The organism is Pseudoalteromonas sp. BMB (assembly GCF_001709235.1).
Lineage (GTDB): Bacteria > Pseudomonadota > Gammaproteobacteria > Enterobacterales > Alteromonadaceae > Pseudoalteromonas > Pseudoalteromonas maricaloris.
Genome location: NZ_MBQA01000105.1, coordinates 1 through 56,610, shown reverse-complemented (window position 1 = coordinate 56,610; position 56,610 = coordinate 1). Strand labels below are relative to the sequence as shown.

Genomic DNA, 56,610 nt, shown 5'->3' with positions numbered 1-56,610 from the left:
GCGGTGATCACACTGCCTCTTTTGAAGTATCCTTGTTGAGCCAAAGTGAAAATGGCGTAAAACAGTTTACCAGTGTAAATAGGCTCAAGAGGCAAACGATATTTTACCTTCATTTCATGACAAAACCTCAGCAATTCAGGTGTAGTCTTGGCGTAACCTCCGTGGTGAAAATCATGGAGTAGCTGCCATGGCGCGCAGCGCTGAGCTGTGATTAATTCATGTATTTCCTGTGCTAGGTATTCAGCACCTTTTAGTACCGTAACACCTAAAACCTGCGTGTGGTTAGGTAATCCCGAGAGTAGTCCCGCCACTGTGCCGCCACTACCCACAGCCGTCATGACATAATCACTTTGAGGTAAGGAATGCGCTAACTCTTCAACGCCTTGCAGTGCAAGTGCGTTAGTGCCGCCTTCTGGTATGAGATAAGCATTATTAAACTTGGCTTGCAGAGTTTGAATGTATTCGGGTTGATTTCTTTGCTGGTATTCGACTCGACTCACGGGATGAAGTGTTAGCCCGCAAGCGCTTGCCATTTTTAGCGTTGGGTTGTGCTGGTCAATCTCTGGGCCTCTAACAATTAAGTGACCTTTGATTGCGAAAAGTTTGCACGCCATGCTAGTAGCATATAAGTGATTGGAAAACGCCCCGCCAAAAGTGACTAACTCTTCAAGGCCAGCTTGCTTTATGTGGAGTATGTTGTATTTTAGCTTACGCCATTTGTTTCCTTGGATCACAGGATGGAGCAAATCATCACGCTTAACCTGCAACGTTAAACCGTATTTATCCAATGTCGGGTGGTGAATAGTTTGGATTGGTGACTCGGTGATATTGGTGATGGTTTGCATGATGAAATCAGTCTGATATTTTGCACACTATAATAAATAACCCGAGCGTTTCACTCCAGAGGTTATCATACATCCTTGATTACCTATCTGCTATTTTGGACTCGAATTAGTAACACATCGCGATGTTAGAGAAAAATAGACAAAATCTCAGCTAAAAACTGGCAAGACGCTGGTTAATAGTTGTAAACTCAGATATTAATTGTGCAAAGCTTGTGTTTTACTTTGTAAGTACATAGCATAGAGCCCTAACTATAAGAAATAACAAGACCAAACAATTGCCGCTGTTGGGAATGGAACATATGCGAATTGCTCCTTTAACTTTTATTGTCTCGGCCTCGATCCTGGCCATGGGTACTGTTGCTCAAAGCGCTATGGCGCAAGATACTGCGACGGTCACTGCCATCGAGTCTGAATTGTCTAATAAGCAAAGCGAATTAGACAGATACTCGGTCGTTTTAGAAAAACACCTAGCAGAGGAAACGCGTCTGCAGTCTCAACTTGAGTTATTGAGAAAACGTTCAGGTGAGTTAGACAAAGAAAAAAATCAGGCCTTAGATGCAATGAATGAGTTGTATCGTCGGCTAATTGATGATCCTTCCATTGATATTTCTTCTGCGCAAACGCGTTATCAGCAAGCAGTGGCAGATCACAAGCAGAATAAAGAAGACATTGCGATGCAGATTGCGGCGATTGCATCACAGCGTAAAGATATTGAGCAGGTCCGTGTAACTAAGCACACCTTAGTAAATACGCTTGAAAACTTAAAAGATCAGCTTGGCACAGCGCGAGTAGAGCGACTACGTAATGAGTTTACTCGTGAAGGTACGCTAGAGGTAGACCACACGATTAACTGTAAGCGCACAGAAACCTTGGCGGCTTGTGAACAGCGTGGTCAGCAAATGGGGCTTCAAAAAGCAACTAAGCGCTTTATTGATCAGATTTTTGCTAACCTAACCGAGAGCCGTGTTGTCGAGCCAAAACGCAATATGGCTGGCGCGCAGGTTCAAGTGGTGAGCAGCCATGTTGTAAATAGTGGATTTAGTGGACAAGGCAACTACAACGTTAATCTCAGCGTGACGATGCGTGGTGATGTAAATAGCAGCCGCTTATGTAACCTGTTGAGCTTAGACAATCGTTATTGTGCTGAGTATGGCACTCCGCTTGCCGTAAATTACCAGTCGAACTACTCGACAGTCTACAGTGACAATCAACTGACTTTTTCGGACGAGCAAAGTGATCCGGTTGAAGTTGCGACTATTACAAAGCAGCCAGTCGTGGAGACCCCTCTTGTAAAAAAGTCACAAACGGCTGATAAAACAGTCGAGTTAACTTTAAGATCAAATGTTTACGACGACGAAGTGTTTATTAATGGAGTCAGCTACGGCGCGACAAAAACGACAGTAGCAATTCCTGCCGGATTTTATGATGTTGAGATCCGTAAATTAGGTTATGAACCTTATAAAGTGCGCATTAACCTACGAGCGGCACAAACCATTAATGCGAAATTGGTGAAGAAACGCCAATCGGTAACGTCTGTTGTAACGAAAAAGCCTGAGCCTGAAGCGCAACAATCACAAGTGGTCGCCGTAGCAACCACCGAAAATGAGCTAGCTATTATCCCCGCAGGTACTTTTAAAATGGGCGACCTGACGGGTAATGGTTTACCAAATGAGCGTCCCATTGTTGAAAAAGTGTTGAGTCATTCATATGCCATGCAGAGCACTGAGGTTACAGTGGCGGCTTTTCGCCGTTTTGCACAAAGCACTGGATATAAAACCTTAGCCGAACAAGGTAAAGGCTGCGCATACTATAAAAATGGCGAACCGGTTTGGGAGCTTGAATATAATTGGGAAAACCCAGGTTACGAGCAATCAGATAATTTTCCCGTTGTTTGTGTTGCTTATGATGATGCCAAAGCGTATGCCAACTGGTTATCTGGCGAAAAAGGACAGCAATTTAGATTACCCAATGAAGTTGAATGGGAATATGCGGCGCGTGCAGGCACTGCATCTGAGTACCCATGGGGTAATGAAATCGGAAGAAACCTAGCTAATTGTGGTTGGTGTGGCAGTGAGTGGTCTAATAAAAGTCCTTCACCAGTTGCCCAATTTTCACCGAATAGCTATGGCTTATATGATACTGTAGGAAACGTCTGGGAGTGGACGCAAAAGCGTGCTTCTCAGAGCGATGTTACAGTGCGTGGCGGTGCATGGAACTTCGCGCCGAGTTTGGCTCGAGTGTCAACTCGCTTAGCGTTAGCGCCAGATTTTAGAGCGAATTATATAGGTTTTCGACTTGTTCGAGAGCGATAAGTAGTAAATTAAGAGCAGCAGGTGATGCTGCTTTGTTTGACAGAATTCTGAAAGGTCACCCAGCCTCATGTTTAAAAAATTACGCGGATTATTTTCTAACGATCTCTCTATCGATTTAGGGACGGCAAACACACTTATTTATGTAAAAGAAGAAGGCATCGTACTGAATGAGCCATCGGTGGTGGCAATTCGTCAGGAGCGAGCTGGTGGCCCAAAAAGCGTTGCATCAGTCGGTACTGCGGCTAAGCAAATGCTAGGTCGAACGCCGGGTAACATCAAAGCTATTCGTCCGATGAAAGATGGGGTGATTGCAGACTTCTATGTAACAGAAAAAATGTTACAGCACTTTATTAAACAGGTGCACAATAATAACTTTATGCGCCCAAGCCCTCGTGTACTTATTTGCGTACCTTGTGGTGCAACGCAAGTTGAAAAGCGTGCTATCCGTGAATCCGCAATGGGTGCCGGTGCGCGTGAAGTGTACTTAATTGAAGAGCCAATGGCTGCTGCAATTGGTGCTGGTCTACCAGTATCTGAAGCAACGGGTTCAATGGTTGTTGATATCGGTGGTGGTACGACGGAAGTGGCGATTATCTCACTAAATGGTGTTGTTTATTCGTCTTCAGTACGTATCGGTGGTGATAAGTTTGATGAAGCGATTATTAACTATGTACGTCGCAATTTCGGAAGCCTAATTGGTGAAGCGACGGCTGAGCATATCAAACATGAAATTGGCTCTGCTTTTAAGAGCGAAACGCCGATTGAGATTGAGGTTCGCGGCCGTAACTTAGCTGAAGGGGTACCACGCTCTTTCACACTCAATTCGCATGAAATCCTAGAAGCGTTACAAGAACCTTTGATGGGGATTGTAAGTGCAGTAATGGTTGCGCTAGAGCAGTCGCCACCAGAGCTTGCCTCTGATATTTCTGCCCACGGCATGGTATTAACAGGTGGTGGCGCATTACTCAAAGACTTAGATCGTTTGTTGATGGAAGAAACTGGTATTCCAGTGGTGGTTGCCGATGATCCATTAACTTGTGTGGCAAGAGGTGGTGGTAAAGCGTTAGAGATGATAGACATGCACGGTGGTGACGTATTTAGTTACGACTGATGAATTTATTATTTGGCCGAACCGTACCTTTACAACTGCGACTTACTGTCGCAGTTGTGCTTAGTATTATTCTGATCATTGGTGACCGTTATACGGTTGGTGGGACTATGGTGCGAACCAGCTTAAACACTTTGGTTAGTCCGCTACTGTACGTCGCTAACATTCCCTATGAAGCGTTCAACTTGGGCCTGAAAAGTCTCAATACCAGAGAAAAGCTGCAACAAGAAAACCAAGCACTCAGAGAAAAACAATTAATACAGAGTGAGCAATTACAGCAACTTCAGTTTTTGCAAAAAGAAAATCAAGAATTGCGCGCCTTATTAGGTGCTTCGGCTAGGGAAACCAATCAACGTTTAATATCTCAAGTGTTGTCTGTTCATTCCAACCCTTATAGTCACCAGGTGGTGATTAATCGCGGTACTATTGATGGGATCAGCGAAGGGCAGGCTGTTATTGACGAAATGGGCATTGTTGGGCAGCTCACTCAAGTCGGTACAACGACCTCAAGAGTGCTGCTTATGACAGATACCACCCATGCGACACCGGTCAGAATATTGCGTAATGACGTTCGCACTGTGGTAGAGGGGACGGGTAAAATCAATAATGTTCGCCTTGCTCATGTACCGCATAGCATGGATATTCGCATTGGTGATGTGTTGGTCACTTCCGGGCTTGGTGGTACTTTCCCTGAAGGCTATCCAGTGGCTGTAGTTACTGAGATTGACAGAGACGAAGGCCTACCATTTGCACAAGTACAGGCAGAGCCGATTGCACAACTAGATCGCATTCGCTTACTTGTGGTGTTAGGTAAACGTAGCCAAGAGGCAATTAATCATGAGTAAACATAGCAACTTATTGATTGCATTGAGTGTCTTTGTTGCGTTAATCATGGCACTTATGCCATTGCCTTTTTCACTTGAACCATTTCGTCCTGACTGGGTATTATTGGTGCTGATGTACTGGTCTTTGGCCGTTCCTCACCGTGTGAATATTGGTTGGGCTTGGATGACTGGCCTGATAATAGATTTAGCGATGGGCGCACCACTTGGAGTGAACTCGTTGACCTATTCCATTTGTATTTATATTACCGCCAGCAACTTTCAGAAAATTCGTAATTTCTCCATCTGGCAGCAAGCAGTGCTGATCGGGCTATTTCTCGCGCTCTATCATTTGTTACAATTTTGGCTTAATCATTTCTTGCTTGATATCTACTTTAACCCGCATTATCTGTGGCCTGCAGTTACGGGTATGGTGTGCTGGCTGTGGATATTCCCACTGCTGAGAAAATATCGCAGACAGTTTAGGATCAGATAATGTCTATCTCTTTATATTTAGCTTCGGCTTCTCCGCGTCGCAAAGCGCTACTTTCTCAGCTTGGCTATTCGTTCGAGCAATTTAGTGTTGATGCTGATGAAAGTCCGCTAGACGATGAAACCGCACTACAGCTTGTGGAGCGTTTAGCGTGTTTAAAAGCGCAATCAGGTGTGGCGCTAGGGTATACCGACAGACCGGTTCTTGGCAGTGACACTGTGGTTGTCATTGACGGAGAAGCGCTTGGTAAGCCTCGTGATAAAGCGGATTTCAAAGCGATGATGCAGCGTCTTTCTGGTCATACACATCAGGTGATGACGGCGATTGCACTTGCAGATACAAGCAAAGTACTGAGCGATGTGATTGTGACTAATGTGACTTTTAAAACGCTGAGCGAAACTGAAATTGATGCCTACTGGGACACCAACGAGCCGCAAGATAAAGCGGGTGGCTACGGGATCCAAGGGGTAGGTGGACGCTTTGTAACTGAGATCCAAGGTAGCTATTTTGCAGTTGTCGGCTTACCTTTATATGAGACAGACGAATTAATTCAACGGTTTTTAAAATAAAATATGAGTAGCGAACTACTAATCAATGTCACCCCAAGTGAAAGTCGCGTAGCCTTAATCGAAAATGGGGTGCTGCAAGAAGTTCAAGTTGAACGGATCGGTAACCTCGGCATCGTTGGTAATATTTATCTTGGCAAAGTAAGCCGAGTTCTTCCTGGTATGCAGGCTGCTTTTGTGGACATCGGCTTGGAAAAAGCGGCGTTTCTACATGCGTCAGATATCGTGAACAGCGCTTCCATCGAAGAGGGGGTGGCTGAGTCCCCAGTTAAGAAAGTGCAGGATATTCGTGAGCTGGTTAAACAAGGCCAGTTCATTATGGTACAAGTAGTCAAAGATCCACTTGGCACAAAAGGCGCCAGACTGACAACGGACATCACTATTCCCTCACGTTACTTGGTGTTTATGCCTGACGCGACGCATGTGGGTGTGAGTCAGCGTATTGAAACTGAGCAAGAGCGCGACCGGTTAAAAGAGATCGTTGCACAATATAATGATGAAAACGGTGGTTTTATCGTTCGTACCGCTGCCGAAGGTGCTTCCGAAGCAGAGTTACAGCACGATGCGGAGTTTTTGAAAAAGCTTTGGCAAAAAATTGTGACTCGCCGCCGTAAAACGAGCAAAGCAAAAATTTTGCACGAGGATCTTACCTTAGCATTTCGCACCTTGCGTGATTATGTTGGTGAGGACATGGAGCGTATCCGTGTTGACTCAAAGTTAACTTACCAAGAGCTAAAGCTTTTCACTGAAGAGTTTGTTCCCCAACTCGCTAGTGCACTTGAGTATTACCCCGGTGAACGCCCCATTTTTGACTTGTTTGATGTTGAAACTGAGATCCAAAAAGCACTACATCGAAAGGTTGAGTTAAAGTCTGGTGGCTACCTTATTATTGACCAAACAGAAGCAATGACAACGGTTGATGTCAATACTGGCGCGTTTGTTGGCCATCGTAACCTCGAAGAGACGATTTTTAATACCAATGTTGAAGCGACGTCAGCAATCGCGAGGCAACTAAGGTTACGAAACCTTGGTGGTATCATTATTATCGACTTTATTGACATGATATCTGACGAGCATAAACGCCGAGTATTGCACTCTTTAGAAACCGCGTTGTCTAAAGACCGAGCGAAAGCCAATATTAATGGACTCTCTGCACTTGGGCTTGTAGAAATGACCCGTAAGCGCACGCGCGAGAGCCTAGAACATATTCTTTGTGATGTGTGTCCATCTTGCTCCGGTCGTGGTTCACTAAAAACGGTCGAAACCGTTTGCTATGAGATTCTACGAGAAATCGTGCGTGTGAATCGTGCATATGACGCTGATAAGTTTATGGTTTACGCCTCGCCAGCGGTGAGCGAAGCCTTGATCAACGATGAGTATCATAATTTAGCTGAGCTTGAATTATTTATTGGTAAGCAGGTTAGCATTCAAACTGAGAGCTTATATAGCCAAGAGCAGTTTGACGTAGTAATGATGTAATAGGGTAGCGGTACATGCAGGCTAAGGCCGTCTGTTTTTTCTGCCTGCGTAAAGCGTGGCAAATCTTTGCGATCACTTTAGTGACACTCGCGGTGCTGGTGTCTGCGCTAAAGTATGCCTTACCCTATGCAAATGATTATAGAAGTAACATCGAAGCGCTGATCCAAAAGCAACTGAATGTTGATATTAGTATTGGCCAGATCAGTGCGAGTTGGGAGGGCAATGGGCCTGCCCTAGTGTTGGAATCGCTCTCTTTTAAAGATAATAAAGACTCGCCAATTTCCATTAATATCGCCAAAACCTCGTTGCAGCTCAATGTATTTGAGTCGGTACGACAAATGCAGATCGCATCTAACTATTTTGTACTGGAAGGGTTTGAAGCCGATATAGATCTGAGTAAGTTAAACGCGGCTCAAGATCAAGGTGCTTTTGAGCAACAAGCATTAATTGAAAGCCTTTTCTTAGGTGATGTTGGGCATTTTGCGGTGCAAAACAGTCGTCTAAATATCACCTTTTCTAGTGGTAAGACTCACAGTTTACTATTGAAAGATTTAGTGTGGCAAAACTCTAGCGCATTACATGAAGGTGCGGGAGAAATCGCATTACCTGGATTTTCTCAAGGCCAGTTTAACGCTCGTCTTTCTTTGTCAGGACGAAAGCTACGTGAATTGGCGGGGAATATCTATGTATCTGCGGATAAGGTTAATCCGGTCGATTGGTTAGAAGAGCTTATCACCTTAGCGCACCCAAACCTAAAAGCAGACATCAATGCTCAGCTATGGTTAGGTTTTGAGCAAGGTACATTGCAAGATATCACCGTGGATATCAAACCCAGTACGTTGACTTGGCAAGAAGATGAAAATCAGCGTACGTTAGCATTAGACGATGCGCAATTTCTGTTAAAGCCAGATCAGCAAGGTTGGTGGGTGCAAAGTAGTGGTATCCAGTTTAGTCGCAATCAAGAAGCGCTTGCTCCTATTTTATTTGAAGCGAAATGGCATAAAGATAACAAGACCTTTTGGCTAAAGGATATTAACGCCAACTTTTTAGCTGAGTTAGCACAACTTGCTAAATTCCCTGGACGAGATTTGTTGTATGGTATGAATCCCAATGGTCAACTGAGCGCAGCGAAATTCAGTCTTGGTACTAATAATGCTTTTTCGGCATGGGGGGTCATTGAAGAGATAGCTTTTGAGCCATTTCATGGGATCCCTGGAATTTATGGTACCCGATTAGAGGTGAGTGCGACTGATGAGCAAGTTAGGCTCAATTTAAGTGCTGAACAAACTGAATTACTATCAAAAGAGACTTTCAAAGATAATATTAAGCTCCAGCAGCTCAGTGGTGATGTCTATATTCGCAATCAACAAACGCAAGGCTGGCAAGTTTCCAGTCCCAACTTTTGGCTTAGTAATCAAGATGTAGCGTTAGCCACAGAATTTTCCTTGCAGTTATCAGATGACCCTCGGCTTGATTTATATGCGGAACTACTCGGTGGGCGTGGTGAAATCGCTTCACAGTACTTTCCTGTCAGTATTATGCGTAAAAGCTTAGTCGATTATTTAGAAGCAGGGATCCAAGGTGGTCAGCACTTGCAGACTCAAGTCTTACTGAGTGGGGCGCTTTCACAATTTCCATTCGCTGATAAGCAAGGTCAGTTTGAAGTTAAATCACGTTTGAATGAGGTTACTTTTGGTTTTGCGCCGGATTGGCCTAGCGTTACTTCAGGTGATGTCACACTACACTTCGAAAACGAAAGAATGGATATCTACGCACACCGTGGGGAACTTGTTAATCAAAGTATTGATGAGGGTGTCATTGTGAGTATTGCGGATTTAAATCACGCTGATGTGCTGACTGTTGATATTAAGCACACCACAGAAGCGAGCACGTTACAGCCGTTCTTTGCGGCAACACCGCTCGCAGATCCGCTCGCGAATATATTAGATATTGTTCAAGGTAAAGGTGATGCAAAAGGGGATGTGCAATTGGCCGTTGACCTGCACTCAGGTGCCGTACATGCTAAAGGTGACATCTACCTAGACAACAATCCTGTTTTTTTGGCAAAGCCTGGGATGCAATTACAGCAAGTGAAAGGTGTGGTTAGCTTCGATGATGACACTATCACAGTGAATAATTTGTCTGCTAAGTGGCTGGACATGCCCCTTTCGTTAGACTTATCAGGGAGCGGAGATAAGCAAAATTATCAAGTCACGACCAAGGTCAGTCTTGAAGCAGGGATTGAGCAACTGCAACCGCACGCAAATGGAATTATCGACGGCTACTTTGAAGGCAATAGCGTGCTGAGCACTGAGCTTATCCTTAATTTTGCCGATGCTGGATTTAACTATAAAGCCAAATTTGCGAGTGATTTACGGGGGATTGCAAGTCACTTACCCGATCAATTCGCTAAACCCGCTGATCAAGCTAAACTGCTAAGCGGCACTGTATTAGGGGATGATATTTCGAATCTTGTTACGGCAAGCCTAGATAATCAATTGTATTTTAATGGCATCGTTGAAAATGGATCCGGTGCGATGCGTAATGCACACCTGATAATTGGCAGTAAAGATGAAGGCTTAAATGCATCCGGTTTTGATATCACAATCAAACAACAAGAAGTCGAGCTGCTGCCTTGGTTACCACTGATCAACCGCATTATTAAAGCGCCAAATTCAGGTTCCGACCCTACATTTCTACCAGCACTGAATCAGGTAAATGGCTCTTTCTCAAAAGTAACGTTTTCAGAGATCCCTTTCCATGATGTTGACTTTACTATGGCCGCGATTGACGGCGCGATGCAGCTTAAAATCAATAGTAAAGAAATGCGCTCACAAGTGGCTATTCCAGCGTCAAGCTCAAGTCGGCCTATTCACATTAATAGTGATTATTTACGTCTAAATTTACCTAAGACAGAGCCGCTAGCGCAAGAGACAGTGGAAAAAGACGTTCACTCATTAGATTGGTTGCTGAGCTTACCTGCAACCGAATTTGTATGCAGTGACTGTAAAGTCGGTGAATATCAGTTAGATCAGGTCAATATGTCGCTGTTTGGAGATGGTAATAGACTCAATATCTCAGAGTTAGTGATTGACAAAAAAGATCATAAACTCAATGCCAGTGGCCGCTTTGAGCAAGGTAAAACGACGCTAAGTGGCGCGTTAAACAGCGATGATTTTGGTGAACTAACGGATGAGTTTGATATTACTTCGACTATCAAAGATTCCCGCGCCAATATTAATTTTGCCCTCAATTGGCAAGGCGCACCGTACGAAATGGATTTACCTAGCCTAGGAGGCGAGTTGACTTGGCGCTTAGGTGAAGGTCATTTGGCAGAAATAAGTGATAAAGGGGCACGCGTCTTTTCGCTACTGAGTTTGGATTCTTTGATCAGAAAGCTACGCTTGGACTTTAGGGATGTGTTTTCTAAAGGCTTTTTCTATAACAGTATGAGTGGTTCGGTACAACTAACGAATGGTATTGCGATCACTGAAGATTCAAAGCTTGATGGCGTGCCAGCTGATCTAACGATACGTGGCTATGCCGACCTCAATACTCATGAAATTAATTATGATTTGGCCGTCGCACCACAAGTCACGTCGAGTTTACCTGTGATTATGGCATGGGCGGTGAACCCTGTGACGGGGTTAGCTGCACTAGCATTAGATAAGGTTATCCACTCCGCGCGAGTGATCTCTGAGATTAATTTTAAAATCACCGGAACGATGCAAGAGCCAGTGGTTACCGAGGTTGATCGTAAGAGTAAAGAAATTGAGTTACCCAAACCGGTTGTGCCTCCTAGTGAAGAGGCTATGCCAGATGGAGCTGATGAGAATACCAGTAAAGAAGCACCAGCATTGAATTCAGAATCACAACCAAGTGCTACACTTAAGCAAAGTGAGCAACCTCTTGTGTCGCAAAATAAGGAAAGTGGTAATGGCTAAGGTGATTGCATTGCCAATGTGCTCGGCTAAAGCACCCCAAACAAATATAGATTACCTTAAAAACCAGCTGGCTAAGTTAGTGGTTGAAGAGCCAACCTTAGTCTGTTTGCCTGAAACTTGGCCGGCATTTTGCGACAATGCTCAACAGACTTGGGAATACACGCAGTATAATGAAGCGCTGCTTGGAGAGCTCTCAGCGCTTTGTCAACAACATAACATTTGGTTGGCGGCAGGTACCATCGCGATACCAAGTCAGAACGATAAATATTTGGCTGCGAGTTACTTATTTAATTCGAGTGGCGAAATCGTAGCACGCTATAATAAGATCCATCTGTTTGACGCCGATGTGAGTGACAAAACTAAACAATATCGAGAGTCTGAGCGAACAGAGTCTGGACAGGATGTCGTGGTAGTGGATAGTCCATTTGGCAGAATTGGATTAAGCGTATGTTATGATCTGCGCTTTCCAGGTTTGTTCCAAATGATGAGAGCGCAGGGAGCTGAGCTATTTTTAGTCCCGAGTGCTTTTACCTGTGCAACGGGCAAGGCACACTGGCAGCCATTATTACAGGCGAGGGCGATAGAAAACCAATGCTATGTAGTTGCAGCCGCGCAAGTAGGTTGTCATGAAAATGGCCGAGAAACCTATGGACACAGTTTAATTGTATCGCCTTGGGGTGAAGTCTTAATTGACTCTGGTGAGAGTTTAGAACCCATTTCACAGCAGCTAGATAGCGCGTTTCTTGATTCGATCCGGCAAAAAATGCCGGTTGTGGATCATAACCGATTTAAAAGTGAGTTTTTATGAGTAATGTAGAGCAGAATTTACTGACCAATAGCCAGCTGACACGTGAGCAATTATCACAAACTCTCGAGTATATTCATCAGCACAAAGTAAATTATGCCGATCTGTACTTTCAATCAAGCTACCACGAAACTTGGGTGCTGGAAGACGGCATAGTCAAAGACGGCAGCTACAACATCGAACGTGGTGTTGGTGTGCGTGCAGTGAGTGGTGAGAAGACTGGCTTTAGTTATTCTGATGCCATCAATATTGAAGCGTTAACCAAAGCAGCAGAAGCTGCGCGTAGCATCGCGCAAGCTGGCGAAAGCAGTAAAGTCCAAGTATTTAGCGATGTAAAAGCACCCATTCAATTTCAACCAGCACAGCCAATTACCAGCATGAGTGATGCGGATAAAGTGGCTTTACTAAGAGAGATTGAACAGTGCATTCGCGATTTAGCGCCTGAGGCGCAGCAAGTAGTCAGTTCGCTGTCTGCGGTATATGAAGAAGTGTTAATTGCCGCAAGCGACGGCACATTTGCAACCGACATTCGCCCGTTAATACGTTTAAATTGCTCGGTACTGCTTGAGAAAAATGGTCGCAGAGAGCGTGGCAGTGCCGGTGGTGGTGCGCGTTTAGACTATGGTTACTTTAAAGAATTAGTAGACGGTGCACCGAGATGGATGCAGTTTGCCAAAGAAGCAGTGCGCCAAGCACGTGTGAATCTTGAAGCCATTGATGCACCAGCAGGTGCGATGCCTGTGGTGCTCGGTTCTGGTTGGCCGGGCGTTTTGTTACACGAAGCTGTTGGACATGGCCTAGAAGGTGATTTTAATCGTAAAGGTGCCTCTGCATTCAGTGGCAAAATAGGTGAACAAGTCGCTTCGAGTCTTTGTACTGTGGTGGATGATGGCACGATAGCCGACCGTCGCGGCTCTTTGAATGTGGACGATGAAGGTACGCCAGCGGCATACAACGTACTGATTGAAAACGGTATTTTGAAAGGCTATATGCAAGACAAGCAAAACGCGAGCTTAATGGGCGTGGCGCCTACAGGTAATGCGCGTCGTGAGTCTTATGCCCATTTACCGATGCCGAGAATGACAAATACCTACATGCTTGCGGGTGAGCACAGTCAAGAAGAGATCATTCGTAGCGTAGATAAAGGCATTTTTGCTAGTAACTTTGGCGGTGGTCAAGTGGATATTACCTCCGGCAAATTTGTATTCTCAGCATCTGAAGCCTACTTAATTGAGAATGGCAAGATAACCCAACCCATTAAAGGCGCAACGCTTATTGGTAATGGTCCAGAGGTGATGAAAAAGGTCTCTATGGTAGGTAGTGACCTTGCGCTTGATAAAGGCGTTGGAGTATGTGGTAAAGATGGTCAAAGCGTCCCTGTGGGAGTCGGTCAACCGAGTTTGAAGATTGACGAAATTACTGTCGGTGGTACAGCGTAATACTACCTACGCAAACTATTGATAAGCAAAAAGTAATAAGCAAAAAGGCGCATCAGCGCCTTTTTGTATTGTATCAGAGCACAATATAGCGTTACGGCATAATTGCTTCTTTTAAATACTGAAACAGCTCTTTGTAGGCTTTGCCTGGCTTCTCGGCTTTTACTTCTTTACTTGCTTGGCGCGCCATCTGGCGCATTTTTTGACGCTCAAGTTCAGGATACTTATCCAATAGCTCATTAATCTTGCTATCTCCTTTGGCAATCACTTCATCGCGAATAAGCTCAATCTTGTTCAGCAATACGTCTGCTTTATTGTTCTTATTTAGCATCAAATCCATCGCAGCCTGAATCTCTTCGACATTTGGAGTACTACGCAATGTCTTGGCAATGTAGTTCATATGACGACGGTAAGCATCTGTTTTAGCACGGATCCTATCCGCAACAGTCATGGCCTCTTTAAGCTCGTCCGTTAGAGGTAACTTCTCACGCTGCTTCTTGGCAAGCCCTGCAATTTCACAGCCTAGTTCATGCAACTCTAGCGCCTCGCGCTTAAGCTCGCTTTTTGAAACGTAAATAATCTCTTCTTCGGTCGTTTGCTCGTGTTTAGCCATTGGTCTTGTCTATACTAGTAAATATTAAGGTCTCTAACATTAGAGTATACCACAATTGATCACTACAATAGTTAGTAGCTGTGATAGCATATTAACTAATATGTTTTAGTTAGACGAGCGAGCGGATAAGGTATCTATGACTCAACCTCAACAACACCCTATATATAATCAAATTGATGATGTGAAAAATGCAGTTGCCGATGTGTTAGCGCATGCTAAAAAACTAGGTGCAACCTCGGCAGAAGCGGCGATGTCTAGCACCTCAGGTCTGTCTGTAAGTACACGAATGGGAGAGGTTGAAACCATTGAGTTTAATCAAGATGGTGGTCTTGGTATCAGCGTGTATGTGGGTAATCATAAAGGCTCAGCATCAACCGCGGATTTGAGTCCTGAAGCCCTGCGCTCAGTGGTTGAAAAAGCCGTAGATATTGCTCGATTTACCTCGGATGACCCCTGTAATGGTGTGGCGGATAAAGCCTTGCTAGAGATGTCACCAGCAGATTTAGATCTTTTCCATCCTTGGCAAGTTTCTCCCGATGAAGCCATTGAGCAATGTATTGCTGCGGAAAAAGCCGCGTTAGAATTCGACCCTCGAATCGTCAATTCTGATGGCACGAGCTTATCGAGCCACCAAGGGATCCGTGTATATGGCAATAGCCATGGCTTAATAGCAGGGTTCCCACGTACCAGACACAGCTTGAGCACTATGGTGATTGGTAAAGAAGGTGAGCAAATGCAACGGGACTCTGCATATACGTTATCTCGCGTGCACACAGAGCTAAAATCCCCTGAAGAAGTTGGTTTAGAAGCCGCGCAATCAACGCTGGAAAAATTAGGCAGTCGTAAGGTATCAACACGTAAAGTGCCTGTTATTTTTCGAGCGGATATCGCGAACAGCTTATTTGGGCACTTAGTGTCAGGTATTGGTGGCGGCGCGCTATATCGGAAGTCTAGCTTCTTGTTGGACTCTTTAGACACACAGATTTTTAATCGCTGCGTAAATATTGAAGAGAAGCCTCATTTACTAAGAGGGCTTGCTTCGAGTCCTTTCGATAGCGAAGGTGTAAAAACCATCGATCGTGAAATTATCACAGATGGCGTGCTTAATACTTACTTATTGGCAAGCTATGCCGCGCGCAGAATGAATATGCAAGCGACAGGTCACGCAGGTGGGATCCATAACTGGTTAGTAAAACCAACACACGACGATTTAACCAGCCTACTTGCGTCGATGGGCACTGGCTTATTAGTCACTGAACTAATGGGACAAGGTGTTAATACGGTAACTGGTGATTACTCAAGGGGAGCAGCTGGCTTTTGGGTTGAAAATGGTGAGCTTCAATATCCTGTAAGTGAAATTACTATCGCTGGTAATTTAAAAGATATGTTTATTGGGATTGAAGGCGTTGGCGGTGATATTGAATGCCGAGGCGCAGTACAAACCGGCTCTATACTACTCAATAATATGCAAATAGCGGGCGAATAACTCCCTTCATCAGCTCAAGAAATGCTGGTTTTGACCAGCATTTCCCGCCATTTCGACACTGTTACACTAATAACCAAGTTGCGGTGCCAAGGAATGCAAAAATCCCGACAATATCGGTAACCGTTGTTAGTACCACACTACCAGCTAGTGCTGGGTCGATATTCATTCTCTTTAGCATAATTGGAATACTGGCACCCGCGATACCTGCTGCGACTAAGTTCATAAACATTGCGAAGGCAATAACTGCACCGAGTGTGAAGTCCCATTGCCATACAGCAATAACCCCAGCGATCAAGACAGACCACAGCACGCCGTTTAAGGCGCCGATCGCCAGCTCTTTACCCATTAAAAACTTTTGGTTAGTCTGGTTAATATGACCAAGGGCAATACCACGAATCACTAGGGTTAGCGTTTGGCTACCGGCAACGCCACCCATACTTGGTACTATGCCATTTAACACTGCGAGAATAGGTAAAATATCCAGAGTACCTTCGAAGAAGCTTGCAACAAACGCTGCCATCAATGCGGTTAACAGGTTAATCCCAAGCCAAATAGAGCGGCGCTGGCTACTTTTTAGAACTGGCGCAAAGGTGTCTTCTTCATCTTCAAGACCTGCCATACTTAACAAGCTGTGCTCAGCATCTTCACGGATGACGTCAACAACGTCATCAATGGTGACACGACCAAGCAAATGAGCGTTATCGTCAACTACAGGAGCCGAGATCCAGTTATGACGCTCAAAAAGCTGCGCCACTTCAGACTCATCCATGGAGATAGGGATCGTTTCCTTATCTTCATCCATCAAGTCTCGAACCATACTGTCAGGAGACTTAGTTAATAAGGTATTGACAGGCAGCGTGCCTAAAAAGCAGTTATCTTTATCAACTACATACAACTCGTCCGTACCGTCTGGCAATTCGCCTTTAAGACGTAGATATCTAAATACAACTTCTAAGGTAACATCGGGTCGAATAGTGACCGTGTCAGTGCTCATTAGCGCACCGGCCGAGTGTTCCTTGTAGGACAAGGCTTGTGTCGCACGTTCTCTATCTTGGCTATCCATCGCACCGATAACGTCTTGGTAGACGGTATCAGGCAGGCTTCTTAGGACATCACCAAGGTCATCGTCGTCCATGTCTTCTGTAGCGGCAGCAATTAGCTCCGGCTCCATCTGGGCGATGATCCCAAGTCTTACGTCCTCTGACAGTTCCTCTAAGACATCCCCTTGGATATCTGGGTCAACGAGCTGCCACAGCATAGAGCGAACTTTATGAGGAGATGATTCTAAAAGCAGTGCTGTGTCACAAGGAGCTGTTTCTGCGAGCATACGCCTAACTTGAACAAACTGACCACTGTTTAAGGCTTTAGTTACCTTTTGGAGTTGTTCCAGTGTGTAGTCTTGTTCAAATACTTCAGGCATAGGCATCCTTTTTGATAATAATGTTGGCTAACGTGATTTAGTTAACCTAATTCATTTACTTTATCGCAGAAACCAATTTCTTAATTTGAATTTTATTCGTGTTGTTTCTGCTGGTGGGTTGCTACCGTTAATACACGTTAAAGGTGTACGCAACGATAAAGTAGGATTTTCTCGGCAACTCGCTTTACTGCACGAAAGAAACCTAAATTGGTATTACAGTGTAACTCAGTTTATTGAGAACTACCAAGGTTTACGCTTAATTATGAGAGACTTATTATACCAATTCGCTTAATTAAGTGATCTATTTTGAGGCGAGAAAATCTTGTCGATAACACGGCGAAAATTTTGCTATTTAGTTGTTCTAAATGAAAAATTTTTAACACAGTTAGCGTCAGATTTGCTCCTTCAAATTGAGCAAGTATTAAGACTAATTGGTATTAGGCCAGTCTGGTTACGGAGGGGGAGATTAGCAGGGAATAAATGAATCAGACCTTAGTGCTATTTTGGTGCTAGTAGCCCAAGTTACTCGGATTCATTAAATTTATTTTCTATTAGTCCGCCAATGGCGTCTAGTGCATACTGAGCATCAGGACCTTCACAAACCACTCGGACTTCTTTCCCTTGGCTGCTTTCAAGTAACAACAGCGCTAGTACGCTGTCAGCAGCTGCGCTTTTGTCTCCTTGATATAAGGTCACTTCGGCATCAAATTGGGTTGCTAATTGTGCAAGAACCGTCGCTGCTCGAGCGTGCAGACCAAGCTTGTTCTGAATTAAAAACGTATCTTCTAACATTTAACCCTCTTGCTCACGGTGGCGAATTTTGACGTTGGGATGGGTTTTAGCAAAACGCTCACCAATGGTTTGCGCTAAGTATACCGAGCGATGCTGCCCACCAGTACATCCTATCGCGATCGTTAGATAGCTGCGATTGTTACGCTCTAAGTGTGGTAACCAAGTTTGTACAAAGGTTTGGATCTGCCAAGTAAACTTTTGCACTATGCTGTGACTCGACAAATAGTCTTTGACTGGCTGATCTAGGCCAGTTAGTGGCTTAAGCTCAGGCTCCCAATGTGGGTTGGGCAAAAAGCGCGCATCAAAAACGTAATCCGCTTGTTTTGGGATGCCGTGTTTAAAGCCGAAAGATTCAAAGGTAATAATGAGTTGTTTGTCTTTTTTACCTAAGATTTTTTCGCGGATATCTTCTGCAAGTTGATGAACGCTCAGGCCTGTAGTATCAATGAGAAAATCGGCGCGAGTGATCAACACGTCTAACAATTCCCGTTCTTTCTTTATCGCAACATCTAATGGAAGATTATGCAGTGAAAGAGGGTGCAAACGGCGTGTTTCTGAGAAGCGTTTTATCAGGGTTTGATCGTCACTGTCTAAATAAAACAGGGTAGGTTTGGCAAAGCCAGGTAAGTATTCAAGAATGTCATTAAACTCGTCCTGTTCTTTAGGCAAGTTTCTAACATCAATACTGACTGCAATTTTATTATAATTGTCCGAAACACTGCGGACTAAAGACGGCAGTAAATTGACCGGAATGTTATCTACACAATAGTAGCCTAAGTCTTCCAATACTCGAAGCGCTACAGATTTACCAGAGCCTGAGCGGCCACTGATAATGATAAGCTCGAGTCCTTTTTCTTCATCACTCATCAAGTTCACCTTGGATCACAGCATATAACTCATCGTCACTTTTTGCTTGTCTAAGCATTTTGCAAAAAGACTTGTCTTTGAGTGTATCAGCAATCGCCGCTAAGGTCTTCAGGTGCTGTTGATTGTCACCTTCGGGTACGATGAACGCGACAAAAATATCGACAGGCTGCTTATCTATGGCTTCAAACTGGATCCCTTGCTCGCTGACAAGCACCATTGCAAGGATTTTATCCAAACCTTCAAGTCGACCATGGGGAATGGCAATGCCTTTACCGATCCCTGTGCTGCCTAATTTCTCTCGCGCCATTAAGGCGTCCAAGATAGCATGCTGACTGGTATTTGGAATTTGGCTATGGGCCAGTTCGCTGATGTATTCTAAAATACGTTTTTTGCTATTAAAAAGGACCGCAGCTTTACTGCAGTCCTTGTTCACTAATTCACTTAATTTCATCTTAGTGTCGAGTGAGCTTCTCTTTGTGTTTAATAACTTGACGATCTAGCTTGTCGATAAGGCCATCAATTGCGGCATACATATCTTGATGCTCTGTTGATGCAAATAGCTCGCCGCCGTTTACGTGTAATGTTGCTTCTGCTTTTTGTACTAGCTTCTCGACATCAAGGATCACATGCACGTTATTGATATGATCAAAGTGCCTTTCTAGCTTCGCAAACTTGTTGGTGACATAGTCTCTTAATGAGTCAGTAATTTCTACATGGCGACCAGTTAGATTTAGTTGCATAAGCATTTTTCCTTCTTGGGTTTTACGTCTTATATCAAGCTTTTACGCTGATTTGACGGTGGAATGGCTAGGGATTCACGATATTTTGCAATCGTACGTCTCGCTACCTTAATTCCTTGCTCAGCTAAGATATCTGCAATTTTGCTGTCACTCAATGGCTTCGCGGTATTTTCTGCAGCTATCAGCTTTTTGATAAGTGCTCTAATTGCTGTAGAGGAGCACTCACCTCCATTTTCTGTACTTACATGGCTAGAGAAGAAATACTTCAGCTCAAATATTCCCCGAGGTGTATGCATGTATTTTTGTGTTGTCACACGGGAAATTGTGGACTCATGCATCTCAACCATTTCAGCAACATCATTTAGCACCATAGGGCGCATTGCTTCGGGGCCATGTTCAAAGAATGCCTGTTGTTGTTGCACAATGCAATTGGTAACTTTTAATAATGTATCATTTCGGCTTTCTAAGCTTTTAATAAACCACTTTGCTTCTTGTAAATGTGAGCGAATAAACTGACTATCCGTACTGGATTTCGCCGTTCTAGACATCGCAGCGTAATGGTCGTTTACTCTTATTTTAGGCATAGCATCAGGATTTAGCTCTACGACCCAGCGACCTTTTACTTTTTTCACTGATACGTCAGGGATCACATATTCAGGCTCTTCATGAATAATGCTTGCCGCTGGTTTTGGGTTAAGGCTATGAATTAACGTCATGACCTCTTTGAGATCGGCTTCTTTAAGGCGCGTTTTCTTAGCCAAAGTTCGATAGTCACGGCTGGCAAGCAAATCGATATGCTCTGTCAGGATCATTTTCGTTTCGGTAATCCATGGCGTATCTGGGGCGAATTGATTTAGCTGAATACACAAGCACTCTTGTAAACTACGCGCTGCGATACCGACAGGATCGAAAAGTTGGATACGTTTGAGTACGGCTTCGACTTCATCCAGCTCAATAGGCTCTTCGCTACTTTCATCATTAATGCTTTCTAAAATGTCTTCGCAAGACAGTGTTAAAATGCCTGACAGGTCGACTGCTTCAATAATCGCAATCGCAATCGCTCTATCTGTTGGACTAAATGGTGTCAGCTCAAGTTGCCACATGAGATAGTCGTGGAGAGATTCAGAGGTTTCCCCTTGATAAACATTATCGTCATCGGGAAGTGGGCCTGAACTTGCAGCGGGTGCTGCGCTCATATATTCATCCCAAGTGACATCCATGGCAAGGTCATCACTGACAGTGTCTTTGCTCATGGCGGTATCTGAGTCTATCTCATAGTCACTAACCTGCGCTTCATCGCTTGAATCTTGATTGTCGTCAGCACTACTCTTTTCTTGGCTGTGTTGGTCAGCGTTTTCGCCGTCAGTATTATCACCTTCTTCCACTTCCAACAATGGATTGCTGTCTAATGCTTCTTGTATTTCTTGTTGCAGATCCAATGTACTGAGCTGCAGCAAGCGAATGGCTTGTTGCAGTTGCGGAGTCATTGTAAGTTGCTGCCCCATGCGCAGCTGTAATGATTGCCTCATGTATCTCTAACAATCCTTTTTAACAGTTATTAATACTACGTCTTAACTATAGCTTGAATTGTTCGCCTAGGTAGACATCTCTTACGGTTTGATCTGCCAAAACATGTTCTGGCGTGCCTGCAGCGATTAACTCACCATGTGAAACGATGTAGGCTTTTTCACATACGTCCAGTGTTTCTCTAACGTTATGATCGGTGATTAGCACACCGATACCGCGATTTTTTAGGTGCTCTATGATTGTCTTTATATCTAACACCGAAATAGGATCAACACCAGCAAAAGGTTCATCTAACAGGATAAACTTAGGATTAGCGGCTAAAGCGCGAGCAATTTCTACGCGTCTTCTTTCGCCTCCCGATAATGCCATGCCCTGTGAGTCACGAATGTGTTGAATATTAAATTCGTCCAGTAACTCGTTTAGTTCAGCTTCTCTCTCAACTTTAGATAAGTCTTTTCGAGTTTCTAAAATCGCCATCAAATTTTGATAGACCGTGAGTTTTCTAAAGATTGAAGACTCTTGCGGTAGATAGCCAATACCAAGTCGCGCGCGGCTGTGCATCGGTAGCAAAGTGATATCTTCATCATCAATCTGAATAAAACCTTTGTCGCTTGGTACTAACCCTACAATCATGTAGAACGTAGTGGTTTTACCTGCACCATTTGGTCCTAATAAGCCTACAATGCTGCCAGCCTTAACACTTAAGCCAACATTTTTGACGACTTCACGACCTTTATAACTCTTTGCTAGACCAGTTGCTTTGAGCTCGCTCATTAATTGTTACCTTCTTCCTGCGCTTTTTTATCTTTTGCGTCTTTTTTGTCATCAACAGGAACAAGGATGGTTCTTACCCGAGAATCTTCTTGGTCTGAGCGCTCAGCACTGATCAATTGCTTTTCAATGTCATAGGTGATGACTTGCGCATTGATTTTTTGCCCAGTTTGATTGATTTCCGCATCGCCAGAAATGACTAAGGTGCCTTTTGCAACGTCGTAACGAATTTCGTTTGCTTTGGCTTCTAGCAAATTACCATCAGGTTGACGTTCGCTGAAAATAGCAGGGCTGCCAGTTGCAACAAGTAGTTGCTTGTTAGTACCAAGCTCCGCGCGGCGGTGGACTTCTAGGCGATCGGCATTTATTTTTCTGTTGCCATGAATAATAACAACATTTTGTTCAAAAATACCGATGTTGCTTTGCAGTTGAGCTTGCTGACGGCCAGCATCAATAATGACTTCATTTTGTTCTGCAGCAATTGCTAGAGTAGAACTTGCAAGCAAGCCGATGAAAACTAGTTTGTTAATGATTTTACTGGTCATAATAAATTGTCTTTGTGTGGTTGATGAGTTCGATCACTTGCTTTTGTAGATCCGCATGCAGCCCTTTACCCGTGATCCTAAGACTAGGACCTGTGATAACGACAGGGTGTTCCGATTTCATCAATTTTTGCTTAATTTCAACTCTTACATTATCGGCATTGATATCGGTGATCATGGCGTTAGGCGTTAAATTCTTTGCCAGCACATTGCCTTCTAATATCAAGGTATTGTTTTCGTACAGTGTTGCTTCTAATGCACTTATTTGCCAATTCTGCTCACCGTTATATAAGGTGAAAATAGGCTTTTCAAAGTGACTAAAGCCAAGATCTTGATACAACTCCATCTTATCAGCAGTTACCTGATAGTTTAATAAGCCATTTTCACTATAGGTCGTTTGCTGAAGCGTGGTTGCAACATAATCGGGCTTAGCTAACGGTTCATCTTCTTTTGCTGAGTCCGCCTCTGATGGATTCAACATGGGCGACCACATCCATACCATTAGAGAAGCGAAAACAATGAGTAAGATGACACGTAATACGGTCATGTACTTGATCCTTTGGAAGTCAATAAGTGATTTTGGCTGAGCATTAGAAGATCAGTCAGTTCTCTCACGGCACCAAAACCACCAGGCATCAAGGTCGTGTAATGGGCGATATGTTTAACAAGAGGATGTGCATCATTGACGGCAACGGCAAAACCGACTTGCTCCATTACGGGTAGATCTGGGCCATCATCACCAATATATGCAATTTCGTCATCACTAAGGCTGAGCTTAGTCTTCAGTTCATCATATGCCACTAATTTGTTTTCTTGGCCTTGGTAAATATAAGTTACATTTAAACTAGTCATGCGTTGCTGAACTATTTGTGAATGCCTACCTGTGATAACGGCGACTTCGATACCACTATCAATTAAGGCCTTAATACCAAACCCATCTTTGGTATTAAATGCTTTCAGTTCTTCTCCATTATTACCAAGGTATATACGTCCATCTGAGAATACGCCATCAATATCGCAAATCAATAATTTGATTTGTTTTGCTTTTTCCCAAGCTTCAGGTGAAATCGTCTGATATAAATCTTCAAATTGCATTACAGCACCCCCGCTCTAAGTAAATCTTGCGTATTCAAGGCGCCAACCGGTATGTTGTTTTCGTTTACCACAATCAAGCCATTAATTCGTTTGGTTTCCATGATATTGAGTACCTCAGCTGCGAGCATATCGGCGCGTGCAGTCGTACTTTTAGCCGTCATTACTTGCGTGATTGGGGTGGTGTGAATATCGACCTTTTGTTCGATAATACGGCGCAAGTCACCATCGGTAAAAATACCTTGTAATTGCGAGCTTTCATCTACGATTGCCGTCATACCTAAACTTTTAGCTGACATTTCAAATAAAGCTTCTTTAACTGTGCAATGACTATTGACCATAGGGATTGCATCCCCTTGATGCATGACGTCAGCAACGGTTAGTAGTAGACGCCTTCCTAAACTACCGCCAGGATGGGAAAGTGCAAAATCATCAGCCGTAAAGCCTCTGGCTTCAAGTAGCGCAACCGCGAGCGCATCACCCATCACTAGCGTAGCTGTGGTGCTCGCCGTGGGTGCAAGTCCTAATGGGCAGGCTTCTTTTGATACTTTAACACAAAGGTGAACCGTTGCATTACGAGCCATTGTAGAGCTCGGGTTACCTGTCATGGAAATAACGGGTGCCCCTAAGCGCTTTATCACAGGCAGGATTGAGATCACCTCTTGGGTTTCCCCTGAGTTGGAGATCATCAGTACCACATCATCTTTGGTGATCATACCCAAGTCGCCGTGACTTGCTTCTCCTGGATGAACAAAAAATGCGGGGCTGCCAGTACTTGCGAGTGTCGCTGCGATTTTGTTACCGATGTGGCCTGATTTACCCATGCCAATCACGATGATGCGACCTTGGCAGCCAAACATAATTTCACAGGCTTTTACAAATTGTTGATCAACAAACTGTTGCACTTCTTCTATTGCTGCAAGTTCAGTAGCAAAAACTTGATTTGCAGAATCAATAAATGGGTTCGTTGTCACAAGGCTTCCTTAAATGATGTAGTAAATATAACCGACGAAGCTTGCGACAAGTATGCCACCTTCCAAGCGGTTGATGCGGCGCTGACCTGTTAGGCTGAGGCTCATTAGGATAAGCAGCAGTGTCGCGCCAAGCATAATAAAGATATCACGTGACGCAATATTGGCGTCGAGGACAGATGGGTTAATAATCCCAGCAATCGATAGCACTGCCAATATATTAAAGATGTTCGAGCCAATAATATTGCCAAGCGCTAGATCGTCTTCTTTTTTAAGTACGCCAGCAACACATGCCGCAAGCTCGGGTAAACTAGTACCAACGGCGATAATGGTTAATCCTATTAGCAGGTCACTCATGCCAAAATATTTGGCGATGTCAACCGCGGCGCCAACGAGATAGTCCGCGCTAATAGGCAGTAAAATCATACCCACGATTAACCAGAAAACGGCTTTTTGAGTTGGAATATTATTTGGCACTTCTTCACAGGCTTCACTGACAAATGGGTCATCATTATCTCCACCACCACGCTTGGTGATAATGATAAGTGCAAGAAGAAAAGCGGCGAAACCGACTAATAACAAAACACCTTCTACGAAACTAAAGTGGTTATCACTAACGATATACCAAGCTGCCAATGAAACGATGACTAACAGCGGCATTTCGCGGCGCAAAATACCAGAGCCTACGGAGAGTGGCCTTAATAACGCGGTGAGACCCAAAACGAGTAAGATATTGGCGATGTTAGAACCTATGGCATTGCCCACGGCGGTGTCTGTTTTATCTGCAAGAGCGGCTTGCGCAGCAACCATCATTTCTGGTGCTGAAGAACCCATGGCCACGATAGTCAAACCAACAATTAATGTTGGCACACCAAAGTTTCGTGCAAGAGCGGCCGCACCAAAAACAAAGCGGTCAGCACTCCAAACCAGTGCAATAAAGCCAAGAATGAGAATAACAAACGATAAAACCATGAACCTCTAGCCAATAGGATTAAAATTTCGATAGATACTACCAAAAGCGCTCTGGAAAGTATAAGCAAACCGTTACATTTCACTACTTACAAAATTTTACCAAAACGATTTTCCATCTTGTTTGAAAAAAAAGTATCATACTTGGATGAATATAGTCTGGATCTGGAGAGCGACTTGTCGCAGTCAATTGTAGAAATCAAGGATGTAACCTTCTCTCGGGGTGAAAGGATCATCTACAAAAACATGAGCTTTTCCGTACCAAAGGGCAAAATTACCGCAATAATGGGACCGAGTGGCATTGGTAAAACTACCATGTTGCGATTAATCGGTGGTCAGCTTAAGCCTGATAGCGGTGATATTCTTTTTGCTGGAAACAGTATCCCTATCATGTCACGAGCAGCTTTGTATCAAGCTCGAACGCGCATGAGTATGTTATTTCAAAGCGGTGCTTTGTTTACCGATATGAGCGTGTTTGACAATGTGGCATTTCCTCTACGCGAGCATACCGAGTTATCTGAAGAACTAATCCGTTTAGTGGTGCTAATGAAGCTTCAAGCGGTTGGTCTTCGTGGTGCAAAAGATTTAATGCCGGCAGAGCTCTCTGGCGGTATGGCAAGACGTGCGGCTTTAGCGCGTTCTATCGCACTTGATCCTGAATTAATTATGTACGATGAACCGTTTGCAGGTCAGGACCCAATCTCCATGGGTGTTCTAGTTCGCTTGATTAAGTCGCTTAATGAAGTGTTGGGATTATCGTCGCTGATAGTTACCCATGATGTCACCGAAGTACTGAGCATTGCTGACCACGTCGTTATTATTGCTGAACAAGGTGTGATTGGTACGGGAACCCCTGAACAGATGCTTGAACACGAATCGCCATTAGTGCAGCAGTTCTTACAAGGCCTTGCGGATGGTCCTGTGCCATTCCACTTTAAAGCGCCAGATTATCAGCAAGCGCTGTTGCAAGGAGAGTGAGTATGGTCGACTTTTTACAAAAACTAGGCCACAAAACCCTCAGCCGTTTTGCCGCACTTGGCCGTGCCACAACAATGCTTTTTGGGGCGCTATGTAGCTTACCTAATTTCCGAAAAGGCACGCCGCTGTTGATAAAGCAACTTTACATGGTTGGTCATCAATCATTGTTGATTATCATGGTGTCTGGTTTATTTATCGGCATGGTATTGGCATTACAAGGCTATACCGTGTTAGTTGGGTATGGCGCTGAAGATAGCCTTGGACCTTTGGTTGCTTTGAGTTTACTTAGAGAGCTGGGCCCTGTGGTAACCGCACTCTTATTTGCAGGACGTGCAGGCAGTGCGTTAACTGCAGAAATCGGTTTGATGAAGGCAACGGAGCAATTATCTAGTTTAGAAATGATGGCGATAGACCCGCTTAAGCGCGTGGTTGCCCCTCGTTTTTGGGCCGGTTTTATTAGTATGCCGTTACTCGCACTGATATTCTCTGCGATCGCTATTTTAGGCGCACACTTGGTCGGTGTTGATTGGTTAGGCGTAGATTCAGGTAGCTTCTGGTCAATTATGCAATCGCAAGTGTCGTTTCAACAAGACATCTTAAATGGTCTTATTAAGAGTTTCGTATTTGCACTATTAGTAACTTGGATCGCGCTATACAAAGGCTATGACTGTATTCCTACTTCAGAAGGAATAAGTAAAGCGACGACAGAGACGGTAGTACATTCTTCACTGGCTGTACTTGGCTTTGACTTTGTATTAACAGCGGTTATGTTCTCAAGTTAAAAGGTTTTAAAAATGAATACACGGAAAATAGAAATTTTAGTTGGGTTGTTCGTGGCATTGGGCATTGCTGCATTTGTTATGTTGGCGCTAAAGGTGGCTAACTCAGGTTTAAGCGGCAACGGTGAAACTTACACTTTGCATGCTAAGTTCGAAAATATAGGTTCGTTGAAAACTCGTGCCCCAATTAAGGTGGGTGGGGTTGTGATTGGCCGTGTTGATGGAATTCACATCCATCCACAAGAGTTCGTGCCAGTAGTTTCAATGAGTTTAGATAAAAACTACGAGTGTCAGTTTTCCGATACGTCGTCGGTTTCGATTTTGACTTCGGGCATTTTGGGAGAGCAATACTTAGGTATTTCTCCCGTTATTGCTGCTGACTCTGCGAAGCAAAAATGTCTTGGTCAGGAGGTAACGAGTGAAGATAGCGTTGATCTTGAGTCTCTTTTTGGTGTGGAAACAAAAGCGTTAAAAGACGGTGACATGATCACAGATACAAAATCGGCACTGGTATTAGAAGAGCTAATTGGTCAGTTCCTATTTAATCAAGGGAGCGAGTAAATATGTTAAAAAACATCTATGCAAAATGTCTGACTTTGCTTGTAGCATTGATGGCTACCGCATTGGTTCAGGCGAAAGAAGTGGACTCAAGCGATCCTTATAAAATGGTGGAGCAAGTTGCGGCGCAAACTTTTCAGCGTGTTACGAAAGAGCAAAACATCATTGAAAAAGACAAAGAACACTTACGCGTTATCGTAGAAGAAGAGCTCTTGCCTTACATTGATTACAAATATGCTGCGTATCGTGTATTAGGTTCTTATATTCAAAAGGTTCGCAACATCGAAAGTAAAGAGGAGAAAGCTGCTGCTGTCGAGCATATTAGAGAGTTTATTGAGGTATTCAAAAATTACTTGGTAGCGACTTATGCTGGTGTATTTACTCAATATAAAGACCAAAAGGTAGAGTTTGGTGAGCATCGCTCATTTGAGAATGAAGCTGTGGTGGTTGTTAAGACCAAAATTGTAGAGCCTGGTAAGCCTGATATCAAAATTGATTTCAAAGTTAGACGCGGTCAAGACGGTGACTGGCGTGCTTTTGACATGATGGCGGAAGGCATTAGTTTACTCGATGCCAAACAATCGGAGCTACATGGTATTTTACGCCAGCAGGGTATTGAACATGTGATCCAACTGTTAGATAAGAAGAGCAAGCTTCCGGTGCAATTTAGAGGAAATGATGGTGACGCCTAGTATTTCATTCACCGAAAGTAAAGGTGAAATCGTGTTAACTGGTGAACTTACGAGAGCGAGTTTACCAAGCGCACTGAAACAGTCGACCATCGTTCAAGTGTTGAAAAATGCACAATCAACCGTCTATTTTAACCTTTCTGAGGTGACAAGGGTTGACACCGCGGGCTTAGCTTGGTTAATTCACTCTTTAGGTCAATTGAAACAGCGCGACATTCGTCTCGAGCTGAAAAATACACCTGAACAACTGCAAAATTTAATGGAGTTGGGGCAGGTGACAACCCTATTTGAGTGAGTCTAATGGAAACAAATCAAGTCGAAACTTTATTGAGAGATGCACTATCGCTTGACGAGATCATCGTCAAAGCTAATGGTAGTCACTACGAAGTCATTGCTGTTGGAACGTGTTTTGACGGATTAAGAAGGCTGAAAAGAGAACAGCTGATCTACGGCCCACTGATGGATACTATTAAAGACGGCACCATCCATGCTGTTAGTATTCGTGCATTCACACCTGATGAATGGCAAAAAGAGCGCAAATTTATTCTTCCACAATAACGGAGTGCCGCAATGGATCAGTTTGTTATCCAAGGTGGCACCACTTTAGCCGGTGAAGTCACTATTTCAGGGGCTAAAAACGCAGCCCTACCTATTTTATTCGCCGCTCTGCTTGGCGATGGTAAAAGTCGTTTTTCTAATGTACCGCACTTACGCGATATAGGTACCACTGAAGCCTTATTAAAAACACTGGGCGCTGAAGTTGAGTGGGACGGCGATATCTTAGAAATCAACGGAGCAACGGTAAATAGCGTGCTTGCACCCTATGAACTCGTTAAGCAAATGCGTGCGTCGGTACTCGCGTTAGGCCCATTAGTCGCAAGATTCGGTCAAGCGCAAGTATCCCTACCGGGAGGCTGTGCGATTGGTGCTCGTCCAGTCGATCTGCATATTTCAGGCCTTGAGAAAATGGGCGCCAAGATCAAAGTTGAAAATGGTTATATCCATGCGGTAACCGAAGGTCGTCTTCGTGGCGCTGAGATCTTTATGGAAACCGTCAGCGTTGGTGCTACTGAAAACTTACTGATGGCTGCAACCCTCGCCGATGGTAAAACTGTGATAGATAATGCTGCGCGAGAGCCAGAGATTATTAACTTAGCGGAATGCTTAGTTGCCATGGGTGCTAAGATCAGCGGTGCAGGTTCGAGCCGAATTGAGATAGAAGGCGTTGAGCGTCTTAATGGTTGTGAGCATAAAATCCTTCCTGATCGCATCGAAACAGGGACCTTTTTGGTTGCTGCGGCAATGGCAAAAGGCGAAGTGCTGTGTAAAAACACGGATTATCATAGCCTTGAACCTGTGCTTGAAAAGCTACGCGCCGCCAATGCTATTGTTGAGGTAAGTGAAGACAGTATTTATGTGGATATGCGTCAACGCGCTTTGAAAGCCGTTAATATCAAAACCATGCCACATCCTGGCTTTCCAACCGATATGCAAGCTCAGTTTACCGCATTAAATGTGGTGGCTGAAGGCAGCGCGACAATCACAGAAACTATCTTTGAAAACCGCTTTATGCACGTGCCAGAGCTACAGCGTATGGGCGCGAATATTCGTTTAGAAGGCAACACTGCAATTTGTGGTGAGACTGAGTCGTTATCTGGTGCACAGGTAATGGCGACCGATTTGCGTGCATCTGCGAGTCTTATCCTAACGGGTATTGTGGCAACAGGCGAAACCATAGTCGATCGCATCTATCACGTTGATAGGGGCTATCAGAAGATAGAAGATAAGCTAAGTCGGTTAGGTGCAAATATAAAACGCCGTAAAACCTGAGCTTAATTAAGCGAATTGGTAAAAAACAAAAAAGCGTCTCTCTGGACGCTGTTTGCTTTGCTTAATACAGTCCTGTTTCGAGTTCAGCGACTTCCACCGTAATGGTGAGGCGCTGACCGCCTCTGAGTACTTCAAACTCGAGTTTAGTACCAGGCGCAGTGTTGCCAATCGTCTTCAATGTCCTTTGCGGATTAGTCACAGGCTCTCCACCTACTTTAACCACAATATCATGCTCTTTCATGCCAGCTTGCCATGCGGGACCTAGCGGGTCTAATTCGCTCACAGCAAGGCCGACAATTGGTGTGTAGAGATCCGTTACGCTTTTACCTGTATTGTCAACTGGCGTGCCTCTAAAGCCGAGATAGCCCCGGATCACTCTGCCATCCATAATGAGTTTATGCATCACGTCCATTGCAAGGTCATAAGGGATCGCAAAAGAGATACCTTGGATATCAATATTCAAACGCGTGCGAAATTGTGCAGAGGTAATGCCAACTAGTGCGCCATTAGAATTGACAACGGCACCACCTGAATTACCAACATTAATCGCGGCATCCATTTGCAGCAAGTTATTGAACTGGCTTTCTGTGAGAGTCTGTTTGCCAGTTGCACTGATAATGCCTTGCGTAATGGTTTGTCCAATGTTCAATGGGTTACCAATTGCAAGCACCACATCACCAACACGTGGTGAGTAGTCATGATCGATAGGAATGACAGGCAAATTCTCAGCTGGAATTTTTAATAAAGCTAAGTCCGTAATCGTGTCAAAGCCTATCAGTTGCGTATCGCTATACTGGCGGCCATCAGGAAGAAGCACAATGATTTGGTCGGCATTGTTCACCACATGATAGTTTGTCAGTATGTAGCCATCTCGGCTCATAATAACGCCAGAGCCAAGTTCTCTAACCGTGCTTTGGCGCTGATATCTTGGCTGATTGCTAAAGCCCTCGGAAAAAATCGTCACGACCGCTGGAGCTGTTTTTTCTACAGCATCAGCAAAACTCATATGATGGGCCTGAATATGTGGGGCCTCAAGTTTTGGCAAGTTATCCCTTAGCTCAGGATTAAACCAAATGATGATAAAAGCGATCCCAAGTCCGGCAAGCAGCGGTGGAAAAATGAATTTAATTAATTTGAACACAAGAGCTTATATTTATCGTTATCTAATACTGCTAATAATGACACAAAAAAAAACACAGCGACAAGTTTCGCTGTGTTTCATTTTTAATATTTGTCTATTTCGTTACTGAATGAGGTAGAAAACCGTCTCGCGATCGCGTTTAATCCCAAGTACGATATTACCTTTAATACCATTAATTAGTTTAGACATATCTTTAACACTAGTGACACGTTGGCGATTCACTTGCATGATCACATCGCCTTCTTCAAGGCCAACGCGTGCAGCTGGTGAGCGAGGTTCTACTGAGGTAATGACGACACCTTCATTGCCATTGCGCTCGCCACTCTCTAGTACCGCGCCTCGTAGGTTTGGATGTACATCCTCTGCATTCGCCTGTTCTTCTTGCTTACCACCAAGCTCTACGTCGATAAATTTGGTTTTGCCATCACGGTAAACACCAAGTCGTACCTCACGACCTTCACCCATCGTAGCCACTTTACCGTGGAGTTCATTAAAGCTTTCAATGTCGTCGCCGTTGAGGCTGACAATGACATCATTGGCTTTCAGACCCGCTTTGTCCGCTGCAGAATCTTCCACTACGCGCATGACATAAGCACCACGCTTAACATCAAAGCCTTGTGCTTTAGCAAGACCAGCATCTAAGGTACGACCCAATATACCCAATGAACCGCGACGAACTTCTCCGTACTCAACAATTTGATCCACTAGGTTTTTCATCATGTTTGATGGAATAGCAAAGCCGATCCCGACATTACCGCCAGACGCGCCTAAAATAGCAGTGTTGATACCAATGAGTTCGCCGTTTAAGTTAACTAGCGCACCACCTGAGTTACCTTGGTTGATTGCCGCATCTGTTTGGATGAAGTCTTCATAGCCTTCGATATTTAAGCCGCTACGGCCTAGTGCACTGATTATTCCTGAGGTGACGGTATGACTTAATCCAAATGGGTTACCAATAGCAACGGAAAAATCACCCACTCTCAACTTGTCTGAATTAGCGAGTTTTATTTCTGTTAGGTCTTCGCCGTCGATTTGTAGCAATGCGATATCAGATTCGGCGTCGCTACCGATTAATTTGGCCTCAAATTCTCTGCCATCCTTTAAAGTGACAAGCATTTCGTCTGCATCATCAATAACGTGATTGTTTGTAACGACATAGCCTTTATCTGCATCGATGATGACACCTGAGCCGAGGCCACTAAAAGGGCGCTTTTGGCTACGAGGCTGCGGTTGTCCAAAGAAAAAGTCGAAAGGGTCGACACGGCGACGCACTTCTTTAGCACCTTTTACTTGGATACTAACAACGCCCGGGGCGACCTTTTCGAGCATAGGTGCTAGCGTTGGTAGTTGTTGGCCGTCTACGGCAACAGGAAGTTTGGCCATGCTTTGCTGCGGTAACAGCAATAAGCTAGAAGAAAGTAAAGCGGCCGATAACAAAGATAGTTTAAATTTCATAGTCGTGAAGTACTCCGCTATTAGCGTTAATATAAGTCATAAGGGGCTGATAATTAGCCTCTTATTAGGGCCTGTTGACCTTTGCTGTTTGACTTTTGTTCCCCTGAGTGGGTTTTGGTCGCGGCGCTCGACTTGCCGCCTAGTAATCTAAGCAAAAGTTGAGCAACAATGAACAAAGCGCACTCAGGGGAACCCAAAGGGCAGCGCTTGATTGGCATTTCTACTGTGTTATCGCCTGACTTACATAGACAAACTATGCTACACAGGCTCTGCCTTGTATAAATACCAATCAAACTGCTGCAAAAGCAAATTCGAAAGATCAATAGGCCCTAGAATCAATAACTTCTTTTAAAGACTATGGGGTCAACAAAAAGTTTCATCAAGAGGCTTTAATTTGCTCACTTTCTTTTTTTTGACCAGAAAATAACCCAGTTTCACCTTCGGCATAGTCACTCGGTGGTGCCTCAAAACTTGGATCTTGCTTACGTCTTCTCTCTGGGCGCGCTTGAAGAGAAGCTTGTAGTTGTTCTGTGGTTTCTTTCGAGAAAAAAGGATCCGCAGGATGAGATGGGCGATCCTGTGTCAGTAGTTGGTTGGTTTCTTCCACATGGGTAAGCAGTTGTTGATAACTATCCTGCATTTTATTTACTAGCTTTTTGGTGCTAGCGAGGTGATCTGATACGTCTTGACGATATTGCTCAAGGTCGTGTTTAGCTTGTTGTGCTTGCACTTCCAGCTCGTCGTGTTTGAACTGCTTTTTCGTTACAAAGCCACCTAAAAAGAATGCAGCAATGGCAACAATGATCAGTAATCCAAGCCAAGTAACGGTAGTCATAGGTTTCTCCCTGTGTGCCTCAACGGCAAATAAAATTAAAACTCTGTTAGAGTTAAATATACGCTGTGAATAGAGTCGTGTTAATATAACCTACAAACAAATCGTAAAAAAATATTTAAGTCGATGACGCCTTGGGAAAAATATCAGCAAGATCTACAACGTGATGATTTTCAATATGACAGCGCACAAGAAAATGCCGTAAAGCATTTACAGCGACTGTATGACGACCTTATCAATCAGCCCCCGGTCAAACAAAACTTCTTCTCGCGTTTGTTTGGTAAAGCTGAGCCGCCAAAAGTGAAAGGGTTGTACTTTTGGGGGGGAGTGGGGCGTGGTAAAACTTATCTAGTTGATACCTTTTACGATGCGTTGCCGACGGAGCGTAAAATGCGAGTGCATTTTCACCGCTTTATGCATCGTGTTCACGCAGAGCTGAAAAAGCTTAATGAAGTGAAAAATCCTCTGGAAAGCATCGCTGATACCTTCAAATCTGAAACTGACATTATCTGCTTCGATGAATTTTTCGTGCAAGACATCACGGATGCCATGTTACTGGGTGGATTAATGCAGGCGCTGTTTGCGCGCGGTATCGTGTTAGTGGCCACATCGAATATTGTGCCTGATGATTTGTATAAAAATGGCTTGCAGCGTGCGCGATTCTTACCAGCCATTGAGTTGGTAAAAGCCAATACTGAGGTAGTCAATGTGGACTCGGGTATTGACTATCGCTTGCGCACGTTGGAGCAAGCGGAAATTTTCCACAGCCCACTTGATAAACAAGCGGATGAAAACTTATTCGACTACTTTAACAAACTCTCTCCGGAGCCAGGTAAAGCCGGACAGGCGATTGAGATTGAAGGTCGGATGATCCAAACTCGGATGGTGTCTGATTGTATTGTTATGTTTGATTTCCCTGCGCTATGTGAAACCGCTCGTTCGCAAGTGGATTACATGGAGATCAGTCGCTTATATAACACCGTGATTCTATCTAATGTGAAGCAAATGGGTCAGCAAAACGATGATGCGGCAAGGCGCTTTATTGCGCTCGTCGATGAGTTTTATGAGCGTAATGTGACGCTTATCATCTCGGCTGCAGCGCCTATTACTGAACTTTATACCGAAGGTACATTGAATTTTGAGTTCAAACGCTGCATTAGCCGCTTGCAAGAAATGCAATCCCATGAATATTTAGCAAGAGAGCATTTAGCCTAACGGCAATTACTTTTTTGTTAAGAGGACTTGTTCGGTGTGGGTGTTTGTTAATATCCTATTTGAACGAGTCCTTGTCACGCACACGTCGTCATTTCGTTGGATTTTTTGCCTTTTCTATTTTTTTCGAAATTCTTCAGATTTTCTTGTAGAAAAAAGCACCAAGCGCTGGTTTTCACCCAGAAGGCTTGCTATAATCCGCGGCCTGCCACGTTGCGTTCTATTGCCCTCGTCGGCTTAGCCACTGACTTGAGCGGCATAAAAGTCTTAAACTCGAAGGGGTTAAAGCAAATACAAGTAGAGCGGTAGTCCAAGGACTGCCTGTGGTTTTAAAATTGAAAACTTTGGATTTTTATAATGAAAACGTTTGTTGCTAAACCAGAAACTGTAAAACGTGACTGGTACGTAGTTGACGCTGAAGGTAAAACTTTAGGTCGCATCGCTACTGAAATCGCTCGTCGCCTTCGCGGTAAGCACAAAGCTGAGTATACTCCACACGTTGACACTGGTGACTACATCATCGTAATCAACGCTGAGAAAGTTACTGTAACTGGTAACAAAACTCAGGACAAAATGTATTATGCTCACTCTGGTTACCCAGGTGGCCTTAAGTCTATCAACTTTGAGAAACTTCAAGCTAAAAAGCCTGAAATGATCATCGAGAAAGCGGTTAAAGGCATGTTACCTCGCGGTCCTCTAGGTCGTGAAATGTTCCGTAAACTTAAAGTTTACGCTGGTAACGAGCACAACCACGCTGCACAGCAGCCTCAGGTTCTAGACATTTAAGGAGCACTATCATGGCAAATCAATACTACGGTACAGGTCGTCGTAAAAGTTCAAGTGCTCGCGTATTCCTACGCCCAGGCACTGGCAACATCGTAATCAATAAGCGCTCTTTAGAAGAGTTCTTCGGTCGTGAAACTTCTCGCATGGTTGTTCGTCAGCCTTTAGAGCTAGTTGAAATGACAGAAAAGTTTGACCTATACATCACTGTTGCAGGTGGTGGTACAACTGGTCAAGCGGGTGCTATCCGTCACGGTATCACACGTGCACTAATGGAGTTTGACGAGTCTCTACGTCCAGCTCTACGTAAAGCTGGCTTTGTTACTCGCGATGCTCGTAAAGTTGAGCGTAAGAAAGTTGGTCTTAAGAAAGCACGTAAGAAGACACAGTTCTCTAAGCGTTAATTTATTACGTTTCAAGAATTCAAAAACCCAGCTTATGCTGGGTTTTTTGTTTTTAGCATCTCCTATACACATCAATCTCTCGTATTTACGAGGTATCTAATTCGTTTTGTCCTACTAATTTGCTCAAAAATATCGCGTCGAGTTAAAAAAGTTCAATAAATATAATAATTAGTGCAATTCGAGCGGTAACTTGGCGGTTTTTTTTGCTACAATTGGCGAAGCAAGTAGAAAGACCTGAGATCCAGTCACGAGATTTGGTGCGTATCCTTAGTCGGGGGTTGATCTTAGTCAGTATATTGTTGTGTCAGATGCGATATCATAAATACTCGGTTTCATGCTCGAAGTAATCATAGATGATTTTCTGCGGGTTTATTCGGGCATGGATCTGGAATAACCTTGTTTTAATCAAGGTATTTATTTATGATCGCGTCTATTTTGTAATTTCTTAAATTAACCTGCTGTAACTGATGTTCTCAATATAGCAAGTGTTGGGAATCAAGTGGAGATAAGTGGATGAGCAATGCGCCTGTAGACAACAGCCGACGTCGCTTTTTAACTATCGCTACCTCTGTTGTAGGTGGCGTTGGTGCGGTTGGAGCTGCTGTTCCTTTTATTGCGTCCTGGAATCCAAGTGAGCGAGCTAAATCTGCAGGTGCGCCTGTAGAAGTAGATATCAGCAAGCTTGAGTCTGGACAACTTATTCGTGTTGAGTGGCGAGGCAAACCGGTTTGGATTGTTAATCGTACACCAAAAATGCTAGAACAAATGAAGCAACACGAAGACCAACTTCGTGATCCTAACTCTGAAGAGCCACAGCAGTTGGCATCTGCGCAGAACGGTTTCCGTTCTAAGCGACCTGAGCTTTTCGTCGCGGTTGGGATTTGTACTCACTTAGGATGTTCACCATCTTTCCTTAACGGAAGCTTTGGTGAAAAAGTAGAAGGCACTGATAGTGGTTTCTTCTGTCCTTGTCACGGTTCGAAGTTTGATATGGCGGGGCGCGTATTCCAAAACGTACCTGCACCACTAAACTTAGAGATCCCTCCGTATACCTTTATTGACGACACTACCATTTTGGTAGGTGAAGAAGAAGGGGTTGCATAATGTCTGTTAATGTAGATAAAGCAGAAAATACGGGCGTTGTGGGCAAAGTTGTTGATTGGATCGATGCTCGTATTCCGATGACTCGCGTCTGGAATATGCACATTGCTCAATACCCAGCGCCAAAAAACTTTAACTTCTGGTACTTGTTTGGTTCACTCGCCATTCTAGTACTGGTAAACCAGATTGTAACGGGTATCTGGCTAACCATGAACTTTGTACCTTCTGCTGAAGGTGCATTTGCATCCGTAGAATACATCATGCGTGATGTCGAATACGGTTGGTTATTACGATATCTACACTCTACCGGCGCATCCGCATTCTTTATCGTGGTTTATCTTCACATGTTCCGCGGTATGATCTACGGTTCTTATCAAAAGCCACGTGAACTACTGTGGTTGTTCGGTATGTTTATCTTCCTTGCACTAATGGCTGAAGCTTTCATGGGCTACTTATTACCATGGGGTCAGATGTCTTTCTGGGGTGCTCAGGTAATCATTTCATTATTCGGTGCAATCCCTGTAATTGGTGATGACTTAACGCTTTGGATCCGTGGTGACTACGTTATTTCTGGTGCAACGCTTAACCGCTTCTTTGCACTACACGTTATTGCACTACCATTAGTACTGGTTATCTTAGTATTCCTTCATATTGTTGCACTGCACGAAGTAGGCTCAAACAACCCTGACGGTGTTGAGATCAAGCGCAAGAAAGGCTCTGTAGCTGAGGAAGACAAACCTAAGTTTAAATTCCATGAATACTACACGGATAAAAAAGATATTGTGGATGCAATTCCATTCCACCCTTACTACACAGTAAAAGATGTCTTAGGTGTTGCTGGCTTCTTAATTTTCTTCTGCGCAATTGTTTTCTTTGCACCAGAAATGAATGGTTTCTTCCTTGAAGCGCCAAACTTTGAAGCTGCAAACCCGCTAAAAACGCCAGAGCACATTTTCCCAGTTTGGTACTTTACGCCATTCTACGCGATCCTTCGTGCTATTCCTGATAAGTTGATTGGTGTACTAGCAATGGGCGCTTCAATCGTAGCATTGGCACTACTGCCTTGGATTGACCGTGGTTCAGTTCGTTCAATTCGCTACCGTTGTGGTTTCCATAAGTTGAACATCGCTCAGTTTGTTGTCACATTCGTTATCCTTGGCTGGATTGGTGCAACACCGCAAACTGACTTTAAAACGCTATTGTCGCAAATCACGACAGTAACTTATTTTATGTTCTTCGTGTTGCTATTCTTCTACAGTAAAAACGAGAAGACGAAGCCACTACCAACGAGGTTGACGAAATGATGAAAAAGCTAGTAATCGGTTTATTCGCATTGTTGCCAACGTTATCGATGGCAGCGGGCCCATCAGTGCCTTTGATGGAAGCAAACAACGACTTAACTGATAAAGCATCTCTACAGCGTGGCGCTAAGTTATTTATGAACTACTGCCTTGGCTGTCACCAAATGCAATATCAGCGTTATGAGCGTACTTTCCGTGACATCGGTATTCCAACTGAAATTGGTCAAGAAACGCTTATTTTCGATGGTTCAAAAGTAGGTAGCCATATTAAAAATTCTATGGCTAAAGATGATGCAGCAAAATGGTTTGGTGCTGCGCCACCGGACTTAACACTTATCTCTCGTGTTAAGTCTCCGGACTACATCTATACTTACTTGAAGTCATTCTATAAAGATGAGTCTCGCCCATTTGGTGTGAACAACGTTGTTTTCCCATTGGTGGGTATGCCTCACGTACTACAAGAGTTACAAGGCTTGCCAACACCGATCACTGAAGAAGTGGAAGAACATGGTCATACAGTGACTAAAGTTGTCGGCACTGAAACAGATGGTACTGGTGAGATGAGTGTTGATGAATATGACCAAGCAGCACGTGACCTTACAAACTTCTTAGCTTATGTAGGTGAGCCTTCTCGCCTAGAGTCAGAAGCTTTGGGTATTAAGGTTATTGGTTTCTTAGTTATCTTCTTCATCCTGGCATTCTTCTTGAAGAAAGAATACTGGAGAGATGTTCATTAATTTGAATATTCAAAGGTAATTTTTGCAATAGGGGCGTTCGCCCCTTTTGCTGTTTAAAGTGATTTAATTACTTTTAGTTTTTTAATGGAGGTAGGCATGGCCGTTGCTGCCAATAAGCGCCCTGTAATGACACTTTTTTCTGGGTCAAACTGTATGTACAGTCACCAGGTACGTATTGTACTTGCTGAGAAAGGTGTAAGTGTTGATATTCATCAGGCTGAAAAGGACAACTTACCAGAAGCTCTACACGAGATTAACCCGTATGGCACTGTTCCTACGCTAATCGATCGTGAGCTTGGCTTGTACCAAGCGAATATCATTATGGAGTATCTAGACGAGCGCTTCCCGCATCCTCCTCTGATGCCTGTGTATCCAGTAATGCGTGGTCGTAGTCGTTTAATGATGCATCGCATTGAAACTGACTGGTACTCACTTGCTGAAAAGATCACTGCGGGTGGTGATGAAGCGGCTCAAGCTCGTAAAGAGTTAACTGAAGCGCTGCTAGCTGTAGCACCTATCTTCAATGAAGCACCTTACTTCATGAGTGAAGAGTTCAGCCTAGTTGATTGTTATTTAGCTCCACTACTTTGGCGTTTACCACAGCTTGGTATTGAGCTGAATGGCGCTGGTAGCAAAGAGCTAAAAGAATATATGCTGCGTTTATTTGAGCGTGACTCATTCCAAGCATCGCTAACGGATGCAGAGCGTGAGATCAGATCGTAATGACGTCTAATCGTCCTTACTTACTACGCGCATTTTACGAGTGGATTGTCGATAACGAATGTACGCCCCATTTAGTGGTGAACGCAGACTTTCCCTCGGTACAGGTTCCAACACAATTTGTGCAAGAAGGGCAAATTGTGTTGAACGTAAGCCCGTCTGCTGTGACGAATTTCTCAATGGACAATCAAGCACTGAGCTTTAACGCTCGGTTTGGTGGCCAGCCGATGCAGGTATATGTGCCTAATGGTGCAGTATTGGCTATTTATGCAAGAGAAAATGGTGAAGGCACGGTATTTACACCTGAAGAAGAAATCTTTGAAGATGAAGAGTTTGATTTGGTAGAAGAGACGGAAGTCTCACAATCGCCAGAGACTAAGCCGGAACCTGAAAAGAAAAAAGGTTCTCACCTTCGAGTGATAAAATAAAAAAACCTGCGGATGCAGGTTTTTTTATGGCTATTGTTTAGATGTACTCAAAGGCTTTAATCACGCGTTTTACACCATTAATATTTCTGGCGATTTCTACGGCTGAGTTTGCTTCTTGTTTGGAGACTAAGCCCATTAAGAACACTTCGGCATTCTCGGTAACTACCTTAATATTTGCGCCATTGACTTCGTCGGCCGCCAGCAGTTTGGTTTTAACTTTGGAGGTCAGCCAAGTATCATGTGTTTGCGTCGTGATGCCGATGTTTGAGCTTATTCTCAACTGATTATGTACTTGCTTAATCCCTGCAACGTTCTGTAGCGCACGCTCAGCTTCCGTTTTCATTTCTTGATTAGTGACCTGACCAATCATTAATACTATGCCATTAACACTTACAAGCGTGATATTGGCATGATCAGCAAGGCGCTTAATCTCTTTGATAGCAAGCGTACCTTTGATCTCGATATTGTTATCGTCAATTTGTGCACCGATAGTGCGTCTATCATTTGCTGCAGACACCGCACCGGCTGTACCAGCAACTACCGCAGCAGCACACCCTTGTAGTAACAAGATGGCGGCAAGTAAAGAGGTTATTCTCATCATCATACTTCGTCCTGAGGGAATAAAATTGCGTCGATTAGCTCACTTAAACAGTGAGTATTGAATAGTTGTGACTCGATTATCCGGCTTGGGCGTTTACTTGGGATCCGGATCTCTACATCCTGAGGGCCCAACAGGCCGGTAATTTCACCACCATCATCGCCAACTAGCGCGATGACTTTCATATCTCTAGTAAGAGCCGCTTCCACTGCGCCAATAACCGCCTTTTCTTGCCCGTTTATGGCATACGCCACCAGCAAGTCTCCTTGCTGCGCGAATGCGCGTATTTGCTTGGCAAAGCGCTCTCTGGCTTTGCCATTTTCTGGTGACGCCAAATTATATTGCTCATTCGTTAGTGCAATCGCGGGCAGACACGGGCGTTCGGTTTCGTAAAAGTTGCTTAAGATGGTTGCGAAGTGGTGCGCCAACATATGATTACTTGGCGCGCCGCAGCAGATGATTTTATTGCCATTGATCAGGCTCTGAGCCATAGTCATAGCTGCGGTTTCTAGCGCTTTAGGCAATACTTCGCCTGCCGCTATCTGCGCTTGAATTGACTCTGTAAATATAGACTTTATAGATTCTTGCATGCTAAAAAATATTTCTAATCCAGTTTATTTCAGGGGGATCGGCCCCTTGAATGGCAACAAAGTCGACTCTAAGTTGCGTGTTATGCAAATTTTGCTGTGCTAAATAATTATAAATACTACGCTTTAATCTTTGAAGCTTAGTTTTTGATAGTGCGTTAATTGCGCCACCAAAGTGGCTGCTATCGCGATACTTTACTTCAATAAACACTAAGGTTTGCGACTCTCGCATAATGAGATCTATCTCTCCGTATTTACAGAGATAGTTTCTGGTGACGGGGGTTAATCCTTGTTTTACCAAGAATTGCTCCGCAATCACCTCAAAATGCTCGCCCTTACTCCGTGTGTTGCTAAATAATCCTTTAAACATCCAGATATCCTATCTGATCAAAGAGTCTCCCGCAGGTTTCTCTTGTTGCATAAATAATGGTAGCGGAGGCTGTTCATCTAAGCTCACCAAACGAATTTGTTTATTATGATACTGTGCCCAGCTGAGCTTTCGCACAACATCACTGCCACCGCGTATGCTGAGCTGACCGGTTAAGCCATCAAAACTTTTACCCGAGAGCCAAGCCAGTTGGCGCAACTCGGGGACTAAATTCGTGGCGTCATATGCCATTGCAAACAGGCGCTGTTCTAAATCGGCCTGCTCAGGCCATAAAGATTGATAGGCATCTCGAAGCGGTGCTTTTTCAACAGCACCCGGTAGCATCCAAGGCTGCTCGGTAAAATAAAGTCCTTCTAAATCGCCCTTATCAGTAACATCAATTTGTTTACTATAGCTGCGAGAGCTGGCATATAAAGGGATCCTATCGGAAAATGTACTGACATTGACGTCTAAATAAGGTTTGAGCAGTCTAGTTTCCATTGCATCACCTAAAATATAGATGGCATCAATGTCGCGTCTAGAGCGTGTTTCACTTTTGACCTCTTTGCGAAATAGACTTTTGATGACGCTAGTGCGTGCTTTGGATGCATCGACCTCTAAAATATCCGTGATGACATCCGCCATGTTGGTACTATTGGTATAATAACCCACTTCTGGTGCGGTCTCACTGTAGCGTTTCCAACCTTGATCAAAATACTCAATTAAACGCTTACCAGAGGTGTTCGCTGGAGCCAGTAACATGGGTTTTTTATAGCCTTTAGCAAGAAAGTGCTTCATTGCTTGCTCGACTTCATGCTCAGGGTTAAGCGCAAAAAAGTACTGTTCACTACTGCTAGGCGTAAGCGTTTCGCGTGCATTTAAAAACAAAGTTGGGTAAGCCGCAAAACCTTTATCTGCGAGTAGTTTTTCAACGTTGGATTTTAATAATGGACCAATGACAAAATCGACATTTGCCTCAGCAAGTTGCGTTACTATTTCAGACTCGGATGCCATTTCATCAATGAAGAAGACCTCTTCAATCGTCCCTTCGTCAGTAGCAGCCAAGAAACCATTTTTAAGCGCTGTACCGAGTCGCTCGCTCGCACCTGATTGTGGTAACAACACCGCAAGTCTTTTAACTTGGTAAGGTTCAAGCGCAACCGCGCCTTGTAAATCTTTAGGCAGCAAAGCAACCGCAGGGTGATTAGTAAAACGACGACGCCAATTATTCATGGCTTGGTCGAGCTGGACGCTAGAACCCAAATAAATTTGTTGATATTTAGCCAGTGTCACCCAACCACGTTGTAAAACAGAGCCAGAATCAAAGCGCTCTAGGGCGTAACTTGATAGCTGCTGTAGCGCGAGCCAAATCTCTTCGTGTAACCCGGCCACCGCTAAGTTATGTTCATTGGCAATATCAGCCGCTTTAAAATACTCAACCAACGCTTTTTTTGGTAGTTGCTGAGAGGCATAAATACTACCCAATAAATACTCATACCAAGCTTGGTGTTCAGGGGTGTTGAGCCTACCTTCTAGTGTGTTCAGGATGGCTAACGCATTGGCATACTGCGACAATTCTTTGCGAGCAAGTGCGATGTATAATTTGTTTTGAATATGATCAACACTGGCTTTTGCTTCCATCGCTAAACCAATTTGCTCTAACATTTGCCAGTCTTTTTCTAAGATAGCAGCGTCTCTGGCTGCATATAGCAATTGGATTTTGGCAACGCCTTCTTTAGTCTGCGCCTTTGCAAATAACGACGCGGCATTGTCATCCGATTGGCTAACGGCTTTAGTTGTTTTAGTTTCTTGGGCGGATTTGGTGACATTTGTGCTTGTACTACAAGCGGATAACCCCGACAATATGGCAACTAAAAGCGCTATCTTTTTAAACTGCACAGGCAAACCTTCTTTTTCACGACTGAGTGGATATCTTACTGACTGATATTGGAGAGCTCAATGGCTAATCTTCACAACGAAAACAAAATCGGCACCCTACATATTGTAGCGACACCAATAGGTAATTTAGATGACATCAGTGAACGTGCACTGAAAGTGTTAAGTCAGGTCGATTTGATCGCTGCCGAAGATACGCGCCACACCGGTAAATTATTGAGCCACTTTAGCATTAAAGCAAAAACTTTTGCACTGCATGATCACAACGAGAAGCAAAAAGCGCAGCAAATTTTAGATTGGTTAAACGAAGGTAAAGACATCGCGCTAGTGTCTGATGCGGGGACGCCGCTTATCAGCGATCCAGGCTATGCCGTGGTAAACCTGTGCCGTGAAGCAGGTGCCACAGTGACTCCCGTTCCTGGCGCGTGTGCCGCCATTGCTGCGGTGAGTTGTTCTGGCTTACCGACAGATAAGTTCCAATTCGTGGGATTTTCACCTGCAAAAAGCCAAGCGCGTCAGCAATTTTTTAAAGATGCAGTCGCCTCTGGTATCACCAGTATCTTGTACGAAAGCACCCACCGCATTATGGCAAGTCTAGAAGATATGAAAATCGCGCTGGGCGAAACACAACAAGTTGTTTTTGCTAAAGAACTGACCAAAACCTATGAAACCTTTTTCAGTGGCACGGTTACCGAGCTCATTGAGTTTTTAACCGCAACGCCTGAAAAGCAAAAAGGTGAACTGGTGTTGATGTTACCCGGTGAACAAAGAGATGAACAAGCATTAACACCAGAAGCGAAAAAGCTGATTGAGTTACTAGAGCCAGAAATGCCATTGAAAAAGGCCTGCGGCGTAGCAGCTGAATATTTAGGGCTAAAAAAGAACGCCTTGTATAAGGCTATCATTGCTGAGCGAGAAGCGTAATACACGCAATTTATCGCGTGCGTTATTGCATTAAAGTGCGTATAATCGCCCGCCTGAGTCAGCCGGATAATCGCTGCCTGTGACGAAAATGATCAGGGGGAGGAAAGTCCGGGCTCCAATGGGCAGGGTGCCAGCTAACGGCTGGGGGGCGTGAGCCTACGACAAGTGCAGCAGAGAGAAGACCGCCTAAGTCCTTCGGGACCGGTAAGGGTGAAAGGGTGCGGTAAGAGCGCACCGGGCCACTGGTAACAGTTGGTTGCAAGGTAAACTCCACCCGGAGCAAGACCAAATAGGGTTCCTTATGGTGTGGCCCGCATCGGAACCGGGTAGGTTGCTCGAGCCTAGGAGCGATCCTAGGCCTAGACGAATGATTATCGATCTCCTTCGGGAGTGAACAGAACCCGGCTTATAGGCTGACTCACACCTCAAGCGTAAACATCCCTACATGAGATGTTTACGCTTGAGACTCCCACTTTATCACCTCACGATTACCTTGTTAAAAACGCCATTTATTTGTATATCTCACCACTTTTCGTTAATTTATTCACTAATTTTTTCTTGCTGATTTTGTTTAAGTTTCTGATAAATAATGGTTTTTAAGGTTGGTACAATACTTGGAAAGATAGAGCTATCTCTCTAACGAAAATGAGTAATGGAACTATCATGTACAAGAACAACAAAGTCTTATTATCAACCATTTTATGGTTTGGCACGCTTTTATGGTCGGCATTATTTTCATCCTTAGTGAAGGCTGAGTCGGTAGACAAGCTGATCAAAACCCTCATGAAAGAAAGGCATATTCCCGGATTACAGTTAGCCGTGGTTAAAGACGATAAAATCATTAAGCAAGGAAGTTATGGTTTTGCAGACTTACAGCATCAAGTGCCTGTGACTGAGCAGACGTTATTTCCGATTAATTCGATGACAAAGGCGTTTACCGGTGTTGCGATTGTACAGCTCGCTGAACAAGGTTATCTAAACATTGACGATGAAATTGGTAAGCACTTACCCGATTTACCAAAGGCTTGGCAGCAACTTAAAATTAATCAATTAATGGGTCACACCACAGGTTTGCCGCCGATCCTGGCATCAAATTATGCCCTAGAAACCATTGTACCGAATGATGCGGAAGCCTCATGGCAAGCTGTGCAAAAGCAGCCTCTTCAATTTACACCCAACTCGCGTTTTAGTTATAACCAAACCGGCTATGTGATTTTGGGTAAAATCATTGATAAATATGCACCTGAAGGGTTTCCTGCTTTTATTACCAAGATGCAGTTAGCACGTGCCAATATGCCGCAAACCGCGCAGGCAGGTTTTGATTATCTTGAGCTCATGGTGCCAAATCAGGCTCGCCAATATATTCATTTAGGTGAGGGGAATTACAAAAACTTTTACGGCGAATTCCCTTATATGTTGAGAACCGCAGCGGGAATGAGTTCAACCGCAACGGAGCTGGCTAACTATGTTGTATCACTACAACAAGGCGAGCTGGTTAAAGAGTTAGATATGCTATGGAAGCCTGTTAAGCTGAACAACGGACGCACAGAAGCCTTTAACACCAAAGAAAACGGCTATGCAATGGGCTGGCAAGTGATTCAGCGTAAATATCACCCAGCGATCAGCGCAAGCGGTGGAAATGCGACCACAGTGATCACCTACCCTGAAGACAAGGTTTCGGTGATTGTGCTTACTAACCTGTTGGGTGGATTACCCATTGAGTTTGTTGATGATATTGCCGCTTACTATATTCCCAACTTTAACGACGCTAGTAAGCAAAAGGCTTATCAGCCAATGGTATACTTAAAGCAACTTACAGATAAACATGGCTTTACTGACTTTGCCACTACGTTTGCAAAAACACAGCAAGATACCGGTGTAATGTATGACTTAGAGATCTTGGTGGAGTGGGGCAATAAGCTTGTTGAAGATGGCCAAGTTAATAATGGTATCGAAATCTTTAAATTTGCGCTGACACAAAATAACGAGCAGCCATATTACCATAACAGCATCGCGCAAGCGTATGAGTTAAATAAGCAGTATGCACAAGCACTTGAGCATTATCAGCAGTTACTTGCGATAAACCCAAACAGTCAGTTCGCAAAAAATAAAATGGCGGAAGTAGAGCGTCATCTATAAGTCATCAAAAGGCCACAAGCACGGCAGGTTAAGAGCCGCAAGTTCAAGAGCTTGCGGCTTTTTTGTGTTTGCTATTGGCAATTATACTTAAGAACTATTAGAAGCTGCGGTATAATACGCAATCACCTATTTGAGCTATGTACTGCTATAGATAATTAGTACTGCTCGTTGATAGCAAATCTGATTGAGAAAGCCATACCATGAGCCAACAACCAACTCCACCCTTAGCACCACAAACACCGAACCATTGCGTTGATGCCTTTCGCCGTTTTAGCGTTGCACCCATGCTAGATTGGACGGATCGCCATTGCAGAACCTTTCACCGTAAGCTGACTAAACACGGGGTGCTTTATACTGAAATGATCACCACAGGTGCGATTATTTTTGGTAAAGGGGATTATTTGGCGTTTGGTGCACATGAGTTGCCAGTGGCATTGCAGTTGGGTGGCTCTGATCCTAAGGCGTTGGCAGAGTGTGCTAAGCGTGCTGAGCAATATGGCTACAGTGAGGTAAACCTAAACGTGGGTTGCCCGTCAGATCGCGTGCAAAATGGTCGCTTTGGGGCGTGTTTAATGGCTGAGCCTCAGCTCGTTGCTGATTGTGTGGCGGCGATGAAGGCAGAAGTGAATATTCCGGTAACGGTAAAAACGCGCATTGGTATTGATGAACAAGATTCCTATGAGTTTCTTACGGCGTTGATTGAAGCCTCGCAGGCGGTGGGCTGTGATGACTTTATCATTCATGCCCGTAAAGCATGGTTGCAAGGCTTAAGCCCGAAAGAAAACCGTGAGATCCCGCCATTAGATTATCCTCGCGTTTATCAATTAAAGAAAGATTATCCAGATCTGCATATCAGTATTAATGGTGGTGTTAAAACTCTTGAGGAATGCCAGCATCATTTGGCTCACCTTGACGGCGTAATGGTTGGCCGTGAAGCCTACAGCAACCCGTTTATGTTGTCGCAGGTTGATGAGCTATTGTATGGCGAAGCTGCGTTTACGCAAACTCGCCATCAAGTCGTAAGAAGCATGTATGACTACTTTGAAAGTGAAATGTCGAATGGTGCAAACTTTTGGCATATTGCGCGTCACATGTTGGGTATTTTTCAAAATCAGCCCGGAGCGAGAGGATTCCGTCGTCACTTATCAGAAAATGGTCACAAAAAAGAGGCTGGCATAGAGGTGATGGAAAAGGCGCTGTCTTTTGTACCTGAAGCGTAAAATATATTGCTCCAATCCTGTGTGTGAAAAAGACGATTTTATCGTCTTTTTCACTATTTAATGTATCTCAATAAATTTATTTTTCTTTTCAAAAAACCTTAACTCAATGATTTAATTTTGTTTTTATTTTTGGCACGGCTCTTGGAATAGTCTAACTATATTATAAAAGGAGCCGAACAATGACCATCATCAACAGAATTGAAGATCTTATCAAAGCAGAACTTAACGCGTTACTAGACAAAGCCGAAGACCCACAAAAAATGGCAACTCAGTTAGTGCGTGATTTAGAAGAAGCGCTATCTGATTGTCGTGCAACGGCAGCAGAGCTTATTTGCCAACAAAAAGTAGCGCAGCGCCAAGTTGAGCAAGCAAATAAAGCTGCGACAACGTGGCAAAGTAAAGCCGAACATGCCCTTGAAAAAGATCGTGAAGATCTTGCCCGCTCAGCCCTTGAGCAAAAGCAGCGAGAAACCGAAAAAGCGCAAGAAGCACAGCAAAAAATTGATGGTCTAACGCCTGCACTTGAAAAACTCAGCGCAGATGCGGACAAGTTGCAAAGCAAAATTCAGCAATTAAAGGCAAAAGAAAAGGCCATGTTGCGCCGCTTGGAAGCTGGTAAGGCAAGGTTAACCATCAAACAAACGCTGAATAGTGGCGATATGCACTCTGCAACGCGCAAGTTCGACGAGTTAGAACGTAAGGTGGCGCGCCTTGAAGCTGAAGTCGAATCCTATGACTTAGGGCAGCCCGATGTATGGCAGCGCTTTGAAGATGAGCAAAAGCAACAACAAATCGACGATGAATTAGCCCAACTGAAGCAAAAAATGGCGAGCTAGGCTCGCCCAAAGCAACGAACTGAGCAATCAAAGCGAAAGGGGATAAAGATGAAAAATAGATATCAATCAACACTGTCTCAAATGAATAGTGCAAAGAAAATTGGTGGCGTATGTGCGCAACTCGCACAACGTTTTGATATGCCAATTTGGTTAACGCGTTTACTAACGGTATTGCTGTTTTTTAAGTTTCCAATGTTGGTGTTATTGGCGTATGGCGTCGCTTGGTTTGCAATGCCAAAAGCGCAATACGAAAACTAAGTAACGGCGACGAGGTAGGCACTATGAAAGTCGTGGCCGGTATATTATTAGCGCTGGTATTTTTATTGGCGCTATCTTGGGTGTCGCTGCCACTAATATGGTTAGACATCAGCGATCTGCAACTCGATATGGGATTTGACCTAGGTTGGTTTGGCTTTGAAATACTCACGTTGCTATTTGCAATTGTAGCGCTGGTGGTGCTAGGAGCACTCTTGAGCGCGGGTGTTTTAGGGTTGCTCCTTATTGTGTTCATTGGGCTAGTAATGACATTGCTATTTAATTCGCTGATAGTGCTATTTCCACTCATCTGTATTATTGCAATAGTGTGGTTAGTGGTAGACAAATCTGCTCAAGCAAAAGTTTGAGCAGTGGGTTTTTGTTGGCGGTAGGAGATAAAAAACACGCTAAATTGGGATCTGTGATATAGTTATTTGCAGTTATAAATCCAAGGAAAGCCAACATGAAATCAAGTGTAATCAAAACCTTAATTTTTGCTTTATCAACTTTTATCGGCTTTAACGCTTCAGCTCATCAAGGGCATGAGCATGGTGAACATCATCATGGTTCAGAGCAACTTTCTGTTCACAACGCAACCGTGCGTGCATTTTTACCGGCAGCACCTTCAACTGCAGGTTATCTCGTTATTGAAAACCCAACGCAGCAAAATAAAGTGCTGGTTAAGGCAGCGCTTGAAGGCGTTAAGCGTGTTGAAATTCACGAGCATGTTCATAAAGAAGACATGATGAAAATGCAACGTGTCGACGAGCTCGCGATCCCTGCGGGTAAATCAGTAACATTTCAGCCTGGTGGTTATCACTTAATGGTGTTTGAACCAGTAGAAACATTAAAAGTCGGTGAGAAGCGTAAGCTTACGCTATATTTTGCTGATGGCGATAGGATCTTCACCATGGCGGAAGTCGTCGCACTTGCAGACATGTTTGGTGGCAAAGAAAAATCAAACGCCGGACATCACTCTCATCACTAAAAACAGTGAGGTATTAAATGGGAAATCATACGGGAAAAATCATCTCTGGCATTATCGCTGTCATACTTCTGGGTTATGTTATAGCTGTGTATTGGAGTGTGGAACCAGAGCAATTTGACGTCGTCGCGGCAGCAAAAGCGGATGCGCAGACAAATGGCAATACATTAGTCACTGGATATGTAACGACACATACCTTGATTAAAGTGACGGATACGCTTTTAAATAAGCCAGGTGGTTACTTGTCGAATGACATGATGCCACCAAGTGTAATGATGGATAACATGCCTGCTTGGGAATACGGCGTGCTTGAGATGACACGAGATCTTACACTTTCGATGCGTAAAGATTTTAGTCGTTCACAATCTCAATCGACTGAACACCCAAGTTTAAAGCTAGCCCAACCACAGTTTAATATCAGTTCAACAGCGTGGATGTGGCCAAGTGCTGAGGGTGAATATCAAAAAGGCAATGACTTACTGCGTCAGTATTTGACTCAAATTTCTGATAACAGTAACCGTGACAGCCAGTTTTATGCGCGTGCTGATAACTTGAGAGCTTGGCTAAAAGAAGCTGAAAAGCGCATGGGTAGCTTAAGTCAAAGATTAAGTGCAAGCGTAGGTCAAGACAGATTAAATACCGATTTAGCTGGGGATTCGGCAGCTGATCAAGCAACCATGACGCCAAGCCATAATATGGTGAAAACCTCTTGGTGGCAGATTGATGATGTATTTTATGAAGCCAGAGGCGCCACGTGGGCGTTACTACACTATATGAAAGCGGTAGAGCATGACTTTAGACCTGTGCTTGAAAAGAAAAATGCACTTGTCAGCCTACAGCAGATCATCAGAGAGTTAGAGGCGACTCAAGAGACGGTGTGGAGCCCTATGGTGTTAAACGGCAGTGGCTTTGGCTTGGTAGCGAACCATTCTCTGGTTATGGCAAATTATATTTCGCGAGCCAATGCGGCTCTCATCGAACTTAGTGAACTTTTAGCGCAAGGATAACATCATGAAAAAACACTTTTTAGCAGCGGCATTATCTCTCGCTTGCTTAGCACCTGCTGCACACGCAGACACGGTACTCGGGCTTTATGTCGGTGCAGAAGGGTGGGATACCGAAACCGAAGGTAGCTTTGCTGAAAAAGGCAATATGCAAACCTTTAACTTTGACGATGAAACTTTTACGAGTTTCTATGCTGCACTTGAGCATCCCGTGCCGCTAGTACCAAATATCAAGTTACGCTATACCGAGCTTGAGCTAAATGGTCAAACGACGTTAACAGAGTCTTTTGACTTTGGTGGCCAAGTTTATACGGTAGGTACTGATGCGACAACAAACGCAGATCTAAACCACATTGACTACACATTGTATTATGAAGTGCTAGACAATGACTTGTTGACGTTAGACTTTGGTGTGAACTTTAAGCAGTTTGACGGTTCTATCATGGTAACTGGTACTGCAAATGGCCAAACACGCACAGAAGAAGTTGAATTCTCTGGCTTTGTTCCTCTAGGTTACTTACGTGGCGAAGTTGGCTTACCGTTTACTGGACTGAGCGTTTTTGCCGAAGGCAGCATGCTTGCAATTGATGACAGCAAAATTCAAGATTATCAAATTGGTATCGCTTATGAGTTTATCGACAATATGGCTGTTGATGTTGCGGTAAAAGTGGGTTATCGCTCTATGGTACTTGAGCTAGATGATATCGATGATATCTACACTGACTTAGATGTCTCTGGTCCATTTGCAGGGATCCAACTACATTTCTAAGATAGTGTAGTTTACTCATTTAGCGGGCTTGGTACGAGTGTTCGACCAAGCCGCTTTTGTTTGGTAAATAGAACAACTTCCTTATCTATCTTCCCACTCGAGAGAAAATTCGCTTTCAAAGGCTTTTTCTACAAGTTGCTTGTATTGTTTATTGATTGGGCTTTGGAGTAATTTTTTTAGCTCGTCTCCGGTTTGCGTCAGCTTGTAATAACTCAGCACCAAGTCATTGGATTTGGCCGTTAAGGTCATTTTTTTACGCAGATACACCAGCTGCATTGACTGTCCTTTTTGTAGCGATGCGGACTCAATTTCTTGCCGATAAAGGATATTAATATCCATCAGCGTAAGTATACTTGGGAAGTTCAGCCCAGCTTGGCTTAAGTTGATGGATTCAGTGCTGCCTTTACGTAGCAAATCAAAAATAGACGGCTTTTTATAGTAGCCATGAAGAATAAGGTAGCTGTCTTCTTTTTCTAAGTAGCCACACAATGGTGCACATCTTTGTAACGCGGTTGCTTCACGCTGGGTCATCATCTTTAGGGTTTGCAGACTTTTAATTGAAAAAGTGCCGGGTGTAATACTTTCACCCACTAATATCTTTGCCCACAACTTTTGCATAGAGTGATTGGCAATGTCTTCTGCAAGGGTGATGAAGTGCTCCAACCAATCGGGGTCGGGGCGACCTCGGGCGGTAACCTCGGGGCATAAAGTCAGTGCCATGCCCATAATGGCCTCAAGATTTTGCTGGCGCTGGATTTTGATTAATTGTTGGCGCTTTAGAGCACGTTTTAGCGTGCCGTGCTCAGTTCGCACCGTGTATTGGTTATCTTTATTTTTATCAGACTGATAACGGTCATTTTGAGTGACAAGCGGTGTGATCCGTTTCACCATGGGGTAGCCGAGCTTTTCTTCAATCGAAAGCGCTAAAGCTGACTTTACTTGTGCATTTTTGACTGCCATATCAAGCTCGTAGTTTATACAGTGTGTGCATATGGTTCACTGCAGAGTTAGTTAGTTGCTGTAAATACTGCTGCATAAAAAGTGCGATAAAACTGCCAATAAACGGCGTATTAGCTCTTCCTTCAATCGTGATGGTCAGTTTTTTATCGGCCTGAACGGTCAACAAATTAAGGCTGATTTTGGCTAAATGTTCATCGTCCAAATGTAATGACAGCTCTAAACTCTGTTCGTTGATTTTGGTGATGGTCATTTCTGCTTCTCCCCAAGGATGCACTAACACTGCTGAACCACCCACTCGTTGCTTTTTTGGCAAAATACGAAAGTGGATGTCTTCGGTTGCTTGCCAATTAAATAATGCTGGCCAATGGGATAATACCAATGGAGAGAGTGTTGTGTTATTTGCAGAAATATCGGTGCTTTTTACCACTTTATAATGGTGTGGCATCGCTAAACCAGCAATCACAATGATAAGTGCCAAAATCATCAGCATTCTAATAGGAGTAGATAAACGTTTGATACAGAATCCTCTTTGGTAAAAAGTATGCTAAATCATCTATTTTGTTCTATGCTCGACTATAATATTTCATGTATGTTAATCAAACAGAACTGTAATAGTAAAAATGTACCATATTTTGTAAGATGGTAAACACTGGAGTGAATCAGTGCCTATAATTAAAGAGTAGTGCGGATTTAAAGGGTAAAACATGGCACCTGAGCAAGAAGATTATTTGTTTGCAGAGCACGAAGAAGTTACTCAAGAAGAAGAAACGACAAGTGCTTTTTGGGATGTCTTAGTCGTTGATGATGACCCAGAGATCCATTCTGTTACTAAACTTGCGCTGTCTAATTTAGAGTTTTGGGGCAAAAAGCTCAGGTTTTTTCACGCCTATTCTGGCAAAGAAGCCATTGAGATTTTAAAAGAACAAAATAATATCAGTATCCTTTTACTCGATGTGGTGATGGAAACCGACGACGCAGGTCTTAATGTCGTGCGTCGAGTGCGCGAAGAGATCAAAAATATGGCAGTACGTATTATTATGCGTACAGGTCAACCGGGTTATGCACCGGAAGAAAAGATCATTCGTGAGTTCGACATTAACGATTATAAAATGAAGACAGAACTCACCCGCAGCAAACTGGTTACTTCTTTACTTACCGCTATCCGTTCTTATCAACAAATTTGTGAGCTCGAAGCGCAAAGCCACGCACTAGAGCAGATCCTTTCAGCTTCTCGCGCCATACTCGGCCATACCGATATGGGCTCCTTTGCAGCAGCGGTCGTTGCCCAATTGGCGAATATTTTAGATGCGTCAGGCGAAGGCTTAGTGAGTGGCTACCTAGATGATGATATGCATTTAAGGGTGTTTGGCGGTAGTGAGCAGTACCGTGAATTCTTTGGTCATGGTATAGAGCAGCTTGATAATGGTCGCGTCATCATGCAAGTACAAAACTGTATTGATACCGAATCCCACCAATCTACCGCACATGACATTACCTTCTTACTTGAAAGCAAAAACAAAAAAGCAGCCATTTATATAGAGCTAGAGGCTGAGCCATCGGAAGCGCAATTGAAGTTTGCTGAGATATTCCTGACTAACGTTGGTGTTGGTCTTGATAATATTAAATTATTCAATGAATTACGTGAGGTTGCTTACAAAGATAATCTCACCAAACTGCCTAATCGCGCTAATTTTATCGAGAAAATAGAGTCTTACTTTAACCAACAACAGTCGCTCGTTTTTATTCTTGTTGATATTGCTCAATTTTCTGACATCAATAACGGTTTAGGCCAAGAAGTTGGGAACTTGTTGTTATTAGGAGTTGCTGAGCGAATTAGTATTGAGTTTCCTGAGGCCCAGTTAATTTCACGAATTGGCGCGGATGTGTTTGGCTTTTTAATGCCAGAGTCGCAGTTTGATGAAGAGTCTTTTATTGATAACTTGTGCGTGCCCTACCATGTCGGGGAGCATTTGTTGACTATGCACTTTCATATTGGAGTGTGCCGTCAAGAAGACTTTCAACCGCAAGGAATAGAGACCTTAAAACTTGCGTATATTGCGCTTAACCAAGCAAAACAGTCGAGTATTCCACTGGATTGGTATACCCCAGATTTAGAAGAAAAAATGGCTTGGAAGCTGGGGTTAATAAGACAGCTCAGGCAAGATTTTGAGATGAAAAAACTCGAGGTCTGGTATCAGCCTCAGTTTTCTATTGCTGATCGCAAGGTGATTGGCTGTGAGGCTTTGTTGCGTTGGCCTTCTGGAAACGGGAATTATATTTCCCCTGCGATTTTTGTTCCGCTTGCGGAAAATGCAGGGCTTATTGTCGAAATTGGCCAATGGGTATTAGAACAAGCCTGTCAGTTGCAGGCAACTTTGCAGCAACAGGGATTCGGTGAGCTTAGCATTGCTGTTAACGTCTCTGTGCCGCAGTTTAAGGTGCCAAACTATGCACAGCAGGTTAAGGACACTATCTTGTCGTTTAATGTGGAGCCTAAGCATATTGAGCTTGAAGTGACAGAAAGTGTAGTCATGGATGAGGTAAACTCAGTGATCAATACACTCCAAGAGTTACAAGAATTTGGTGTTGAGGTGGCCATTGATGACTTTGGTACAGGATTTTCTTCTTTGAGCTATTTGCAAAAACTTCCTTTAGCACGGCTTAAAATCGACCGTGCTTTTGTCAAAGATATTCCTCATGATGACAGCGGTGCAATTGCCGATCTTGTCATCTCTTTAGGTCAGCATCTTGGCCTAAAAACAATTGCGGAAGGCGTTGAGACAGAAGAGCAAATGACGGTGTTACAAAAGCTTGGCTGCGATGAGGTACAGGGGTTTTTATTAGCAAAGCCAATGCCTGAGCGAGACTTACTTGAATTTTTAGAATCAAATTAGTCAATTGTGTTGTGAAAATCGGTGCAATTGCTTTTCTTTGTAATGTTGATTAGACTAAAGTTTGAACGCTCCGTTCTTAAGTGTACTTAGGTACTTTGTATTATCAATAATAAAGGATTTGCTATGAAAATCGCAGGAGTTTGTGTTGTCCTATTAGTGCTTCTGTCGGGTTGTAACTCAACGACCGAGTCGGCAAAAAACAATAATGAGAGCACGATAGCTAAGAATCAAGATGATTTATACTGTAAGCAAGATATCATCACTGGTAGTAAGTTTACAAAACGAAGATGTCGTACTAAAGACCAGATCGAGCATGATCGACGTGCGGCAAAAGACATGCTTAACCGACAGCAGAGTACTGTTGGCGTTCAGGGCGGTCAGTAAATTTTGCTTTGTTAGACTAGCACGAGCAGTCTAATTATTTGCTCTAATTGAGGAAACAGTTGCGAGTTGCGCTGAAAACTCCTCTTTTAGAGCAATTACCTTTCTTTCTCTCTCAAGTTTAAATTACGCTTTATCTTTCCTGACTATCTCCACTTATTTAACCTGAGGTTTGGATAAGGAATGAGCTAACTCATTGTTTTTAATAACACATTAAATTATCCCATTATCTAGCCAGACAGTTTTAG

59 protein-coding genes and 1 other RNA gene (1 of these 60 only partly in view) are annotated in these 56,610 nt (G+C 43.8%); 37 read left to right on the top strand and 23 right to left on the bottom strand.

Annotated features, from left to right (window positions below):
- Positions 1–845 carry the 5' portion of a 1-aminocyclopropane-1-carboxylate deaminase/D-cysteine desulfhydrase gene (locus tag BB427_RS07750; RefSeq protein ID WP_069020070.1) on the bottom strand. The gene continues 67 nt to the left of window position 1, outside the view, so only the first 845 of its 912 coding nucleotides appear in the window; it begins with the start codon at positions 843–845; its stop codon lies beyond the left edge, outside the window.
- Positions 846–1,144: 299 nt separating this feature from the next.
- Between BB427_RS07750 and BB427_RS07745 the strand changes: the two genes are divergently transcribed.
- The 9 genes from BB427_RS07745 (at position 1,145) to tldD (ending at position 13,812) form a co-directional block, all read left to right on the top strand.
- Entirely contained in the window at positions 1,145–3,157 is a 2,013-nt protein-coding gene (locus tag BB427_RS07745) for an SUMF1/EgtB/PvdO family nonheme iron enzyme (RefSeq protein WP_069020068.1), read from the top strand.
- 67 nt (positions 3,158–3,224) lie between these two features.
- Positions 3,225–4,268 carry a rod shape-determining protein gene (locus BB427_RS07740; RefSeq protein WP_010376642.1) on the top strand — a complete coding sequence of 348 codons (1,044 nt, stop codon included), beginning with the start codon at positions 3,225–3,227 and terminating at the stop codon, positions 4,266–4,268.
- Complete coding sequence (mreC, locus tag BB427_RS07735; protein WP_010376644.1) at positions 4,268–5,110, top strand: rod shape-determining protein MreC; 843 nt, start codon at positions 4,268–4,270, stop codon at positions 5,108–5,110. The genes BB427_RS07740 and mreC overlap by 1 nt, the downstream gene beginning before the upstream one ends.
- On the top strand, positions 5,103–5,582 hold the full coding sequence (mreD, locus tag BB427_RS07730) for a rod shape-determining protein MreD (RefSeq protein WP_010376646.1): 480 nt from the start codon (positions 5,103–5,105) through the stop codon (positions 5,580–5,582). The genes mreC and mreD overlap by 8 nt, the downstream gene beginning before the upstream one ends.
- Complete coding sequence (locus tag BB427_RS07725) at positions 5,582–6,148, top strand: Maf family protein (RefSeq protein ID WP_069020058.1); 567 nt, start codon at positions 5,582–5,584, stop codon at positions 6,146–6,148. Before mreD ends, BB427_RS07725 begins: the two co-directional genes overlap by 1 nt.
- Before the next feature lie 3 nt (positions 6,149–6,151).
- Positions 6,152–7,624 (top strand): ribonuclease G, encoded by a 1,473-nt coding sequence (gene rng / locus BB427_RS07720; RefSeq protein ID WP_045990521.1) that lies wholly within the window; start codon positions 6,152–6,154, stop codon positions 7,622–7,624.
- Between the two features lie 14 nt (positions 7,625–7,638).
- Positions 7,639–11,568 carry a YhdP family protein gene (locus BB427_RS07715; protein WP_069020056.1) on the top strand — a complete coding sequence of 1,310 codons (3,930 nt, stop codon included), beginning with the start codon at positions 7,639–7,641 and terminating at the stop codon, positions 11,566–11,568.
- A complete protein-coding gene (locus tag BB427_RS07710; protein WP_069020054.1) occupies positions 11,561–12,376 on the top strand; it encodes a carbon-nitrogen hydrolase family protein in 816 nt (271 codons plus the stop codon). Before BB427_RS07715 ends, BB427_RS07710 begins: the two co-directional genes overlap by 8 nt.
- Positions 12,373–13,812, top strand: a complete 1,440-nt coding sequence (gene tldD / locus BB427_RS07705) for a metalloprotease TldD (protein ID WP_069020052.1) — start codon at positions 12,373–12,375, stop codon at positions 13,810–13,812. Before BB427_RS07710 ends, tldD begins: the two co-directional genes overlap by 4 nt.
- A 91-nt stretch (positions 13,813–13,903) precedes the next feature.
- On the opposite strand, the gene yjgA is transcribed toward tldD, so the two are convergent.
- Positions 13,904–14,422, bottom strand: coding sequence for a ribosome biogenesis factor YjgA (gene yjgA / locus BB427_RS07700; protein ID WP_010376654.1), 519 nt, complete (start codon positions 14,420–14,422; stop codon positions 13,904–13,906).
- A gap of 136 nt (positions 14,423–14,558) precedes the next feature.
- On the opposite strand from yjgA, the gene pmbA reads away from it, so the two are divergent.
- On the top strand, positions 14,559–15,908 hold the full coding sequence (pmbA, locus tag BB427_RS07695; RefSeq protein ID WP_069020051.1) for a metalloprotease PmbA: 1,350 nt from the start codon (positions 14,559–14,561) through the stop codon (positions 15,906–15,908).
- A 61-nt stretch (positions 15,909–15,969) separates the two neighbouring features.
- Here the strand turns inward: pmbA and mgtE are convergent, their stop codons facing one another.
- The 12 genes from mgtE to BB427_RS07635 all read right to left on the bottom strand — a co-directional run bounded on the left by mgtE (position 15,970) and on the right by BB427_RS07635 (position 25,602).
- Positions 15,970–17,328: a magnesium transporter gene (gene mgtE, locus BB427_RS07690; protein ID WP_039492930.1), complete on the bottom strand. Its 1,359-nt coding sequence runs from the start codon at positions 17,326–17,328 to the stop codon at positions 15,970–15,972.
- 522 nt (positions 17,329–17,850) lie between these two features.
- Positions 17,851–18,120: an HPr family phosphocarrier protein gene (locus BB427_RS07685; RefSeq protein WP_010376658.1), complete on the bottom strand. Its 270-nt coding sequence runs from the start codon at positions 18,118–18,120 to the stop codon at positions 17,851–17,853.
- Positions 18,121–18,987, bottom strand: coding sequence for an RNase adapter RapZ (rapZ, locus tag BB427_RS07680; protein ID WP_010605937.1), 867 nt, complete (start codon positions 18,985–18,987; stop codon positions 18,121–18,123). It lies immediately after the preceding gene.
- Complete coding sequence (ptsN, locus tag BB427_RS07675) at positions 18,980–19,438, bottom strand: PTS IIA-like nitrogen regulatory protein PtsN (RefSeq protein WP_010605936.1); 459 nt, start codon at positions 19,436–19,438, stop codon at positions 18,980–18,982. The genes rapZ and ptsN overlap by 8 nt, the downstream gene beginning before the upstream one ends.
- 1 nt (position 19,439) lies before the next feature.
- Positions 19,440–19,727: a ribosome hibernation promoting factor gene (gene hpf, locus BB427_RS07670; RefSeq protein ID WP_010376661.1), complete on the bottom strand. Its 288-nt coding sequence runs from the start codon at positions 19,725–19,727 to the stop codon at positions 19,440–19,442.
- Positions 19,728–19,756: 29 nt separating this feature from the next.
- A complete protein-coding gene (locus BB427_RS07665; RefSeq protein ID WP_069020049.1) occupies positions 19,757–21,256 on the bottom strand; it encodes an RNA polymerase factor sigma-54 in 1,500 nt (499 codons plus the stop codon).
- Between the two features lie 46 nt (positions 21,257–21,302).
- Positions 21,303–22,028 (bottom strand): LPS export ABC transporter ATP-binding protein, encoded by a 726-nt coding sequence (gene lptB, locus BB427_RS07660; protein ID WP_039492925.1) that lies wholly within the window; start codon positions 22,026–22,028, stop codon positions 21,303–21,305.
- Positions 22,028–22,570: a lipopolysaccharide transport periplasmic protein LptA gene (gene lptA, locus BB427_RS07655; RefSeq protein WP_045987637.1), complete on the bottom strand. Its 543-nt coding sequence runs from the start codon at positions 22,568–22,570 to the stop codon at positions 22,028–22,030. Before lptA ends, lptB begins: the two co-directional genes overlap by 1 nt.
- Positions 22,560–23,114, bottom strand: coding sequence for an LPS export ABC transporter periplasmic protein LptC (lptC, locus tag BB427_RS07650; RefSeq protein WP_069020047.1), 555 nt, complete (start codon positions 23,112–23,114; stop codon positions 22,560–22,562). The genes lptA and lptC overlap by 11 nt, the downstream gene beginning before the upstream one ends.
- Positions 23,111–23,662: a 3-deoxy-manno-octulosonate-8-phosphatase KdsC gene (gene kdsC / locus BB427_RS07645; RefSeq protein ID WP_045987636.1), complete on the bottom strand. Its 552-nt coding sequence runs from the start codon at positions 23,660–23,662 to the stop codon at positions 23,111–23,113. Before kdsC ends, lptC begins: the two co-directional genes overlap by 4 nt.
- Entirely contained in the window at positions 23,662–24,633 is a 972-nt protein-coding gene (locus BB427_RS07640; protein WP_010605930.1) for a KpsF/GutQ family sugar-phosphate isomerase, read from the bottom strand. The genes kdsC and BB427_RS07640 overlap by 1 nt, the downstream gene beginning before the upstream one ends.
- Positions 24,634–24,642: 9 nt before the next feature.
- Complete coding sequence (locus tag BB427_RS07635) at positions 24,643–25,602, bottom strand: calcium/sodium antiporter (RefSeq protein WP_010376669.1); 960 nt, start codon at positions 25,600–25,602, stop codon at positions 24,643–24,645.
- A gap of 174 nt (positions 25,603–25,776) precedes the next feature.
- Here BB427_RS07635 and BB427_RS07630 point away from each other — a divergent pair, with 174 nt between their 5' ends.
- From BB427_RS07630 to murA, 7 genes are read left to right on the top strand one after another with little or no spacing between them, the layout of a single operon-like run.
- Positions 25,777–26,577 carry an ATP-binding cassette domain-containing protein gene (locus tag BB427_RS07630; RefSeq protein WP_175401260.1) on the top strand — a complete coding sequence of 267 codons (801 nt, stop codon included), beginning with the start codon at positions 25,777–25,779 and terminating at the stop codon, positions 26,575–26,577.
- 2 nt (positions 26,578–26,579) lie between these two features.
- A complete protein-coding gene (gene mlaE / locus BB427_RS07625; protein WP_010376675.1) occupies positions 26,580–27,359 on the top strand; it encodes a lipid asymmetry maintenance ABC transporter permease subunit MlaE in 780 nt (259 codons plus the stop codon).
- Positions 27,360–27,371: 12 nt separating this feature from the next.
- Positions 27,372–27,917: an outer membrane lipid asymmetry maintenance protein MlaD gene (mlaD, locus tag BB427_RS07620; RefSeq protein ID WP_045987634.1), complete on the top strand. Its 546-nt coding sequence runs from the start codon at positions 27,372–27,374 to the stop codon at positions 27,915–27,917.
- A 2-nt stretch (positions 27,918–27,919) separates the two neighbouring features.
- Positions 27,920–28,606: an MlaC/ttg2D family ABC transporter substrate-binding protein gene (locus BB427_RS07615; protein WP_069020043.1), complete on the top strand. Its 687-nt coding sequence runs from the start codon at positions 27,920–27,922 to the stop codon at positions 28,604–28,606.
- Complete coding sequence (locus tag BB427_RS07610) at positions 28,593–28,898, top strand: STAS domain-containing protein (protein ID WP_039492913.1); 306 nt, start codon at positions 28,593–28,595, stop codon at positions 28,896–28,898. The genes BB427_RS07615 and BB427_RS07610 overlap by 14 nt, the downstream gene beginning before the upstream one ends.
- A 5-nt stretch (positions 28,899–28,903) precedes the next feature.
- Entirely contained in the window at positions 28,904–29,161 is a 258-nt protein-coding gene (locus BB427_RS07605) for a BolA family protein (RefSeq protein ID WP_039492911.1), read from the top strand.
- 12 nt (positions 29,162–29,173) lie between these two features.
- Positions 29,174–30,433 (top strand): UDP-N-acetylglucosamine 1-carboxyvinyltransferase, encoded by a 1,260-nt coding sequence (gene murA / locus BB427_RS07600; RefSeq protein WP_017219046.1) that lies wholly within the window; start codon positions 29,174–29,176, stop codon positions 30,431–30,433.
- 61 nt (positions 30,434–30,494) lie between these two features.
- Here the strand turns inward: murA and BB427_RS07595 are convergent, their stop codons facing one another.
- The 3 genes from BB427_RS07595 to BB427_RS07585 form a co-directional block, all read right to left on the bottom strand.
- Positions 30,495–31,574 carry a trypsin-like peptidase domain-containing protein gene (locus BB427_RS07595; RefSeq protein WP_039492907.1) on the bottom strand — a complete coding sequence of 360 codons (1,080 nt, stop codon included), beginning with the start codon at positions 31,572–31,574 and terminating at the stop codon, positions 30,495–30,497.
- Between the two features lie 102 nt (positions 31,575–31,676).
- Entirely contained in the window at positions 31,677–33,029 is a 1,353-nt protein-coding gene (locus tag BB427_RS07590; RefSeq protein ID WP_010376687.1) for a DegQ family serine endoprotease, read from the bottom strand.
- A 379-nt stretch (positions 33,030–33,408) separates the two neighbouring features.
- Positions 33,409–33,864 carry a YhcB family protein gene (locus tag BB427_RS07585; RefSeq protein WP_010376689.1) on the bottom strand — a complete coding sequence of 152 codons (456 nt, stop codon included), beginning with the start codon at positions 33,862–33,864 and terminating at the stop codon, positions 33,409–33,411.
- Between the two features lie 123 nt (positions 33,865–33,987).
- On the opposite strand from BB427_RS07585, the gene zapE reads away from it, so the two are divergent.
- From zapE to BB427_RS07545, 8 genes are all read left to right on the top strand, one after another.
- Positions 33,988–35,076, top strand: a complete 1,089-nt coding sequence (gene zapE / locus BB427_RS07580; protein ID WP_039492905.1) for a cell division protein ZapE — start codon at positions 33,988–33,990, stop codon at positions 35,074–35,076.
- A 354-nt stretch (positions 35,077–35,430) separates the two neighbouring features.
- Positions 35,431–35,859 (top strand): 50S ribosomal protein L13, encoded by a 429-nt coding sequence (gene rplM / locus BB427_RS07575; RefSeq protein ID WP_010376694.1) that lies wholly within the window; start codon positions 35,431–35,433, stop codon positions 35,857–35,859.
- Positions 35,860–35,867: 8 nt separating this feature from the next.
- Positions 35,868–36,260, top strand: a complete 393-nt coding sequence (gene rpsI / locus BB427_RS07570; protein WP_161796706.1) for a 30S ribosomal protein S9 — start codon at positions 35,868–35,870, stop codon at positions 36,258–36,260.
- A gap of 513 nt (positions 36,261–36,773) precedes the next feature.
- Positions 36,774–37,364, top strand: coding sequence for a ubiquinol-cytochrome c reductase iron-sulfur subunit (petA, locus tag BB427_RS07565; RefSeq protein WP_010376697.1), 591 nt, complete (start codon positions 36,774–36,776; stop codon positions 37,362–37,364).
- Complete coding sequence (locus BB427_RS07560; protein ID WP_069020041.1) at positions 37,364–38,665, top strand: cytochrome b; 1,302 nt, start codon at positions 37,364–37,366, stop codon at positions 38,663–38,665. Before petA ends, BB427_RS07560 begins: the two co-directional genes overlap by 1 nt.
- Positions 38,662–39,399, top strand: a complete 738-nt coding sequence (locus tag BB427_RS07555; RefSeq protein WP_017219051.1) for a cytochrome c1 — start codon at positions 38,662–38,664, stop codon at positions 39,397–39,399. The genes BB427_RS07560 and BB427_RS07555 overlap by 4 nt, the downstream gene beginning before the upstream one ends.
- 96 nt (positions 39,400–39,495) lie before the next feature.
- Positions 39,496–40,122 carry a stringent starvation protein SspA gene (sspA, locus tag BB427_RS07550; RefSeq protein WP_017219052.1) on the top strand — a complete coding sequence of 209 codons (627 nt, stop codon included), beginning with the start codon at positions 39,496–39,498 and terminating at the stop codon, positions 40,120–40,122.
- Positions 40,122–40,547 (top strand): ClpXP protease specificity-enhancing factor, encoded by a 426-nt coding sequence (locus tag BB427_RS07545; RefSeq protein ID WP_010605921.1) that lies wholly within the window; start codon positions 40,122–40,124, stop codon positions 40,545–40,547. The genes sspA and BB427_RS07545 overlap by 1 nt, the downstream gene beginning before the upstream one ends.
- A 37-nt stretch (positions 40,548–40,584) precedes the next feature.
- On the opposite strand, the gene dolP is transcribed toward BB427_RS07545, so the two are convergent.
- The 4 genes from dolP to BB427_RS07525 are packed head-to-tail and all read right to left on the bottom strand — an operon-like array spanning position 40,585 to position 43,998.
- The gene (gene dolP / locus BB427_RS07540; protein WP_069020037.1) at positions 40,585–41,151 is read right to left on the bottom strand and encodes a division/outer membrane stress-associated lipid-binding lipoprotein; all 567 of its coding nucleotides are present in this window, start codon (positions 41,149–41,151) and stop codon (positions 40,585–40,587) included.
- Entirely contained in the window at positions 41,148–41,735 is a 588-nt protein-coding gene (locus BB427_RS07535; RefSeq protein WP_010376705.1) for an SIS domain-containing protein, read from the bottom strand. Before BB427_RS07535 ends, dolP begins: the two co-directional genes overlap by 4 nt.
- Position 41,736: 1 nt before the next feature.
- Positions 41,737–42,102 (bottom strand): YraN family protein, encoded by a 366-nt coding sequence (locus tag BB427_RS07530; RefSeq protein ID WP_069020035.1) that lies wholly within the window; start codon positions 42,100–42,102, stop codon positions 41,737–41,739.
- A 9-nt stretch (positions 42,103–42,111) separates the two neighbouring features.
- A complete protein-coding gene (locus tag BB427_RS07525) occupies positions 42,112–43,998 on the bottom strand; it encodes a penicillin-binding protein activator (protein ID WP_069020033.1) in 1,887 nt (628 codons plus the stop codon).
- 60 nt (positions 43,999–44,058) lie between these two features.
- Here BB427_RS07525 and rsmI point away from each other — a divergent pair, with 60 nt between their 5' ends.
- The 10 genes from rsmI to BB427_RS07475 all read left to right on the top strand — a co-directional run bounded on the left by rsmI (position 44,059) and on the right by BB427_RS07475 (position 52,127).
- Complete coding sequence (gene rsmI / locus BB427_RS07520; RefSeq protein ID WP_017219056.1) at positions 44,059–44,919, top strand: 16S rRNA (cytidine(1402)-2'-O)-methyltransferase; 861 nt, start codon at positions 44,059–44,061, stop codon at positions 44,917–44,919.
- A 54-nt stretch (positions 44,920–44,973) separates the two neighbouring features.
- Positions 44,974–45,344: RNase P RNA component class A (gene rnpB, locus BB427_RS07515), an RNA gene on the top strand.
- Positions 45,345–45,582: 238 nt separating this feature from the next.
- Positions 45,583–47,058, top strand: a complete 1,476-nt coding sequence (locus tag BB427_RS07510) for a serine hydrolase domain-containing protein (protein WP_069020031.1) — start codon at positions 45,583–45,585, stop codon at positions 47,056–47,058.
- 200 nt (positions 47,059–47,258) lie between these two features.
- Positions 47,259–48,278 carry a tRNA dihydrouridine(20/20a) synthase DusA gene (gene dusA, locus BB427_RS07505; RefSeq protein WP_069020029.1) on the top strand — a complete coding sequence of 340 codons (1,020 nt, stop codon included), beginning with the start codon at positions 47,259–47,261 and terminating at the stop codon, positions 48,276–48,278.
- A gap of 179 nt (positions 48,279–48,457) precedes the next feature.
- Positions 48,458–49,114 (top strand): PspA/IM30 family protein, encoded by a 657-nt coding sequence (locus BB427_RS07500; RefSeq protein WP_069020027.1) that lies wholly within the window; start codon positions 48,458–48,460, stop codon positions 49,112–49,114.
- A gap of 48 nt (positions 49,115–49,162) precedes the next feature.
- Positions 49,163–49,372, top strand: a complete 210-nt coding sequence (locus BB427_RS07495) for a PspC domain-containing protein (RefSeq protein WP_069020025.1) — start codon at positions 49,163–49,165, stop codon at positions 49,370–49,372.
- Between the two features lie 23 nt (positions 49,373–49,395).
- Positions 49,396–49,737 (top strand): hypothetical protein, encoded by a 342-nt coding sequence (locus BB427_RS07490; RefSeq protein ID WP_045987624.1) that lies wholly within the window; start codon positions 49,396–49,398, stop codon positions 49,735–49,737.
- A gap of 95 nt (positions 49,738–49,832) precedes the next feature.
- Complete coding sequence (locus BB427_RS07485) at positions 49,833–50,357, top strand: copper chaperone PCu(A)C (RefSeq protein WP_069020022.1); 525 nt, start codon at positions 49,833–49,835, stop codon at positions 50,355–50,357.
- Between the two features lie 17 nt (positions 50,358–50,374).
- Entirely contained in the window at positions 50,375–51,361 is a 987-nt protein-coding gene (locus BB427_RS07480; RefSeq protein WP_069020020.1) for a DUF2333 family protein, read from the top strand.
- A gap of 4 nt (positions 51,362–51,365) precedes the next feature.
- Positions 51,366–52,127: a TIGR04219 family outer membrane beta-barrel protein gene (locus tag BB427_RS07475; protein ID WP_069020018.1), complete on the top strand. Its 762-nt coding sequence runs from the start codon at positions 51,366–51,368 to the stop codon at positions 52,125–52,127.
- Positions 52,128–52,208: 81 nt separating this feature from the next.
- Here BB427_RS07475 and BB427_RS07470 read toward each other — a convergent pair whose 3' ends face one another.
- Both BB427_RS07470 and BB427_RS07465 read right to left on the bottom strand, forming a co-directional pair.
- Positions 52,209–53,087, bottom strand: a complete 879-nt coding sequence (locus tag BB427_RS07470) for a TIGR03899 family protein (protein ID WP_069020016.1) — start codon at positions 53,085–53,087, stop codon at positions 52,209–52,211.
- A 1-nt stretch (position 53,088) separates the two neighbouring features.
- A complete protein-coding gene (locus tag BB427_RS07465) occupies positions 53,089–53,571 on the bottom strand; it encodes a hypothetical protein (protein WP_069020014.1) in 483 nt (160 codons plus the stop codon).
- Positions 53,572–53,791: 220 nt separating this feature from the next.
- Between BB427_RS07465 and BB427_RS07460 the strand changes: the two genes are divergently transcribed.
- Both BB427_RS07460 and BB427_RS07455 read left to right on the top strand, forming a co-directional pair.
- Entirely contained in the window at positions 53,792–55,981 is a 2,190-nt protein-coding gene (locus tag BB427_RS07460) for an EAL domain-containing response regulator (protein ID WP_069020012.1), read from the top strand.
- Positions 55,982–56,104: 123 nt separating this feature from the next.
- Positions 56,105–56,365, top strand: coding sequence for a hypothetical protein (locus BB427_RS07455; RefSeq protein ID WP_069020010.1), 261 nt, complete (start codon positions 56,105–56,107; stop codon positions 56,363–56,365).
- The last annotated feature ends 245 nt before the right edge of the window (positions 56,366–56,610 follow it).

What these genes read in the sequence shown, in the direction of transcription:
- BB427_RS07745 (WP_069020068.1), top strand. Translation starts at nt 1,145, where the DNA reads ATGCGAATTGCTCCTTTAACTTTTATTGTCTCGGCCTCGATCCTGGCC.
- BB427_RS07740 (WP_010376642.1), top strand. Translation starts at nt 3,225, where the DNA reads ATGTTTAAAAAATTACGCGGATTATTTTCTAACGATCTCTCTATCGAT.
- mreC (WP_010376644.1), top strand. Translation starts at nt 4,268, where the DNA reads ATGAATTTATTATTTGGCCGAACCGTACCTTTACAACTGCGACTTACT.
- mreD (WP_010376646.1), top strand. Translation starts at nt 5,103, where the DNA reads ATGAGTAAACATAGCAACTTATTGATTGCATTGAGTGTCTTTGTTGCG.
- BB427_RS07725 (WP_069020058.1), top strand. Translation starts at nt 5,582, where the DNA reads ATGTCTATCTCTTTATATTTAGCTTCGGCTTCTCCGCGTCGCAAAGCG.
- rng (WP_045990521.1), top strand. Translation starts at nt 6,152, where the DNA reads ATGAGTAGCGAACTACTAATCAATGTCACCCCAAGTGAAAGTCGCGTA.
- BB427_RS07715 (WP_069020056.1), top strand. Translation starts at nt 7,639, where the DNA reads ATGCAGGCTAAGGCCGTCTGTTTTTTCTGCCTGCGTAAAGCGTGGCAA.
- BB427_RS07710 (WP_069020054.1), top strand. Translation starts at nt 11,561, where the DNA reads ATGGCTAAGGTGATTGCATTGCCAATGTGCTCGGCTAAAGCACCCCAA.
- tldD (WP_069020052.1), top strand. Translation starts at nt 12,373, where the DNA reads ATGAGTAATGTAGAGCAGAATTTACTGACCAATAGCCAGCTGACACGT.
- yjgA (WP_010376654.1), bottom strand. Translation starts at nt 14,422, where the DNA reads ATGGCTAAACACGAGCAAACGACCGAAGAAGAGATTATTTACGTTTCA.
- pmbA (WP_069020051.1), top strand. Translation starts at nt 14,559, where the DNA reads ATGACTCAACCTCAACAACACCCTATATATAATCAAATTGATGATGTG.
- mgtE (WP_039492930.1), bottom strand. Translation starts at nt 17,328, where the DNA reads ATGCCTGAAGTATTTGAACAAGACTACACACTGGAACAACTCCAAAAG.
- BB427_RS07685 (WP_010376658.1), bottom strand. Translation starts at nt 18,120, where the DNA reads ATGTTAGAAGATACGTTTTTAATTCAGAACAAGCTTGGTCTGCACGCT.
- rapZ (WP_010605937.1), bottom strand. Translation starts at nt 18,987, where the DNA reads ATGAGTGATGAAGAAAAAGGACTCGAGCTTATCATTATCAGTGGCCGC.
- ptsN (WP_010605936.1), bottom strand. Translation starts at nt 19,438, where the DNA reads ATGAAATTAAGTGAATTAGTGAACAAGGACTGCAGTAAAGCTGCGGTC.
- hpf (WP_010376661.1), bottom strand. Translation starts at nt 19,727, where the DNA reads ATGCAACTAAATCTAACTGGTCGCCATGTAGAAATTACTGACTCATTA.
- BB427_RS07665 (WP_069020049.1), bottom strand. Translation starts at nt 21,256, where the DNA reads ATGAGGCAATCATTACAGCTGCGCATGGGGCAGCAACTTACAATGACT.
- lptB (WP_039492925.1), bottom strand. Translation starts at nt 22,028, where the DNA reads ATGAGCGAGCTCAAAGCAACTGGTCTAGCAAAGAGTTATAAAGGTCGT.
- lptA (WP_045987637.1), bottom strand. Translation starts at nt 22,570, where the DNA reads ATGACCAGTAAAATCATTAACAAACTAGTTTTCATCGGCTTGCTTGCA.
- lptC (WP_069020047.1), bottom strand. Translation starts at nt 23,114, where the DNA reads ATGACCGTATTACGTGTCATCTTACTCATTGTTTTCGCTTCTCTAATG.
- kdsC (WP_045987636.1), bottom strand. Translation starts at nt 23,662, where the DNA reads ATGCAATTTGAAGATTTATATCAGACGATTTCACCTGAAGCTTGGGAA.
- BB427_RS07635 (WP_010376669.1), bottom strand. Translation starts at nt 25,602, where the DNA reads ATGGTTTTATCGTTTGTTATTCTCATTCTTGGCTTTATTGCACTGGTT.
- mlaE (WP_010376675.1), top strand. Translation starts at nt 26,580, where the DNA reads ATGGTCGACTTTTTACAAAAACTAGGCCACAAAACCCTCAGCCGTTTT.
- mlaD (WP_045987634.1), top strand. Translation starts at nt 27,372, where the DNA reads ATGAATACACGGAAAATAGAAATTTTAGTTGGGTTGTTCGTGGCATTG.
- BB427_RS07615 (WP_069020043.1), top strand. Translation starts at nt 27,920, where the DNA reads ATGTTAAAAAACATCTATGCAAAATGTCTGACTTTGCTTGTAGCATTG.
- BB427_RS07610 (WP_039492913.1), top strand. Translation starts at nt 28,593, where the DNA reads ATGGTGACGCCTAGTATTTCATTCACCGAAAGTAAAGGTGAAATCGTG.
- BB427_RS07605 (WP_039492911.1), top strand. Translation starts at nt 28,904, where the DNA reads ATGGAAACAAATCAAGTCGAAACTTTATTGAGAGATGCACTATCGCTT.
- murA (WP_017219046.1), top strand. Translation starts at nt 29,174, where the DNA reads ATGGATCAGTTTGTTATCCAAGGTGGCACCACTTTAGCCGGTGAAGTC.
- BB427_RS07590 (WP_010376687.1), bottom strand. Translation starts at nt 33,029, where the DNA reads ATGAAATTTAAACTATCTTTGTTATCGGCCGCTTTACTTTCTTCTAGC.
- BB427_RS07585 (WP_010376689.1), bottom strand. Translation starts at nt 33,864, where the DNA reads ATGACTACCGTTACTTGGCTTGGATTACTGATCATTGTTGCCATTGCT.
- zapE (WP_039492905.1), top strand. Translation starts at nt 33,988, where the DNA reads ATGACGCCTTGGGAAAAATATCAGCAAGATCTACAACGTGATGATTTT.
- rplM (WP_010376694.1), top strand. Translation starts at nt 35,431, where the DNA reads ATGAAAACGTTTGTTGCTAAACCAGAAACTGTAAAACGTGACTGGTAC.
- petA (WP_010376697.1), top strand. Translation starts at nt 36,774, where the DNA reads ATGAGCAATGCGCCTGTAGACAACAGCCGACGTCGCTTTTTAACTATC.
- BB427_RS07560 (WP_069020041.1), top strand. Translation starts at nt 37,364, where the DNA reads ATGTCTGTTAATGTAGATAAAGCAGAAAATACGGGCGTTGTGGGCAAA.
- BB427_RS07555 (WP_017219051.1), top strand. Translation starts at nt 38,662, where the DNA reads ATGATGAAAAAGCTAGTAATCGGTTTATTCGCATTGTTGCCAACGTTA.
- sspA (WP_017219052.1), top strand. Translation starts at nt 39,496, where the DNA reads ATGGCCGTTGCTGCCAATAAGCGCCCTGTAATGACACTTTTTTCTGGG.
- BB427_RS07545 (WP_010605921.1), top strand. Translation starts at nt 40,122, where the DNA reads ATGACGTCTAATCGTCCTTACTTACTACGCGCATTTTACGAGTGGATT.
- dolP (WP_069020037.1), bottom strand. Translation starts at nt 41,151, where the DNA reads ATGATGATGAGAATAACCTCTTTACTTGCCGCCATCTTGTTACTACAA.
- BB427_RS07535 (WP_010376705.1), bottom strand. Translation starts at nt 41,735, where the DNA reads ATGCAAGAATCTATAAAGTCTATATTTACAGAGTCAATTCAAGCGCAG.
- BB427_RS07530 (WP_069020035.1), bottom strand. Translation starts at nt 42,102, where the DNA reads ATGTTTAAAGGATTATTTAGCAACACACGGAGTAAGGGCGAGCATTTT.
- rsmI (WP_017219056.1), top strand. Translation starts at nt 44,059, where the DNA reads ATGGCTAATCTTCACAACGAAAACAAAATCGGCACCCTACATATTGTA.
- BB427_RS07510 (WP_069020031.1), top strand. Translation starts at nt 45,583, where the DNA reads ATGTACAAGAACAACAAAGTCTTATTATCAACCATTTTATGGTTTGGC.
- dusA (WP_069020029.1), top strand. Translation starts at nt 47,259, where the DNA reads ATGAGCCAACAACCAACTCCACCCTTAGCACCACAAACACCGAACCAT.
- BB427_RS07500 (WP_069020027.1), top strand. Translation starts at nt 48,458, where the DNA reads ATGACCATCATCAACAGAATTGAAGATCTTATCAAAGCAGAACTTAAC.
- BB427_RS07495 (WP_069020025.1), top strand. Translation starts at nt 49,163, where the DNA reads ATGAAAAATAGATATCAATCAACACTGTCTCAAATGAATAGTGCAAAG.
- BB427_RS07490 (WP_045987624.1), top strand. Translation starts at nt 49,396, where the DNA reads ATGAAAGTCGTGGCCGGTATATTATTAGCGCTGGTATTTTTATTGGCG.
- BB427_RS07485 (WP_069020022.1), top strand. Translation starts at nt 49,833, where the DNA reads ATGAAATCAAGTGTAATCAAAACCTTAATTTTTGCTTTATCAACTTTT.
- BB427_RS07480 (WP_069020020.1), top strand. Translation starts at nt 50,375, where the DNA reads ATGGGAAATCATACGGGAAAAATCATCTCTGGCATTATCGCTGTCATA.
- BB427_RS07475 (WP_069020018.1), top strand. Translation starts at nt 51,366, where the DNA reads ATGAAAAAACACTTTTTAGCAGCGGCATTATCTCTCGCTTGCTTAGCA.
- BB427_RS07470 (WP_069020016.1), bottom strand. Translation starts at nt 53,087, where the DNA reads ATGGCAGTCAAAAATGCACAAGTAAAGTCAGCTTTAGCGCTTTCGATT.
- BB427_RS07465 (WP_069020014.1), bottom strand. Translation starts at nt 53,571, where the DNA reads ATGATTTTGGCACTTATCATTGTGATTGCTGGTTTAGCGATGCCACAC.
- BB427_RS07460 (WP_069020012.1), top strand. Translation starts at nt 53,792, where the DNA reads ATGGCACCTGAGCAAGAAGATTATTTGTTTGCAGAGCACGAAGAAGTT.
- BB427_RS07455 (WP_069020010.1), top strand. Translation starts at nt 56,105, where the DNA reads ATGAAAATCGCAGGAGTTTGTGTTGTCCTATTAGTGCTTCTGTCGGGT.